Below are 47,659 nucleotides of genomic sequence, written 5' to 3'. Positions count from 1 at the left end.
ACCATAAGCTAACGATAGAAGTTGAATTTCGCATCTAGTTTTCAAGGTACAAGCCTTGATTATGTTTGGTGATGATGGCGGAAGGGAACCACGCGTACCCATCCCGAACACGACCGTTAAGCCTTCCAGCGCCGATGGTACTTGGACCGCAGGGTCCTGGGAGAGTAGGACGTCGCCAAGCAGCAACCCCATTCGGGGTTATTTTTTTTATAAACTTCGGAATTTATCCGATGTCTCATATTCTCCCCCAAAAAAGGAACAGTTTGCCTAAGGCAACTGCTCCTTTTTTTACTGAATCCTTGTGGGATTAAGAAATCCTTATTATAGCGGGGAGAGCTGAACAGACTATTATTCCGGGCCATCGTTTATCTTGCTGTCACAACCTCCATCGATGAGGAACAATGATCTAAATTTGCTTAGCAGTACTTGTGATATGAATTCGGAATCGTGATTTATCAAAGGTCTGGACTTCCAAGCTGACAAATTCTTCGCAATTGCCCTTCTTGGAAGTCGTGATCAAGATGTTAAAGAAAATGTTTTTTATGTTTGTCTAAGGTTATATTGTAAAAATATAGTTCATTTTTTAGTATCAATTATAAGCGTTCCCCATAGCAGAAGTGATATGTATGCGAGACTTTATGTCACGGAAGGGTTTATTCCGATTGAAAGTCATTGAGCCATCCGAAAGCGGCTTTGCACGGCCAGTTTCCGGAGCCATTACATCTCCTTTCGGTATCCGAATCGATCCAGTAATCAGCAAACCCAGCGCGTTGATCCAGCTCCGTATATCGGATTGAAAGATTCGGAGTTTTGAGCGCACCTGCCGGATACACTTCAAGGCCATAACGCTCAAGATCTTCTTTTATGGCATCACGCCGTTCGAGGGGTACTTCTGCATAAAGCTGTTTGAATGTTGTCATCTCAATTTTTGCATCCGCCCCTACGGCGGCACTGATTTTGGCAAGCTGCTCCGGTGTAAACAGGCTGCCTCCAGCTTGAATCGCAGCGCTAATTGCGATTTTGGTTGTTTCTCCCATGACCATCCCACCTATCTTCGAAATTTATCGAATCATTTCACATCATTGGGCTTTCCGGCCGGTTTATTGGCTTCAGCACTGGCGAGCGCTCATTTTTGTATTACTCCGGTTTATTTCCTGCATTTGGGTCTGCAACAAAATCAGTCTTATAGTCTGTATATTTTAATTCCGTTACCATGCCGGCCGAAGCATGATGAAGATCGTGACAATGGAACATCCAGTTCCCTTCATTAGCTGCTTCGAATGCAACAACATATTCATCGCCCGGCTTCAAATTCAACGTATCCTTCATCATTGGTGATCCTTCAAGCGGTTTCCCGTTCTTGCTTAGTACTTGAAAGAAGTGACCGTGTAGGTGTATCGGATGATCGTCGGTTTTCGAATTATTGACGAGGCGAACCTTGACGGTATCTCTTTTTTTGACGTTTATCGGTTCGGTTTCCGGAAACGTTTTTCCGTTTATGGTGTAGACCATTTCCCCGTTTTTCATTTCGGTGTTCAAATTCATCGTGTATTCCAACGTGTACTTCTGATCTAACATAAAGTTAGCTTTGCCCGCTTGGCCGTATCGACTCATATCGACAGCCGCCAGCTTCTCCGATTCATTCGCTTTGTCGGAACCCGCGGCAGCTCCTTCATAAGCGATCGTCGCTTTCATCCCTTTAATAGCAGCGTTGTTGCCATGGTCCTCGATCAACCATTTGCCTGGATTGTTCGCGACAAATTCAATATCGTAACGTTCCCCTGCAGCAATACTTATAACATTATCTTTCAAGATATCCGGATTGTTTATCGGCTGCCCATCGGTAGCAATAACTTTGAATTCATGTCCGTGCAAATGAATTTGATGAGACAAATAGCCTGCATTGATCAAACGGATTCGGACTCTATCTCCCTGCTTGACAGGGAGCTGATCCACCAGCGAGCCGGATTTTCCATTTATGGTGTACAGATCGTACATGCTCATATCATGTCCCATATTCATCGTACTGTGATTCATGCCGGACATTTCCCCGGAGCTCATCCATTCATCCAGCATCAGTGTGTAATCGCGGTCCACTTTTTCCTCGTTTTTACCTTCTACAACGAAAGAACCGTATAGTCTACGATCTAACTGATTTACACTATCCTGATGTGAATGGTACCAGTAGGTGCCGGGGACATCCGCTTTAAACTCGTACGTAAACGATTGGCCCGGTTGAACCGCATTTTGCGTTACGCCTGGTATGCCGTCCATCGCGTTTGGTACGGGAACGCCGTGCCAATGAATGGTGACTGGCTCAGGCAACTGGTTCTTCAAGTTAATCTTAACCGTATCTCCTTGCTTAACCCGTATTTGCGGACCGGGAACCGAATTATTAAACGTCCAGACAGGCAAAGTTTTGCCGGGGGCTATTTCCTGATTGCTTACGGAAGCCGTCAAATTAATTTCTTTGCCCGTTAGAACAGTTGGCTTCACCGTCTGCCCATTTGTCGTCTTTGAGGATGCTTGTGTCTCCTCCATATTCATTTTAGAATGATCCATTCCGTTCATTGAACCGGAACACCCCGCTAATACAACAGATAAGGCTGGGGGGCAAGGGCGGCTACTATTTCTCAATAAACGAGGGCAAATCGGATCGGGCAAGATGTTGATTGTTGTTGTCATTGGAGGCCTTCTACTCGGGCGCTCATTTTGCTTCCGACTCCGGTGGATGGAACGGAAAGTTCTCTTGAAGGAAGCCAGGATTATCGGGAGCTTAATCTTCTCGTCATAATAGGTATGGCAACTGTTTATAACTAAAATGATACAAGCAAATGGCTGTGAATCCTTGGATTACAAGGGTTTGCAGCCATTTGGTTATATTAGCTGAAACTTGGCTCTCTCATAACTGTACCGATACAGATGTGCTTTTTATTGATTGTAGCAGCTGGCACTCACCATTAAAATGAAATGGGCAAGGGGTATTATATATGTAATCAATACGAGGAGGTAGATGAAAACATGGCTTACTATATCAACGGCGACCGCCGAAATTATTTCATCGAATTTGGATCTGGACGTCCGGTCATCCTGCTGCATGGCATCAGCAATTCCGGTCGTGCCTGGGCGCCTCAGATAGCGCCGCTGGTCGAGGCGGGATTTCGGGTGATTGTGCCGGATCATGCCGGGCATGGTGCCTCGGCAAGGCTCGACCAACCGTTCGGCGTATCTGATATCGCCGCGGATGTGCTCGCGCTCCTCGATCAGCTTTCCATCGAAGCCGCCGACATTATCGGCCTGTCGCTCGGCGGGATGGTGGCGCTCGAGATTGCGCTCACACAGCCTCGGCGCGTCGGGAAACTCATCGTCGCCAACAGCTTCGATACGACGGCAACGGAGGAGTTCCGGATCATGGCTGAAGGATGGGCTAGAACGTTCCGCGGGGAAGATGGTCCGGTCAAGCGGTTTGAAGGCATCTGGCCCATGAATGTCAACGAAGCCTTCCGGGCCAGCGAGGAAGGGATGAAGACCTATCAGGTGTGGCACGGCCTGGCGGCGACGGCCGACGGACAATCGCTCGCTCATGTCGCGGAGGGGATTGTCGGCTTCGATGAGACCGCGCGCCTGGATTCCCTTTCCATACCCGTCCTGTTCATCGCAGGCGAGCAGGACCGCATGTCACCGCCAGCTGTTTCCCGGCGCATGGCGGATCGCGTTCCGAATGCGCGCTATGTCGAGATTCAGGGCGCCGCACATATTTCCAATGCGGATTCGGCTGCGGCATTCAACGAGGCTATCATTACCTTTTTGGGCACAGCGCCGACGAGCACCACGTCAGTTTAAGATCAATGACGAGTTGGGAAAGCATCAAGACCAGGGAATTAAAAGCGGTGAGCGAGGCGGTCACGGTCGAGGTGCGCCGTTCATCAAGTCCGAGACTTAAGGCAGTACAGGTCCATTCCAAATCCCAATATGATCATTTACAGGCGTGCGAGGTACGAATAAGGAAACCATTTCAGCTCAAGACGTTGCAGAGGGGATATATGATGTGAAAATAAAAAGTATCATATTTTTAACAGGAATCAGCTTAATATGGGGTTCGCAATTTTTCTTTGTTGATCTTATTATCTCTAAAGTGCCTCCAGTTACACTTGCAGCAGTAAAGGCGCTTGTTGGAGCTATTACATTAGCCTTGATTCATTTCTTCTTATTTACCAAGAAAGAGCAAAGTCCCCCTTCTTCCACTTATCAAAATAAGAAGGTGAGAGTTCTTTATGCTGCCATTGCTTTATTTGAAGCGATTATTCCCTTTTTCTTAATCGGGTGGGGGCAGCAACGGGTGTCCAGCAGCATTGCTTCCATTATTATGGGGACGGTTCCCATTTTTACGCTGCTTATTTTGTTTATCTTTAGAATTAGCCGATTGCGTTTGTTGCATTTCTTAAGTATTGGCGTTGGCTTCATTGGTATTCTCCTAATGATCTTGCCATCCCTAACCGTCGACTTTACGAATCAGAGTTTATGGGGAATGCCTGCTCTGATCATTGCTTCGATAAGCTTTGCGATATCTTTGGTCCTCATTGAAAAGCTACCGCCAATGTCCTCCGTACTGGCGATGAGAAATGTTCTAATTATTGCATCTATTGTTCTGATTCCAGCAAGCTTTCTGTTGGAAAATCCGCTAAGCATGAGTCTGACTTTCATTGAGATGCTTTCTCTACTTATTCTCGGAGTTTTCCATGCAGGAATCGTCTACATGATGTTTAATCAGCTCATTAAGCAATCCGGATCTGCTTTTGCATCGCTAACTAATTATTTTGTTCCAGTGATTGGAGTTATTCTCGGTACAATTTTATTAGGAGATCAGATCGATGCAAAGACGTGGTTTGCTTTAATGATCATATTGATTTCCTTGATTATGGGGAGTGCAGCGTCTAAAAGTAAATAACGTTGACCGACAGGGCGCATCAGGACCTGGCCCCATAACTGAAAAAATCTTCGAGCCGTTAATGGATCGGGGATTTTTTGATTTTCCAAATGATTTTATGATGATGCAGGAATGAGACATTATGAAAAGGTGTGTTGCGGCATGAAGATTAATTTACGCAATCAGGTTGGTATTGTGAAAGAACGTAAAGTCGGATTTTCTTGGACTACTTTATTTTTTGGGTTCTTTCCGGTACTTTTTAGAGGAGACTGGAAATGGGCTATTATTCAATTCGTTGCAGCAGGTTGCACTTTGCATATAAACGATTTGTTGAAAAACGGTTACGAGCCTTCTGATGAGAATTCAAGGACGGTGCTTGTATCGAAAGGGTTTATTACAGGTAGCCGTACTTTCACGGCATAAGCCACTTTAACGAATAAAGAATTTATATTTCGTAATGGTCAGTTTTCACGACTTTTTATTTGTGGTAAAGTTACTGTAAGCCATAACGAAAGGGTGACCTAAAAGCCAATGATCTACTAATCCTATCTTTCTAAGAAAATATCGTTGCATACGATGCTTTCAGGATAGGAGTAGCATGGGCTTTTTTGCATATATAAAGAAGAACGACTCTTCGTGTAAAGGATGAGTTCGTCTTTTTTTGACCGTATGCCTGCCTCCTATCCGAACATCGGTATAGGAGGTTTTTTGCGTTTTCCTTCTTATTTTTGGCACCAAAGTGATAGCCGGTATATTGGCGCCATCGTAAGTGGAGATATGGACACGCTGAGAAAAATGAAACAGCATCCTTGATGCTTGATGGGAGGTTCATTGTATGAGGATCATGATACACGAGTATGCGGTCAACGGATATGATTCGGGGCCCTACGGAATAACCGCTGGAACAGACGGGGCGATGTGGTTTACGGAACAGGAGGGGAATCGAATCGGACGAATCCATGCCGAAGGTGAAATACGTTCATTTCCTGTTCCGACAGCGAATGCAGGAGTGATGTCCATCGTTTCGGACCGGACCGGCGACTTATGGTTTACAGAATATCGGGCAAACAAGATCGGGAGAATGTCGATGGACGGTCATTTTACCGAATATGACCTTCCTGTCGCGGACTCCGCACCTTTTGGCATAACGGAAGGTCCCGACGGCGCCATGTGGTTTACCGAAATGAATACCGGCAGAATCGGCAGGATAACAAAATCAGGGGAAATCACGGAATTCGAATTGCCTCATCCCAAAGCATTTCCCTCTTTTATTACTCCGGGTCCGGACGGGGCATTATGGTTTACACAGAATCAGAACAATACCATCGGGAGAATCACCGCCGGAGGCGAGGTGAAGGAATATTCGATTCCAACGCCTAATTCCGGGCTTGTGGGCATTACGGCCGGACCTGACGGAGCATTATGGTTTGTGCAAATCATGGGGAATAAAATCGGTAGAATGACGTCCTTGGGTGAGGTGAGTGAATTTGTTATACCGACGCCGAACGCTCGTCCTCATGCGATCATTTGCGGGAAAAACGGGGATCTATGGTTTACGGAATGGGGCGGTAACCAAATCGGCCGAATTACAGTTGAGGGGGTTATTACGGAATACGCGATACCGGCAAAGAATGCTGAGCCCCATGGTATCGCAATGGGTCCCAGCGGCGACATTTGGTTTGCTGAAGAGTGTAACCAGATTGGACGTCTGACACCTAACTAAAACATTTACAGCCAATCGCGGCAGCCTAGGCTTTTCAAAGCCCTTGGCTGCCGCTTTATCATGTTAATCTAGCGTTTGCATGAACGTTCGCATAATCTATCAGAGAGTGATTCTTTTGTTGGGATCAATACCTATTATTTCTGAAAATTTGTCCGCAAATAACTTCAAGTCGTTCACATTGTTTTCAAAAGTAACAATAGCTGTATCGCCATCTTTATTCGTGTAATTAATGACGAAAAAATGACGAATTACTTTTTTTCCTTTTGTCCCTACACCACTTAAGCCACCGACGATAGCCCCCAAACCACCAAGAAGAATCCCGCCCACCACAGCACGGCCGATCACGCTTTTTTCAATCTGCTTAACATCCTCTTCGGAAAGTGCTGCGAAATTTATGATTCGATCGTTTGGAACTTCGAAGTTTCCATTTTTAGATTCAATCACTACTTTGTCTGGGCAAGCATAAAGCCATGTCGCTGTTCCCTGTGGAATAGGTAATCCTTCGATGTGAGAAACATATATGGATTCAACTGCATTCAGTTCTTCCATCTTGTTTCGATAGTTGCCTCTGAATTTTCTAAGTTTCATCATTCCTAACCACAGAAACACTAATATGACTACAGTAATAGCAATTCCCAAAATTAATCCACCTCTTGTATGGGTATTATTTCCTACATTATACACGATTTTCGTGAGAGAGATCATTTTTTTCACATTTATATTCGGGACGTATCCGTCGGAGATAGAAGAATTTTCACTTTTCTTTTCAATTTGCCTATACAGACATTGCGATTTCATCACACCTCCTAAGCCCCTTTTACAAATCATTTAAAAGATCATGAACTCCCGTTAACAATTTTATCGATCGAATTTTACAATCGTCTTCTATTCTTAAAATAGAAATTGCGAAGCAGGGAGGCTGAAAAGTTAGGCATATGTTGTTACGGTTAAAATTGGTATCGATACCATGTGCAAGCTGTAGAGGTAGGTGCTTTTTATTTTTCGAAAATTGGTATCGATACCAATTTTGTGAGGAGGTGAAAATTCCATGAGTTGGTACTTCAAAAGCTTGGGAAAAAGAAAGATCGTTGAATTTGTCATTTTCGCCTTGTTCATCTTCTTTTTTCTGGGACCGCTAATCAATTTGGCGCTGCTTGCCTTTTCGGGAAAGTGGCAGTATCCGGCGGCGCTGCCGCAAAGCTGGTCTCTAACCTGGTGGAAATTCGTATTGTCCCAGCCTGAAATTTTAAAGTCGATCGGCTTGTCTTTTCTCATTGCTTCCGTCGTCACGGCGCTGTCGATTGTCATCTGCGTTCCCGCGGCCTATGCTTTCGCGCGCATTCAATTTCCGTTCAGCCGTTGGTTTCTATTCTCGTTCCTGCTGACCAATGCGTTTCCGAAAATGGGCTTATATGTCGCCATCGCGGTGCTGTTTTTCAAGGTCGGCTTGATGAATACCTTTGTGGGCGTTGTTCTCATTCATGTGATTAACACCTTGATGTATATGACATGGATTCCGGCCGCTTCGTTCAAGAGCGTGCATCAGGCACAGGAAGAAGCCGCAAGAGACGCGGGGGCGGGCCCGTTTCGCGTGTTCTGGAATATTACGCTTCCGATGGCGCTGCCGGGCATTATTGTAGCTTCGATCTTTACGTTCCTGTCCTCTTTGGACGAAGCGCAAGGAACGTTTATGGTAGGGATGCCCGACTTCAAAACGATGCCGCTGATCATGTACGGAGCGGTACAAGACTATCCGGCAACGGCCGGCGCCGTATTTTCCATTATTTTGACGCTGCCTACCATTATTTTGCTGATGGTATCACGGCGCTTCGTCAGCGCGGATGTGATGTCCAGCGGCTTCACCATGAAATAGCAAGGAGGCAGGACGATGACTGCTCCAGTTCAATTATCGATTCGAAATTTATCCAAACGTTACAAAACAGGTGAAGGCGTGACCGGGATATCGTTCGATATCCATCATGGAGAACTTGTTACTTTGCTGGGCCCGTCGGGCTGCGGCAAAACGACGGTGCTCCGCTCGGTCGGCGGATTTCTGGAACCGGACTCCGGCGATATTCTGATTGCGGGCAAGAGCGTGCTGCATCTTCCCCCGGAGAAGCGTCCGACCGCGATGGTGTTTCAAAGCTACAATTTATGGCCGCATATGAATGTGTTCGAGAATCTGGCCTTTGGCCTGAAAATCCGCAAAATGAAGAAGGATCAAATTCAAGAAGCGGTGGACCGGGCACTCAAGCTCGTCCGGCTGCCCGGCGCGGAGAAGAAACGGCCGACCGAGCTGTCGGGCGGACAGCAGCAGCGCGTGGCCGTGGCGAGAGCTCTGCTGCTGGAACCTGAGGTTCTGCTGCTGGACGAGCCTTTCTCGGCGCTGGACGCGAAGCTGCGGGCAGAGCTCCGGGAGGAGCTGCGGGAAATCCAATCGTCGACGAAGCTGACGATGATGTTCGTTACGCACGATCAGGAAGAAGCGCTGTCGCTGTCGGACCGGATCATCGTCATGAACCGCGGTCATATTGAACAGTCCGATTCGCCGCAAGCCATCTATGACGCTCCGCAGACGCTATTTGTCGCGAATTTTATCGGACGCATGAACATGCTGGAGGGGGTGGCGCATAACGGAAGCATCACGCTGCAAAACCTGGAGCTTCCCGATTCCAGGCATCTGCACGGAGATGTCGTGGTCGCGATTCGGCCGGAGGATGTCCGATGGAAGGAAGCGTCGTTCCCCGGTCTGGCGGCCACCGTTAAGCAAGTGATGGTGCTCGGGCATTACGCTGAAATTACGCTGCTAACCGAAGCAGGCGTCCTGCGCATGTTCCTGCCCCGGGAAGAAGCCGTTGAACTGTCCGGCGGACAATCGGTCTCGCTTACGTTTTCCAAGCACGCTGCTTATCCTAAAATTTCGGCATAGCTGCCGGCCCAACTTCGAGGAGGATGTCAACCATGAGTATTAATTTCGGCGGTTTCAAGCACAAGGGTAAAAGTTTCGTTCTTGCTTCTCTCTCGGCGTTTACGCTTCTGGCGGGTTGTTCGGCGGGAGCGGGAGGCGGGGCTAACTCCGCGGCTCCTGCCAAGAATGAAACGGCTGCTGCGCCAAGCGGCGGTACGACGGAAATTTCGTTTTATTTCAGCGGATCGCAAAACGTGCAGGAATTATGGAAGCATCTGAAAGAGTTGTATGAGAAAAAACAGGACAAAGTGAAGGTCAAGCTCGTCTACATTCCGTCCGGACAAGGCGAACAGGCGACCATGAACCGGATTGTTGCCGCCAAGAAAGCGGGGAACAACACGATCGACGTGGATCTGTACGAAGCCAACGGAGGGTCTGATTTGGCCGCCGACAAAAAGGATAACGTCTTCGAGCAACTGGACGAGAAAAAAATCCCGAATCTCAACTTGATGAATCCGGCGAATATGAAGGATGCGGGCTACAAAGTGGTGCCTTACCGGTCTTCCTCGGTCCTTCTTGCTTACAACAGCGCGAAAGTGCCGACACCGCCGAAAACGCTCGATGAGCTGTACGACTGGATTCACAACCATCCGGGCCGATTCGCTTACAACGATCCGGCTACCGGCGGTTCCGGCGCTTCGTTCGTGATTACCGCCTTGTACAAGTCTCTGCCGGAAGAGGCGATCCATAATGAAGATAAGGGCATTGAACAGGAATGGGGTCCGGGCTTCGAATTGCTCAAATCGTTATCCAAAGACATGTACCAGCAGGGCGTATATCCGAAGAAAAACCAAGGGACGCTCGACTTGCTCGCCAACGGAGAGGTGGACATGATTCCGGCTTGGTCCGACATGGCGCTGGAGCAAATCAACAAAAAGCTGCTGCCCGAAACGACGAAGCTCGCGCAGATTGAGCCGGCATTTACCGGCGGACCGGGAAGACTGGCCGTACCGAACATGTCCCGGCATAAAGAAGCGGCTTACGACTTCATCAATTTTGTGCTGAGTCCGGAAGCGCAGGCCGAGGTTGTCAATAAAATTTACGGTTTCCCCGGTATCGAATGGTCGCATATGCCTGCCGATCTGAAGAAAAAGTTCGAAGGCGTGTCCGTCAACTACCGCTCCTTTAATCTCGGGGAACTGGAAGCCGACGCAATGAAACGCTGGCAGAAGGAAGTCGCCGGTCAATGAGCACCCAGTCGCTGGTCACCGGCAAAACATTAAGACCAGCCTTGTTCGGACGCGGAGCGGGACGTTCCGCGCTCGGACTGGTCATGGTGCTGCCTTCCTTTTTGCTGCTGCTCTTGATGATTGTGGTGCCGATCTTCACGTCCGTTCAGGAAAGCTTGAGCGGACGCGACGGCCGGTTTACGTTGGAGCATTACCGCTTTCTGTTTACCGATCCCGCCATGCTGGCGAACATCAAATATACGCTTTATTTGACGCTGGTTTCGTCGGTGCTGGTGCTGCTTATTGCTTATGTGCTTGCCGTGTTTTTACGGTTTAGTACAGGCGTTCTGGCGAAGTGGATTGAGCGTCTCTATTATATTCCGATGTTCATTCCATCGGTTATTGCCACATACGGAATAATGAATATGTACGGCAATCACGGCTGGCTGGCCCGCATCCTGCTGCTGTTCACCAATGAGCCGATGATGAAAGTGCTTTTCGATTTCAAAGGGTTGCTACTCGCTAATTTATGGTTTCATATTCCGTTCGCCACCATGCTGCTCAGTTCCGCGCTATCGGGTATTCCGAACGCCGTCATTGAAAGCGCGAAGGACGTGGGAGCGGGGAAAATTCAAGTTTTCACCCGAATTATCGTTCCTTTATCGTTCAAATCGCTGCTGGTGGCTGCCACGTTTGTCGTGATGGGCATTGTCGGAAGCTTCACGGCTCCGTTTCTGATTGGCCCGAATGCGCCGCAAGTGCTCGGGGTAGCGATGCAGCAGCAGTTTTCGGTCTATTTTGAAACCGGCATTTCCAGCGCGTGCGCCGTATTTATGTTTGTTCTCTGCTCCCTCGTCGGCTATTTCTATATTCGCAGCATGATGAATGAAGAAAAGTAAGGGGATGTTGTATGAAAGATCTGCTGATCGTCGAAGGGAAGCTGACTCCACTCAGTTCAAAAACGCATATTACCTATCAGTTTTATATGCCTGAGCCTGCGGAATGCCTGGTTATTGATTTTCGCTACAGCCCTAAAAAATTGGACGACCCACGCGCCTCCCGCGAGCTGATTGAAGACGCGATCGACCGGTATGTGAAACCGCCTTTACAACCCGTCTACAAGGAGCAATGGGAAAAGTTCGTTCCGCTGCAAAATCTGCTCACGCTATCGATCGACGACCCGGAAGGATTTCGGGGATCGGCGCACCGTCATCCGAACGAGCAGCATCATGTCTTGTCGCCGAAGGAAAGCTCTCCGGGCTTTATTGCGGGCCCGATTCAAGATGGGATTTGGCGGGTCGCCATAAGCGTTCATTGCGTCGTGACCGAAGCGTGTCATTATACATTAAGCATCCGGGGAGGAGCGTCGGCGCATGAACTGGCTTCCGTTTGAACTGCATACCCATACGCCTCACAGCGACGGCATTCATACGCTGCACGACATGTGCAGGAAAGCGGCAGAACTTGGTCTCCGCGGCATCGCCTTGACGGATCACAACACCACATCGGGGCTGGCCGATGCGGCCCGGGTGACGGACGAGACCGGAATATGCATCGTCCCGGGGATGGAGTGGACGACCTTCTACGGGCACATGCTGACGCTTGGCGTGCCGTATTGCGAATGGCGCGATCTGGGCCCGAAGGATATTTTGAAGGGCATTGACCGGGTTCACCGGCAAGGGGGCGTGGTCGGCATCGCGCATCCGTTCAGTATGGGCAGCCCGATTTGCACGGGGTGCCATTGGGAGTATGACATCCAGGATTGGCATCAAATCGACTATATGGAAGTATGGCACGAAACGCTGCCTCCGCTGCGCAACCATAACGCCCCGGCTTTCGAGCAATGGACGAATTTGTTAAATCAGGGAGTGCGCCTCGCCGCCACAGCCGGCCGGGACTGGCACCATTCCTCCGAGAATAGCGATCCTCCGGCTTTTACGTATCTGGGCATCGCCGGAGATGATCGCGCTGTCACGACGGAAGCCGTAGTGGAGGCGATTCGTTCAGGGCGCATTTGCGTGAGCATGGGGCCGCTCGTCACGCTGGAACTGAGGGCAGGCGGACAGACGTATGGCATTGGCGATGTCGTTCCACAAGCAGCGGGAGAATCCGCCGAGGTTTCGATTCGAGTGCATGCCCCGTTTCAGACAAGCGGACGAAATTTGCTGCAAGGACCAAGCTATACGTTGATCGTCGAATCGAATCTGGGAGAGCTGTGTCGTGGTACTGTAACGGAAAGTGAACCGGCGTTCTTCCGGACCATTTCCAGCGAAGGGCTGACCTGGCTGAGGGTTCGCCTGCATGGCTTGCTGGGCATGGCGTTAGCGGATGTCGCTTTTACGAATCCGCTTTATTTTGAAGCGCGGTAACGGCAGCGAAGCGATCACACAAAACAACGCAGGAGGCGTGCAGGTTATGAATATGCCCCTAATTATCGCGCATACCGGCTGCGAAGGCACGCCGGACAATACTCTGGAGTCGGCTATCGTCGGACGGAGGGCAGGCGCGGAGGTGCTGGAAGTCGATGTCAGAGCGACCAAGGATGGCGTGTGCGTGCTCTATCATGACGATAATCCTTGGATCTCCGAGCTTACTTATGCCGAATTGCAGGAAAGGAATCCCTTCATGCTTCCGGCAGGACAGGAGCTGGAACGGCTGGAGACGGTGCTGCTGGCTTTTAAGGGGCAGCCGGTCTTGTTTAATTTGGATATCAAGACCGATGCCGCAGCGCTTCCGGTTATCGAGCTGCTAAATACGCTGAAGATGTGGGAGCAGATTTATTTTACAGGCGAAACAAAAACGATTACAAACCTTCCCTATCGTGATAGAGTAGTGTGGAATACGCCGGAAGCGCTAAAAGAGATGAACGGCGCCGTCTATGAAGCCGCCGTACGGGATTTGTGCAGCATGGCCAAGCAAAAAGGATTCGCCGGAATCAACGTGGACTATTCTTCGTGCCGCGAAGCTCTGGTGCAGTGCGCCCACGAACACGGACTGCTTGTCTGGGTGTATACCTTGCCCGAAAGTGGGATGTTTCCGGCTTATGCCGAGATGAAGCTGGATGCGGTCTCCACGCTGGACGTCGGCGCCACTGCGGCTTTGCGGGAGCGGATGCGAGCGGCGCTCTGAATTATTGTTTTGAAATGAGGACAGCAACGTATGGGTGTGAAAATCAAGGATGTGGCACGTATGGCAGGCGTTTCGGTCACGAGCGTGTCCAGGGTTTTGAATAAGGGCGAGCACGTGAGCGAAAAGCTTGAAAAGAAAGTGCGTCAAGCGATCGAGCAGCTTAATTATTCGCCCAGTTTGATTGCCAAGAGTCTGAAACGGAATAAGACCAATCTGATCGGGGTCATTATCCCCGATATTACGTCCAGCTTCCAAGCGACGATTCTGAGCAACATCGAAGAGACCTTGGGGCGCAGAGGCTATAACCTGCTCGTTTCCAACATTGTCGAGGATACGGATAAGGTCGTTAAATATTTGAATGTGTTTCAGGAGATGCGTGTGGACGGCATTGTGCTCATGCATGAAAAGCTGAACGATCATATCCGGCTTTTTTTGCAAAAAAATCAAATCCCGCTGGTGGTCCATGCCGAATTGGGCCTGAATCTGCCGACGGTGATGATTGACGATTTCAAGGCCGCTTACGACGCCACAGCGTATCTCATTCGCAAGGGTCATCGGCGGATCGCGATGATTGCGGGGGACATGCGGGATTTATGCGCGGGAAGAAAACGTTACGAAGGGTATCTCGCCGCTTGCAAGGACTACGGCATTCCAGTAGACGAATCGATTATCCGCTTCGGCGATTACAAGCTGGCCAGCGGCTACCGGTTAATGAACGAGCTTCTGGTCGAAGCCGGCGGTTCGTTTACGTCCGTATTTGCGGCGAGCGACGATATGGCGGTTGGCGCCATCAACTGTATGGCGGATCATCAATTGCGCGTGCCCGATGATATATCTGTCATAGGCTTCGACGGCAACCAAATGTCCGACGTGATCCGGCCGCGGCTCACGACCATCCAACAGCCGATGGACAAAATAGGACAAGCGACCGTCGAACTGCTCATGGAGCTTATCGAGCAAAACGATCATGCACAGCGGTCGCACCCGGCAAGAACGATCGTGCTGGAGCACGAACTGGTGGAGAAAGCCAGCTGCCGTGACATTCATGAATGAGGTGGCTTCCTGAAGAGCTAGAAGGCGGATGGTATGGAAAAACAGCAAGATAAACGGTTTACCTTATTTCGGTTAATGGGTCCTATTTTCGTGGAACAACTGCTTCAAACCATTATATTGAATATAGACACGCTGATGCTCAGCAACTATTCGGATCGTTCGGTGGCCGCCGTGGGCGTGGCCGCTCAAGTGTTAACTGTGGCCCAATTGATGTTCGGATTTGTTACCGTAGGGCTCAGCGTGCTGATTTCGCAATTGCTTGGTGCGGGAAAAGAACGAGAAGCCGCCAGAATGGCTTCGATTGCGCTGGGGATGAACCTTATGCTAGGGCTCGTCGTCAGTCTAGCTTTATTTATTTTTGCCAAGCCGTTATTGGGCTTGATGAAGCTGCCGCCGGAGCTGATGGGGGACGGATATACGTTTTTATCAACGGTGGGGATGCTTTCTTTCACCGTAGCGATCATTAGTACGGCAGATGCGGTGCTGCGGATGCACGGTTTTCTGAAGCCGATGCTTCTGCTGTCTTTCTCTGTCATTATGATCAATATTGCCGGGAACTTTTTGTTCTTATACGGCCCTTTTGGTATTCCGGTTCTAGGTGTGGAGGGGGTTGCTCTGGCGACCAATGCCAGCCGGGTATTCGGGGTAGGCCTTGCGCTATTTCTGCTGATCCGCTATTTGCCGTATCCCCTTTCCTGGAAGGACATGTTTCGGCTGCCGGTCAACGAAGTTAAGGAAATGACCAGAATTGGCATTCCATCGGCGGGGGAAAACATTTCTTATAACGCTTCGCAAGTTTTTATTACGTATTTTGTTACGATGCTGGGCACTTCGGCGCTGACGACCAAAATTTACACCCAGAACATTACTACATTCGTCTTTTTGGTTTCGGTCTCGATCGGACAAGCGACGTCGATGATGATTGGCCGTTTGATTGGAGCAGGTCAGCATGATACGGCTTATCGTGTATGCTATCGGAATTTGCGCATCGGATGGGCGATTAATTTTGGCATAGGCTGCTTGCTCGTCATGTGTTCCCGCCCGCTGCTCGGCCTGTTTACGAACGATCCGGAAGTGATCCGCCTCGGGCAAACCCTGATGCTGCTGTCGCTGCTGCTTGAAGCGGGGCGCGCATGCAATGTGATCGTCATCGGAGCGCTGAATGCCGCCGGCGATGTTAGATTTCCGGTAGTCATGGGCCTTATTTCCATGTGGGGGCTTAGCATTCCGTTGGCTTATCTTTTTGGGATTGTATATAAGCTTGGCATCCCCGGAATATGGCTTGCTTTTATCGTCGACGAATTTCTGCGCGGCGCGAGCATGCTGCTGCGCTGGCGTTCCCGAAAATGGCAGCACATCCGGTTCGCGTTGGTTAGCGGATCGGCGAAGATGTAATGGAGCTGGAGGCTTAAACTCATCAAGCTTAGCCGTATTCCCTAGAGGGGGCGGCTAAGCTTTTTGTCGTTCGCGTCAACCGTTCGTATCAAGCTTGCGCTTCGTGCGGATAAACGCAATGCATTGCTTGATTTCTTCCTCGTTGAGCGGCGCTCCGTCCAGAATGAGCTCCACATCGAACCGCGTGCGCGCCTCGGTCAATTTCAGTTTATCGTGCAGCTCGACCTTCCACGCTTTCGGATAAAACGCCGGGTTATCGATCCGGCCGAGCAAGTAGTCCACAGACGTTTCCAGCAGATCGGCAAGCTTCTTTAACGTTTCCAGCGGCGGTTCCCGATACCCCGATTCGTAGCCTGCGTAGGTGCTTTTTGCAATGCCGAGCCGGTCGGCTGTATATTGTAACGACCATTTTTTGCTTTTTCTTAGTCGGGATAATCGTGTCAGCATGGAAAATACCTCCTCATACCCATCCATTATAACACGTACTGTTCGCGTAACGCATAAGAATATTGTTGTTTTTCGCAAGTCTATTCACTATAATGAAAATATGGTCGCGTTACGCGTACTTTTTCGGATGGATTATACTTAGGTCAGTATAGTCCGATCAGATGAAAGGGTGCTTGGATAGATATGAAAAAAATACTGCTGCTATCGACCGGAGGAACCATTGCTTCCGTCCCGGGCGAAAACGGGCTGGCTCCCAAAATGAGTGCGGACGAGCTTCTGCACTATCTGCCGGAACAGAACCGGTCCTATCAGGTGGAAACCAAGATTATCATGACGATTGACAGCACGAATATGCAGCCCGAATATTGGGTCACGATCGCTAAAGCCGTCTATGAGCATTACGATCAGTACGACGGTTTTGTCATTACCCACGGGACTGATACGATGGCGTATACCTCCGCTGCGCTTTCGTACATGCTGCAGAATCTGGCGAAGCCCGTCGTCATTACCGGCTCCCAAGTGCCAATCATGTACAAAAGAACCGATGCGAAAAAAAATATTATCGATGCGATCCGTTTTGCCTGCGAGCCTGTGGGCGGGGTCTACGTTGTGTTTGACGGCCGCGTTATCATCGGGACAAGAGCGGTGAAGATGAGGACCAAAAGCTACGACGCGTTTGAAAGCATTAATCATCCTTATATCGCTTATATCGAGGAAAGCATTACGTATCATCATCCGGTCCGGACGGTGCGGAACAAGGAGCCGCGTCTGGATTGCTCACTTTGCCCCGACGTCTTTTTGTTAAAGCTGCTTCCGGGGACGAAGCCGGAGCTCTTCGATTACCTGAAGGGGCTGTACAAAGGTGTTGTAATCGAAACGTTCGGGAGCGGAGGATTGCCGTTCCAGGAAAGAAATCTGATTCCGAAAATAAACGAGCTGATCGAGGCGGGGATCGCGGTAGCTCTCACGACACAATGTCTGGAAGAAGGGGGAGACCTTGGCCTGTATGAAGTCGGGCGGAAGGTGAATCAGGACCTGATTATTAATTCCAGAGATATGAACACGGAGGCAATTGTTCCTAAATTCATGTGGGCGCTGGGGAAAACAACCGATCTCACCGAGGTTAAGAAAATCATGGAAACGGTGATTGCCGGCGATACGACGCCCTGACACGGGATGGAGTTCAACGTTTCACAGGTTAATCGCTGCCGTTGGCGAGTGGGGAAAATAGGGCCGCGGCCATATAGGTTAGTATCTTCTGTAGGCAGGAGTTCGGTATTTGTACTGAGCTCATGCCTTTTTTTGTCTTTTATTCGAAGCGCGCTGCGGCCTTTGATCATAAAAAATGCACCTCCAATTGTTAGGGGGGCTAACAATCGGGGTGCAATCTGGCTGATCCGGCTCCCGGCACAACGTCAGCCGGTATTTCTTGCCCAGGAGAAGATGGAGCGGATATCGTCGGGAGTGGTGCGGCAGCAACCGCCGATTAATCGGGCTCCTTGACCGTACCAGGCTTTGGCACTGCAGCCAAGGCTTTCTTCGGACGCCGCTCCATGCCAGGTGCGCGTGCCGGCTGCATACTGCTCGCCGGAATTCGGGTAAACCAGAATAGGTTTCTGTGTTTTCTTTCCGATTTCATGGATGAGCGAAGGGATATACTTAGGCGGGGTGCAGTTAACGCCCAGGGCCGCAATCTGGCGCTGCTTGTCCAGCCACTCGGCACATTCGTCCATACGCTCCCCGCTGCTTATACGCTCTCCGTCTTTGGCGCTGAAGCTCATCCACGCACACATTTGCGGAAACTCTTGCAATAACGCAACGATCGCTTTCGCCTCCAGAAGGCTGGGGATCGTCTCGCAAGCGAGCAAATCGGCTCCGGCTTCGACCAGCGCTTTAACCCGCGGCCGATGAAATTCAATGAGCTCCCGTTCCGTCAGCCTATAATCGCCCCGATATTCTGACCCGTCCGCCAGATAGGCTCCGTAAGGGCCGACGGAAGCGGCAACGAGGGGCCTGGGCCTAGCCGATTTGTCCTTCCATGTATCCCAGAAAGCATCCCGCGCCCGTACCGCAATACGTACGGAATTTTGAATCAAATCGGTCGCCTGGGCTTCGCTGAGGCCCTGTTTGACAAAGCCGTCAATGCTGGCCTGGTAGCTTGAAGTGATGGCGCAATCCGCTCCGGCCTCAAAATAATCGGTGTGTACTTTTCCTATTAATCCAGGATTCTCCATCAAGATTTTGGCCGACCACAAAGGATCGTCGATATTGCAGCCATGGCGTTCAAGCTCGGTTGATAAGGCCCCATCAAGGATGATGACAGGAAAGTCCTTGAGGATGCGCTCTATTGGGTTCAATTTCTTGCACCTCGCCCAGGGGATTTGTTGTACAGGTCTGCTGTGTTTAGCAGCTAGATCATATCCGTATAATTGATTTTCCAATGAACATTCTTGATGAACGCTTCGACCCCTTGGGCATCCTTTGCTTTAAAGTATTGGATAATTTGCCGGTGCTCTGCATTCATTTGAGCCAAAACGGCAAACAATTTTTCCTTGTCGTTGCTTAAATAAATCTGCCTGACAAAGCTGTGCTGCAAAGAGTTCAGCATGTCGATCAACGAGCTGTTGTTGCATCTCAATAAATACACTTGATGAAACTCGTTTTGGCGAGCCTGATAGTCCGAAAAATTGTGCTGCTGTATGGCAATGTCGATCTGATCGGTCAATCGGGTCATCCTTGCAATATCTTCATCCGTGAGAAAGTCGACCGACAAGGAAGCGGCCAACGCATCCAGCACGGCGACGATCTGAAACACATCCAGTTTTTTCTTCGTATCAATTTCTTTGACAATAAAGCCTCTGCGCGGAATATTTTCCAACAGATTTTCCGAGGCCAGCTGAATAAGCGCTTCCCGTACCGGGGTACGGCTTACGCCGAGCTTTTCGCAAATGATGGCTTCATTTACTTTTTGATTGGGCAGCAGAGAACCGTTCTGGATTTCTTCGGCTATATAATTGTAAACGTGATCTTTCAACGATTGATATCTCTGAACCGTAATACCCGAACACCCCTTCCGCCATAAGTCTATATACAATATATAATATTTTTAATTTGTAATCATAGTAGCATTTTAAAAAAGTTTAATCAAGAAGCAGGCGACGATCATGTAAGCGCTTAAATTTTACGTTGATTTTGCAAAAACGACGTGTTATGATCTGAATCACAGTATATAATATATTATATACAAAAACTATTCCAAGAATACTATTACTCCGGAACGAATCGGATGCAGGAGGGGATCGAGATGAAAGCGCATATGGGTACCAAGTCAGTATGGGCAGGGGAAAAAGAATTCAGGGTTTTCGGAGGGACGCAAGTTCCTGTCGTTATGAGCGTGGCTTACGATTATCAGGATGTGGATGAATGGTACGATGTGGCGCTGGGTCTCAAACCGGGTTACACGTACAACCGCATGTCCAATCCAACCGTGAAAGCGTTTGAAGAGAAGATAAGAATGCTGGAAGGGGCCGAAGCGGCCATCGCTTTTTCTTCGGGAATGGCGGCCATCAGCGCCTCTTTGCATACCTTTCTCAAGCCTGGAGACCGGGTTGTATCCGTGAAGGACACGTACGGGGGCACTAATAAAATATTTACGGAGTTTCTGCCCCGCATGCATGTTCAGTCTGTGCTCTGCAATACGGAGGACTATGCGGAGCTTGAAGCCGAAATCGCCAAGGGCTGTCAGGTAGTTTACCTGGAATCCCCGACGAACCCGACGTTGAAAATTACGGACATTGAGCGGCTGGCGAAGGCCGCCAAGGCGGTGGGGGCTCTGGTTCTGGTGGATAATACGTTCGCCACGCCGATTAGCCAGAATCCGCTGAAGCTTGGGGCCGATCTCGTCATTCATAGCGCAACCAAATATTTAAGCGGCCATGCCGATGCGATGGGCGGCGTGGTGTGCGGTGCGGCCGGGCTAATGGAGAAGGTCTACCACTACCGGGAAATCAATGGAGCGGCATTGGACCCATGGGCGGCTTACCTGATTATCCGAGGGATCAAAACACTACATCTGCGCGTACGGCAGCAGACGCAAAGCGCGATGGCGATCGCCCGGTATTTGCAGCAGCAGCCGCTGATCGAGGCCGTGAACTACCCGGGGCTCGAGACGCATCCCCATCATGACGTAGCCAAGCGGCAAATGAACGGCTACGGGGGCATTCTAAGCGTTGTATTAAAGGGAGGCATGGAAGCCATCAAGCTTCTGCTGCACAAATTGCAATATGCGAATCGGGCAGGCAATCTGGGCGCTGTTGAAACGATCTACGGGCCAGCGAGAACGACAAGCCATGTAGAATGCACTCTGGAAGAACGCCAAGCGCTTGGCATTTCGGAAGGCCTGCTTCGCATCTCGGTCGGCATTGAGGATACCGAGGATTTGATCGCCGATTTGGCTCAAGCGCTCGCACATGTGGAAGCCAATTTGCCGGTAAGCACTCATAACAAGTAAGGAGGAACGAGAAATGACACTGAATATCGCACTGCTTGGCTTCGGCGTGGTAGGACAAGGCTTGGCGGAAATTTTGGAGGATAGGCGGAAAGAGCTGGCTGACCATCTGGGATTCGAGGCAAACGTCGTGGCGATTTCCGATAAGATGAAGGGCTCAATCTACCATCCCGGCGGTTTGAAAGCAGCGGAAGCTCTTCGGGCGGTCAAAGAAACGGGGAGTCTGGACGCCTACCCGGAGGAGCCGGGCCTGATCAGGGGCTGGGACAGCTTCAGGACGATCCGGGAAACGAATGCGGACGTCATTGTTGAGCTTACATTTACGGATGTGAAGACCGGCCAGCCCGCGATTGACCACTGCCGCGCCGCCTTCGAATGCAAGAAGCACGTCGTTATGAGCAATAAGGGGCCCGTCGCGCTCGCCTACAAGGAATTGTCGGAGCTCGCCCTCCGGCATGGAGTGCGCTGGGGCTACGAGGGAACGGTGATGAGCGGCACGCCTGCGCTTCGCATGCCTGTCGTTGCATTGGCGGGCAACCGCATCGATGAAATCAAGGGTATTCTCAACGGAACAACCAACTATATGCTGACCCGGATGGAAGCGGGAATGAGTTATGCGGAGGCTTTGGTCGAAGCCCAGACATTGGGCTACGCGGAGGCCGATCCGACGAACGATGTGGAGGGCTACGACGCCCAATATAAAATTACCATTCTGGGCAATATCGTCATGAAGGCCCCGCTGAGACGGGAGGACGTAGCCGTTCAAGGCATCAGCAAGCTGACCCCGGCCGATATTCAGCGGGCCAAAGACGAAGGAAAGCGTTGGAAGCTGATTGCCAGATGCTCCCGGGACGGCGATCGGATTACGGCCAAGGTAGGCCCGGAAATGCTGCCGCTTGAAGACCCGCTGGCCGGCGTCGGGGGCGCGGTTAACGCCGTCACGTACGATTGCGATTTGGCCGGCCCCATCACGCTGATGGGAGCGGGAGCCGGACGCAAGGAGACTGGCTTTTCCATCCTTATCGATTTAATTAATATTCACCGTAACCAATTGTAAGCAGCCGATCCGGCAGTCCTCGAAAACCAAACAAAGGATGAGGTGCAGAGCATGATCATGGAAACGATGACGAAGAAGAACAAGATGTATTTGGCCGGCGAGTGGGTTCATCGGGAGAAGACGCTGCCTGTAAACGATCCGCAGGACAACCGCTTGATTGCGACCGTGCCTGCGGCTTCCGCAGCGGATATGATATATGCCATCGAACAGGCGAAGGAAGGATTCCGCATATGTTCGGAGATGCCGGTTCATGAACGGATCGCCGTTCTGCACCGGGCTGCCGATTGGATCAATGAAAAACGCGAAGCCTACGCGATTACCATCGCCTCCGAAGGCAGCAAGACCATCAAGGAGGCGCGCAAGGAAGTAAGAAGATGCGTGGAAACGCTGCGAATCAGCGCCGAGGAAGCCAGACGCTTGAATGGGGAAACGATTTCGTTCGATCAAATGCCCGGCAGCGAAAACCGGCTGGGCTATTATTACCGTTTTCCTATCGGCATCATCGGCGCCATTACTCCGTTTAACGATCCGCTGAATCTCGTTGCCCATAAAGTTGGTCCCGCTATAGCGGCAGGCAACGCCATCATCGTGAAACCGGCGACGGTTACGCCGTTAAGCGCCCTTATGTTGGCCGAAGCGTTCGACCATGCCGGACTGCCGGCAAAAATATTGTCCGTGATTACGGGAAATGCGAGTGAAATAGGGGATGTGTTGGTAACGCACCCGGATGTTAGAATGATTTCCTTCACAGGTGGTTTGGCCACTGGGAAGGCGATCATGCAAAAGGCTGGGTTGAAAAAAATGAGCATGGAGTTGGGGTCCAATTCGCCGGTTATCGTGCTGAATGATGCGAATTTCGACGATGCCGTGGAATCCAACGTCTCCGGAGCTTTCTGGGCGGCGGGACAAAATTGTCTGGGCGTGCAGCGGATATATGTCCAAGACGGCGTATACGACGCCTTTGTTTCGAAGTTTGTGGAAAGAACCAAGAAGTACAAGACCGGTGCCAAGCAGTCCGAGCAGACGGATATGGGGCCCATGATCAGCGAAAAAGAGGCGAAGCGTGTGGAGCAGTGGGTACGGGAGGCGGTCGAACGCGGAGCCAGACTGCTCTGCGGGGGGAATCGAAACGGTGCTTTTTACGAGCCGACTGTGATGACGGACGTTCCGGAAGATTGCAGGATCGTGAAGGAAGAGGTATTCGGTCCGGTTGTCTCCATCTTCAAGGTGACCGATCTGGAAGAGGCGATTGAAAAATCGAACCGTGTGGATTACGGACTGCAAGCCGGGATTTTCAGCCGGGATATCGATAAGGTGTTCCGCGCCGTACGCAAGCTGGATGTCGGCGGGGTGATGGTCAACGACAGCTCGGATTACAGAATCGATGCGATGCCGTTCGGCGGAGTAAAGGGATCCGGCATCGGAAGAGAAGGCGTCAAATTCGCCCTGCAGGAAATGACCGAGCCTAAGGTTGTTTGCTTCCGGTTGACACCGTAAGAAAGCATTTTTACGGTGCACCTCTTTATCGATAAATGCCATGTCAGATTGAAAGCGATTTCTTTATTCTGTATGCTAGTAAAATGCTTTAATTTCTGTTATCTATAAGATGGAATCAAGATCATGCCCAAAGGTGAAAATACGGTATTACTTGCGAGGAAGAGGATAAGCTACGATCCCGGAAACGGCCTAACTTGGACAAGGGAGAGAAGAAGGATGAGCGGCATGGACGATAGCAGACAAAATCGTTTGAAACGAACGATGAAAAGCAGACACTTATTTATGATTTCTCTTGGCGGGGTTATAGGAACGGGGCTATTCTTAAGCACGGGTTACACGCTGAATCAAGCGGGCCCCGGAGGAGCCATTCTTGCTTATTTGGTCGGCGGACTTATTATGTACCTGGTTATGCTTTGTCTTGGCGAGTTAAGTGTAGCGATGCCCGTCACAGGCTCCTTCCCCGCTTATGCCGCCAAATTTATCGGCCCTGCTACCGGGTTTGCCGTAGGCTGGCTTTATTGGCTGACTTGGGTGGTAACGGTGGGGTCCGAATTCACGGCAGCCGGGCTTCTGATGCAGCGATGGTTTCCCGGGGTATCCGTTTGGATATGGAGCGCTCTGTTTGCCGTATTACTGTTTGCGTTAAACGCTTTTTCAGTCAAATTTTTTGCAGAGTCCGAATTTTGGGTGGCCGGATTTAAAGTTGTCGTTATTGTATTGTTTATTCTGCTGGGCGGCGCGGCTATGTTTGGGATCATCCCTATGAAAGATCAGGCAGCCCCGATGCTGGGCAATCTGTTTGACCAAGGCGGTTTGTTCCCGAATGGGTTTCTTCCAGTGCTGTTCACCATGATTTCCGTGAATTTTGCCTTTTCCGGGACGGAGCTGATCGGAGTTACGGCCGGGGAGACGGAAAATCCGGACAAGGTGATCCCGAGATCCATTCGTACCGTCGTGTGGCGGACTATGTTCTTCTTTATCCTTGCCATCTTCGTATTGGCCGGGCTTGTCCCCTGGCAGGAAGCAGGCGTTGTTGAAAGCCCTTTTGTTCTCGTGTTCGACAAAATTGGTATTCCTTATGCCGCCGATATTATGAATTTTGTTATTTTGACGGCGCTTTTATCGGTCGGTAATTCGGGGTTGTATGCTTCGACGCGTATGCTCTGGGCCTTGGCGGAAGAAAACATGATCAGCCCATGGCTCGGAAAAACGACAAAAAGCGGCGTACCGCTGAACGCGCTGATCATCAGCATGCTGGTGGCCTGCCTGTCGCTTCTCTCCAGCGTCATCGCTGCGGATACCGTCTATGTTGTGCTTATCGCCATTTCAGGCTTTGCCGTCGTCGCCGTTTGGATGGGCATCGTTGCTTCACAGTTTATGTTCCGCAGGCAATTCCTGAGGAACGGGGGGGATATCCGTAACCTCAAGTATCGTACTCCCTTGTACCCGTTCGTTCCGATTTTGGCTTTTGTCTTGTGCTCTGTTTCCTGCATCGGATTGTACTTCGACCCGGAGCAGCGAGTCGCCTTGTATTACGGTATTCCGTTTGTGGTGCTGTGCTATTTGATCTACTATTTGAAAAACAGAAAGAAAAAAGGTGCTGCGCTGCGGTCATCTGGCGGTGGGCCAGAGTGAAGGAGCATTTCAAGAACGGTGCTGCGATATGCATCGGCTCGGCAGTCATGGGCTTCGGCATCAATTATTTTAATACGGCAAACGGGCTGGCCGAGGGCGGCATTACCGGAGCCAGCCTCTTGCTGAAATACATGTTCGGCTGGGAGACGGGTTTTACGAATTTTGCGATGAACCTGCCTTTGTTTCTTGTCGGATGGAAAGTACTGGGGCGAAAATCGTTTGTATACACGGTCTTTGCCACGCTTATGTTTTCGCTGTTTGTCTACATCTTCCGAGGGTTCCGGTTTCCGATGAACGACTTGCTCCTAGCTTCCTTATATGCCGGCGCTACGGTGGGAGTGGGGTTAGGTATTGTTTTCCGTTATGGAGGAACGAGCGGAGGAACCGATATTCTTGCCCAGATGTTCAAAAAGTTTTGGGGATGGCCCATAGGAAGAAGTGTGTTTCTATTCGACAGCCTGACGATCCTTCTTTCCCTGATCTATTTGGACCGGGAAAGGGCTATGTATACGATTGTTGCCGTATTCATAGGCTCCCGTGTGATCGATTATGTAGTTGAAGGGACGGCGAAAGGGAAAGCGGCGTTTGTTGTGAGCCGGTATCCGGAGCTGATATCGGAGCGGATCCATCAGGAACTGGAAAGAGGAACCACCTTTTTTTACGGCAAAGGCGGCTATAGCGATTCGGATAAGAAAATTGTTTACTGCGTCGTCAGCCGCTCCGAAGTTAGCCGTTTAAAGAAGCTTGTTTTGGAAACGGATCGGCAGGCTTTTGTCATCGTGAACGAGGTGTTCGAAGTGATCGGGGAAGGCTTCACCCCCGTGCAGGAGAAGCTGTAAGCGGCGAAGACAGTCCTCCATGTTGGAGAACTGCCACAAAAGCCGGTTCGTTTGCTTTACTTCGACAGCACGGCCTTCGACGAGGCGGTTCTGCCCAACGAAAACGACAGCCATGTGAAGAAAAGGCCAAGGAGCACGGTCGCTCCGCCAACCCAACCGAGAGGGGCGCCCGTATAGCGGTCCACGATCAGTCCGCCTGCGCCTGCTCCGACAGCCAGGCCGAGCTGAAAGACGGAAGTATTGACGCTCAGGGCAATTTCGGACGAGTGCGGGGACAAGGTGATCAGGTAATACTGCTGGGCAGGCACCGTCGTCTGCACGGCGCCGATCCACACCATGGTCGCCAGCATCGCACCGACAACAAGCTGGGCCGCGAAGGGAAAAACGATCAGAATCGCGGCATGCAGAAGCAGGCTCACATACAGCGTGGGCCGAATCCCCCATTTGTCGGTAGCAAATCCCCCTATGCGCGATCCCGCGGCACTGGCGAGCCCTGCGAGCAACAGCGTCGTGCTGACAAGTGCCGTGGACATCCCGGCTGCGGATTGCAGGAGAGGCGTAATGTACGTATAGACGGTCGAGTATCCCGTCACGAACAGGAACGAAATCAGCAAAGCCGTGACAACCTGGCTGTTCTTGAGGGCGGCCAATTGGGTCCGTAGCGGGACGGTTTCTTGCTTCGGCAGCTTTGGAAGGTACGCCATAATCGCCCACGCGGCGATGATGCTAAACACGGCAATGATCAGAAATACCGAGCGCCAACCCCACAAGTCCCCGGCCATAGTGCCTGCAGGGACCCCCAGAACGAGCGAGACGCTAAAGCCCATAAGAATCGTTCCGATCGCGCTTCCCTTTTTCTCAGGCGGAGCCAGATTGGCCGCAGCGGCGAGCGCCACCACTGTGTAGACGCCTCCACTTAACCCGAGCAGGATTCGGGAGGCCATTAGCACCGCAAAGCCTGTGCTGAAAAAAGCAAGCAGATTGCCTACAATAAAGAGGAGAAGAGCTGCCGCGAGCAGCTTTTTTCGCTCCATCCGGGCTGTGAAGGCGATCAACAGCGGCGAGCCGAAGGCAAACGCAAGAGAGAAGCCCGTGACCAACTGCCCGGCGAGGGAGAGGGGCACCTGCGTATCCTTAGCGATCATACCGATGATGCCGGTGACAATCGATTCCGCCGACCCTACCATGAATTCCCCTAGAGCAAGCAAATAAATTCCGATATAACGAGCCAAACGCTTCACTCCTTGCATGAAAAATACTAGTTTGTTAGTTTGCCGATTCCCGCGCGGGTGCGACAAGCGATGTACTAATGACATTTTACAAAAATGATTTTATAATTTACATACATGAACCAAGGTATTTGATCCCCATCAATTTAAGGATTGAAGTTAATTCGCGGTTTTTACTTATATATTTGAAAGGGTGATTTGGATGGATCAGGTGGACTACAAAATCTTAAGCCTGCTGCACGAAAATTCCCGCATTCCGATGGCGGAGCTGGGGAGGATTATCGGGATGACGCAGCCGGCCGTGAAGGAAAGAGTGAGGAAGCTGGAGGAACAAGGCGTGATTACGGGATACCGCGCGGCGATCTCCATGCCGAAGCTGGGCAAGAACACGACGGCCTTCGTCATGTTCCGGACGAAGAAATGCGCCGCTTTTGTCGAATTTTGCAGGCAGTCGCCCGAGGTCACGGACATGTACAGGATTAGCGGGGAGTACAATTACATGCTGAAGGTCGTTACCGCAACGACCGAGGAGCTGGTGGATTTTTCGGAAAGATGTGGAGATTTCGGCTACTCCTATACCTTGATGATGCTCACGGCACCGTTCGAGCAAAAGATGCTGATCGGGGAACCGCCAATCGCCGAAACAGCGGAGCCCTCTTCAAACTAACGAGGCGCGGCAGGAACGCTTCATCAGCTGCACAAAAAAAGCTTAGTCGTTTCCCCTTTGAAGGCGAATCGGCTAAGCATTTTGTTCTCTTATATCGCTACGCAAGCGGATTCGCGCCGTATGCTGCTCGCACGTACACACGCTGACGGTGCTTTTCGACCTCGACGGGGGCCTCGAAAAACTCGGTCAAGATATCCGCCTCCAGGATGCTTTCGGTGGGGCCGCTGCGGACCACCTCGCCTCTGCGCAGCAGCAGTGTATGGCTGAAGGCAGGAACGATTTCTTCCGTATGGTGGGTAACGTAAATCAGCGTCGGCGACTGCTCCTGGCAGCTCAGCTCCTGGATGCTGTCCAGCAGCTTTTCGCGCGAGAACAGATCCAGCCCGTTGCAGGGCTCGTCCAGAATCAGCAAGTGCGGGTCGGCCATCAGCGCCCGGGCGATCAGCACCTTCTGCTTCTCTCCCTGCGAGCAGGTCCGGAATTCCCGGTCCCACAGATGCGTGCAGCCCAGCGTGCGCATCAGCGCCTGCGCCCGGTCCAGATCTTCGTCGGACAGCCGCTCGTATAAGCCGATGGTCGCGTATTTGCCGCTGATGACCACATACTGGGCTTTATCGGTGGCGTACAGCTTCTCCTGCAGCGAGGAGCTGACCCAGCCGATGGAACGGCGCAACTCGCGCAAATCGACTTCCCCGAACCGGTGGCCGAGCACGGACACCGACCCTGTTGTCGGCCAGAGATAGCCGTTAATCATGTTCAGCAGCGTCGTTTTTCCCGATCCGTTCAGGCCCAGCAGCGCCCAATGCTCTTTGGGACGCACGGTCCAGCTGACATTGTGCAGCAAATAGTTGTGGCCGTTTTTCCAAGTTACATCCTGAATGTCAATGACGTGTTCCATAAGCTGACCTCTTTCCTTTGTTCGCGATTATTATTTCCTCATCATAAAACATGGACGAAGCCGTGTCGATGCGAAAAGTGCTCATCCCGAAGCGCAATTTTTGCTACATTTCATTTTTTATGTGATAGCGGTTACAAACCAGTAATATACATATAAAGTAGGTTATTTACACTTCCCTTCGACCGATGTACTATTATGGATATAGGCAGGGAGGAGAATTTTATATGGTAACGACCATTCAAAGTATGAGAACGGTAGTTGAGAATGAGTTGCAACTCCACGGGTTCACGCCTTCGCAATTCAGCGAACTTGCAGGAATCCGTATTGAGCAGCTGGATTACCCCCGGTCCGTCACCATAGACCAGCTCGACAAGATAGCATCCGTATTGGGTCACGGCCCCGGTTGGCTTTACGAATTGTACTTGGGTCAATGTTTCTTGAACGATAAGCTAACCTGTTCGCAGCAATTTTCCTTAGCGGAGAGCTTGTTTGAGCAAGGAAAGAAAAAAGAAGCTATTCCGCTTTACCGCCAAATTGTCGATAAAGGAAATACAGAGGACCCGCAGTATGTCATGAGCCAGTTCCGGTTGTTTCAATCGCTCATCGGAACCGGGGTGGAAGAAAACAGAGAAGCCGTGTTTCGTTTTGAAACCCATTACAAACATCTGCCGGAGGATGTCCGGCTGGACGCTCTTTTGCAGATGGCCAACGTTTATTACACCTTCGAAAGATGGGACAAAGTCGGACAGTACGCCGATGAACTCAGAGAGCTGGCAACTGCGATCTACGAGAAGCTGATACATAATGACCTGTATAAGCCGCTGCAAACGGAACGGCATTTAGTCGTGTACTATGGTCAAGGCTGTCTGATGAAAGGGGTGGCTCTAACCAAACTGGAACAATACGAAGAGGCCAAGCGCTGCGTGCAGGAGTATTCCGATCTTTCATGGTTCCAAGGTCTTGACGAGGTCGGTAAAAAGGAGGTTGAGAAATTCCGGATATGGGGGAAAGGAAACGGGCTCATCCTCGAATTGAATACGGGGAACCTCAAAGTACTGCCCGAATTATCCGCCTATCTGGACGAATATCCGAATCAAATCCTTCCCAGTTTATCGGTCGTCGTGAAAGCCGCGAACCGGTACCATTTTTCCGTTGACGCGGTCCTTGCCAAATTCGAAAAGAGAATCCCGACCGTCGGGACGATTTGCGATCACATCAATGGCACGCAGCTGTTCCACTTTTGGTATGAGAAGGTCATTTACAGCTTCAAAAGAGGAGGGAAGCACCAAGCGTTAAACGAATTGATTCACGCCTTGGGTCTGGCCCAAAAATTGCGTTATTATTCGGGGTTCGAGAAATGCGTTTCTTTGTTCTGGAAGTATGTTGACCATGCAACAGAACAGCAGAAGAAGGAATATGAGAAAATTTTGGAGGGAGTGTCTGCTTGATGAAAAAAATGATGGTGCTTCTGACTTTGGGGTTCATTTTCTTGAACGGCCTGTCCGTATCGTATCAACCGCCGGCTAACGAGCCGGTAAAAATGGAGTACTTTCACGATAACGGTGTAGGAGGCTAACATCGGATCTCAAGGAGTCCCGGCCGGTTCATGGAACCGGTCAGGGGCTCTTTTGATTTGATCGGGTCTGAGCCCGGGAGTTCGCTTGGTTCGCCTCTCGACTTCTAGTATAATGGTACGGGTAACAAATCGATAGGACAGGAGACAGGGACATGGAAGCTTTTGACCGAAGTCTGGAAAAATACGCGGAGCTTGTCGTCCGGGTTGGAGCGAATGTTCAGCCCGGACAAGTGCTTCACATCGAATCGCCGCTGGAAGCTGCGCCGTTCACCCGTAAAGTCGTGCAAAAGGCATACGAAGCGGGAGCGAAATACGTGCAGGTTCAATGGGATGACGAGGAAGTGACGAGAAACCGGTTCTTATATGCGCCCGACGAGTCGTTCGACTACTACCCGCAGTGGATGCCGGCGATGATGGAGCAGCTGGCGGAGAACGGCGGGGCATTAATCAACATCAAGGTGCCCGACCCGGAATTGTACAAGGGCATCGATTCGGACAAAGTGACGCGGGCGACCAAAGCGGCGGCCGTGGCGAGGGAGAAATTCCAAAGCTACGTGCGCAATAAAAAGTTCAGCTGGTGTCTCGTGAAAGCGCCCACGCAGGCTTGGGCGGCCAAGGTGTTCCCCGAGCTTCCGGAGGAAGAGCGTGTCCGGGTGATGTGGGATACGATCTTCAAAATGAACCGGGTCGACGCTGATGATCCCGTGGCGGCTTGGAAAGAGCACATCGGCCGGCTGAAGCAGGTCAAGGAGAAGCTCAACGAGAAAAAGTACAAGAAGCTGCATTACCGGGCTCCCGGTACCGACTTGACGGTCGAGCTGCCTGAGGGGCATATTTGGCACGGCGGCGGGACGACGGACGATCAAGGCGTATACTTCGTAGCCAACATGCCGACGGAGGAAGTGTACACGATGCCGCTGCGCACCGGCGTGAACGGAACGGTGACAAGCACGAAGCCGTTAAACTTGAACGGCCGGCTGGTTGACAAGTTTTCGCTCACGTTCGAAGGCGGCAAAGTGATCAGCTATACGGCCGAGGTCGGGCTGGAATATTTGGATGCCCTGCTGAAGACAGACGAAGGGGCGAAATATTTGGGAGAAGTGGCGCTCGTACCGCACCATTCTCCGATTTCGAACCTGAACCGCGTGTTTTACAATACCGGCATTGACGAGAACGCGTCCTGCCATTTCGCGGTCGGCAGTGCTTATCCGTTTACGATCGAGAACGGCACGAAGATGACCAAGGAGGAACTGCTGGCCAAGGGCGCGAACGTCAGCCTGACGCACGTCGACTTTATGGTCGGCTCGGCGGAGCTGGATATCGACGGCGAGCTGCCGGACGGCACCCGCGAGCCGGTTTTCCGTCAAGGCAACTGGGCGATCGGGTAATACCGCTCACCCCTTGCTCGTTTGAACAAAGGACCGCCTGACTTGCCCGAGTCGAGCGGTTTTTTATTCGTTACTCCGGTTGCGCATGGTGCTGGCATAAGAAGCCGATAAAATGCTCCATGATCTGGTTTAGCGACATGTCCTTCAAATAAATCAGCTCGAAGTTGCGGTTCAGCTGCGGCAGTCCGGTGACTTCCACCTCGCGGAGCTCGTCCCGCTCCAGATCGTGAAGGATCGAGAAGCGGGGCAGAAACGCGATCCCCAGCCTTTGCTTGACCATCCGCTTGACCACCTCGATGTTATCCGCTTCCATGACTACGTGCCGGTCCAGCCTGTAGTGGCTGAAAGCCCCGTTAATCAGCGTCCAGTCGAGCGAGCCACGATTGAACAAAATGAGCCGCTCCTTGGCGACATCCTCGATCGTCACCTGCTTGCGGTCGTGAAACGGATGGCCCGGATAGACCGCCAGCAGCATATCGTCCTTCAGGATCGGAATGCGCCGGATCTGCGGATGATTGACGGCGCGGGCGATCCCGAAGGATACTTCATGATTCAACACCATATCGAGCACCTGATGCGAATGTCCGGTCAAAAGCGTCAGCTTCACCTTCGGGTAGAGCGTCTGGAATTGCTCCACGAGCTGGGGCAGAAGGTAAAAGGCCGCCCCGAAAACGGAAGCGACGGACAGCTCGCCTTCCAATTTCCCGTGAATCCGCTGGATCGCCTGCTGCCCGTCCTGAAGCGATTGCAGCATGCTTTTCGCATAGGGCAGGAAGCTTTCGCCTTCCTCCGTCAAGGCGATGGCATGGCCCGTTCGTTGAAACAGCCTGCAGTTCAAGTCGGCTTCGAGCGCTTTGATCCTCTGGCTAACCGTGGGCTGGGACAAATACAGCAGGTTGGCCGCTTTGCTGAAGCTACCGGTCAGAGCCACCATGACAAAACATTCAACATGATCCGTATTCATAAAACGCCCCCTATGCTCGTATTATATTTTCTTATACCCATCATGTCATTATCCTATTGGACCGACCTGAGGAAATCGATTAGTTTGTTAATAACATGGGAAATGAACCAGGGAGGGGCTACATCATGGCTTTGGCTTATTTTAACGGGAGCTTTATCCAGTCGGACGAACCGGTCGTTCCGATCGACGAGCGGGGACATCAATTCGGGGACGGCGTCTATGAGGTGATCCGGATTTACAAGGGTCGGCCTTTTATGCTCGACGAGCATTTGGACCGGTTGTTCAAGAGCGCCGCGGCGATTCGTCTGGAGATCGGGCACGACGGCGAGTCGCTGAAGCGGATTATCGGCGAATTGACGCAAAAAAGCGGGCTGTCGGATCTCGATCTGTATGTGCAGGCGACCCGCGGCATCGCCCCACGTAATCATTTGTTCCCGGTCTGCCCGGCGTCCGTATCGATGACGGCGAAGCCGTTTCGGGAAATATCGGCCGAGGCGAGGGCCTCCGGCATTAGCGTCATGCTGCATCCGGACGAGCGCTGGCTGAACTGCTGGATCAAGTCGCTCAACCTGCTGCCCAATATTTTGGCCAAGCAAGCCGCGTCCGAACGCGGGTGCCTGGAAGCGGTTCTCGTACGGGACGGGGTTGTGACGGAAGGAACAAGCTCCAACGTATATATGGTCAAAGATGGAGCGATCCGGACGGCGCCGCTGTCCAAACAGATTTTGGCGGGTATTACGAGAATGGCGGTGCAGCGGATCGCGCACGAGCTGCGTATCCCGTTCGTCGAACAATCGTTTACTCCGGAGGAGCTGCGGCAGGCGGACGAAGCGTTCATCACTAGTACGACGACGGAAGTGATGCCGGTCGTTCGCTTCGAGGATGGAAGCCTGATCCGGGACGGTAGTCCCGGACCGGTCGCGCTGGCGCTGTACGAGCGGTTCCGTACAATGACGGGACAGGACTAGGAAAGGTTGGAGCAAAAAATGGGGAAAAACATGGAAATCATTGACTTTCATTGCGATGTGCTGTATAAGTTCTGGAAAAGCGGCGGGCAGCTGTCGTACGGCAGCTCGGAGGAGCTGGCGACGAACAAGGCAAGACTGCAGCAGGGCGGCGTGAAGGCCCAGTGCTTTGCCGTCTTCGTTCCGCCTCATCTTAAGGCAGAGCAGAAGTTTCAAGCGGCGCTGGATCAGGTTCATTATTTCTACGACGAGGTGCTCGGGAAGCATCCGGAGATGAAGCAGATTCGAGACTGGGCCGATTTCGACGCGCTTGAACCGGGGCAGATCGGAGCCATGCTGACGCTGGAAGGTGTCGATCCTATCGGCAACGACCTGCGCCAGCTGAACATTTTATACCAGCTTGGCGTGCGTGCGGTTGGCTTGACCTGGAACTACGCCAATCTCGCGGCCGATGGTGTGCTGGAGCCGCGCGGCGCCGGGTTGACCTCGTTCGGCCGGGACATTGTGCGCTTCAATAACGAGCACCGGCTGCTGACCGACGTCGCTCATCTGTGCGAGCGGGCGTTCTGGGATGTGGTTGAACTGGCAGATTATCCGATGGCGAGCCACGCCAACGCGCGGGCGGTTTGCGATCACCCGCGCAATTTAACGGACGAACAGGCCAAGGCGCTGTTTGCCAAGGGTGGGACAGTCCACGTCATTTATTGTCCCGCCTTTGTGAAACGGGAAAGGCATGTAACGATCGCCGATTTGTTAAAGCATATCGATCATTTGTGCGCGCTCGGCGGCGTGCGGCATATCGGGCTCGGTTCGGATTTTGACGGCATTTCGGAGTTTGTTGCAGGCTTGGAACACGCAGGCAAAAGCCAAAACTTGATCAATGAGCTGCTAAAATATTATAAGGAAGAAGAAGTGCTCGGATTTGCCGCCGAGAACTTTTTGCGCAACCGTCCGAAGTAAGCGGACCGTGCAGTCTATGGAGGTGCTGTCATGACCGGCAACTGGTCCGGATTCGAAGCCTATGCGAAGGCAATGATGGAGAAAGAAGCGATCCCCGGGGCGGCCGTGGCCGTCTCGCTGCGCGGGGAGACCGTCTACCAGCAGGGGTTCGGTGTTAGAAATATGGAAACGGGTGATCCGGTTACCTCGGATACCGTGTTCGGCATCGCGTCGGTTACCAAGTCGTTCACGGCTTTAGCCATCATGCAGCTTGCGGAGGAAGGGAAGCTTTCGTTGGACGATCCTGTCACGAAACACCTTCCCGAGTTCAAGCTGCGCACTTCCGGCGGAGTGCGGAGCGACGATATCAAAGTGCGGCACTTGCTTTCCCACACGGCGGGCGTCCCGCCCATGCGCCGCCGGGAGGAGCTTCGGCGGTTCGCCGAACACCTCGACTATTTGGCGAGCGAAGAGATTGAGCTTTTGGGAGCGCCGGGGGACTATTTCAGTTACTGCAACGACACGTTTCTGCTGCTTGGGGCGATCGTCGAACGGCTGACGGGCCGTCCTTTCCGTGCGGCGATCACGGAGCGGATTCTGGAGCCGCTGCAGATGCGGCGGTCAACGTTCAGCCTGGACGAGCTGGCCGCGTGGGATAATGTCTCCGTGCCGTATGTGAAGCGCGGCGGTACACAGACGCTGGACGAGGTGCCGTGGCCAAAGCTAGGGAACTACGAAGCCGGCGGCGGCATCCGGTCGACGGTGCGCGATCTGCTGAAATACGGGCAACTTTACGTGGGTAATGTCCCGACTTCGAATGGCTGCCCCGTGGCGCGGAGCGAGAGCTTGAGGCAGATGCGGGAGCCGATTCACCGGATCGGAAGAAATGTGTTTTACGGCTGCGCGCTGCGGGTGACCCCCGATTACGCCGGCGTTACGCTTGTCGAGCACGGAGGCGGCCAGCCCGGGGTATCGTCGTATTTTGGCTTCGTGCCCGAACGCGGGCTTGTGGCCGCCGTCTTGACGAACGTGGCGAACGTGCCCGCCAACGAGCTGTGGCTGGCGGCCGTCAACACGGCGCTCGGCTTCCCCTTGGAGCAAAGTAGCAGTGTGGAGCCGACGTACGAGGCCTCTCCGGAGGAGCTGCGGCGTCTGGCCGGCGCTTACCGGTCCGCCGAGGGCGGCAGCGTCGACATTGTGCTCGACGGGAACTCACCCTTCGCTGAAATTGACGGCAAAGCCTTCGCGCTGCGGGCTAGCGACGACCGTACGCTTGTCATCACGGACAGCGGCTACCCGATCCGCTTCTTCTTCAAGGATGAGCCGCAGGCTTGGGCGGCCTTCTACGGCTCCCGCATGCTGCGGCGCGTAAACGAATAGAGGGAGAATAGTTTATGAGCAGAAAACGATTGCGCGATTACGGATTTACCGTCGGAAAGCTTCCGACCGGACAGTTTAACAGCATCACGGATGTCCCCGGAGTATCCGTAGGGCATGTGACGTTACATGAGGACCGACCCGATGCTTGTGTCCGGACGGGGGTTACGGCGATTTTGCCGCACCCGGGCGATTGGTTTCGTGAGAAAACGGTTGCCGCGGCGCATGTGATCAACGGCTTCGGCAAAACGGCCGGTCTGGTTCAAGTGAACGAGCTGGGCGTCATCGAATCGCCAATTATGCTGACAAATACGTTCGGCGTACCGGCGGTGACCGAAGGGACGCTTCGTTACATGGTGGCACAGGATGACGGGATCGGAGACCGCGACGGCTCGCTAAACGTCGTCACGGGGGAGTGCAACGACTCGTTGTTGAACGATATGAGAGGGCTTCACGTTCGTCCGGAGCATGCGGTGGAAGCGATCCGGCAGGGATGGGCAGCCACGGACCGCCGCGTCATGGAAGGGGCGGTCGGAGCCGGAACCGGGATGGTCTGCTTCGGCTACAAAGGAGGAATTGGGACATCGTCCAGACAGGTGGAAGTGGATGGGGGGATTTTCCATTTCGGGGTATTGGTGCTGACGAACTTCGGCCTTGGGGAAGACTTGACCATACTTGGGAAGCCTGTGGGCGAATCCCTTCGGGCGAAGCCGGAGGAAGCGCGGGACAACGACGGCTCGATCATCATCGTGATTGGCACCGACTTGCCGATGGACGCCCGCCAGTTGAAGCGGATTGCCAAGCGGGCGGGCTTCGGTTTGGCGCGTACCGGCTCGATCGCTCATCACGGAAGCGGCGATATCGCGATCGCCTTCAGCAACGGCAACCGTATTCCGCATACGCCGGCTTCCGGTGTGCTGGAGCTCCGCGTCGTTCGCGAAGACGGCCGACTGATGTCCGACTGCTTCCGCGCCGTCACGGAGGCGACCGAGGAAGCGATCTATAACTCCCTGTTTATGGCGGGGACGACCACGGGGCGCCAAGGAAGAACGATTGCTGCTCTGCCGGTAGAAGAAGTGCTGGCTGTACTGGAGCGCTGAGCGGCCAGGGTTCAGGGCTCATACCCGACCAGCCAATCCAGGCGACGGATTTGCATCCGGGCGGGGAGCAGGCGAAGCAGCCGGTTTCGGACGGCAATGGCGGCGGGGTGCGCGAGCTGCACCATCCGGCCCATCGCGCGCGACCTGCGGACGACCAGCGCGGTCCGTCCGAACCGCTCCTGCTCATATTGCCGCAGAGCAGCGGCGACACCGGGCGTGCCCGGCGTGCCGTATGCCTGCCGCAGGCAGCGAGCTAGCGCAAGAGCGTCCTCCATCGCCTGCGCCCCGCCTTGCCCAAGGTTGGGCAGCATCGGATGCGCGGCGTCGCCGAGCAAGGTCACGCGTCCCCAGCTCCAGCCGGCGAGCGGCCGGCGGTCGAAAATATCGTGCGAAAGGATGGATACCTCATCCGTTGCAGAGATCAGCGCCTCGATCGGCTCCATCCAGCCGCAAAACTGGTGCAGCGCGGCCGCCTTTCTCTCGGCGGGAGGAAGCTCTTGGCCTTGCGGCGCGTTGACGGCGGCAAACCAGAAGATGCGCCCTTGCCCGATCGCCGATACGCCGAACCGCTTGCCCGGCCCCCAGGCCTCGAAGCCGCCGCCCTGCTCGAAAGGAAACCGTTCGTCGTGCCAATGCGCAGTACCCCGCAGCGCGGAATAGCCGGCATAACGAAGCGGGGCGCTCTCGCCGAAGAGCTGCGCCCGAACGGCGGAGTGCAGGCCGTCGGCGCCGATCAGCACGTCCCCTTCGGTGATCGTGCCGTCCTCGAAGACGGCCTTGACGCTACGCTCGTTCTGCTCCCAGCAGCGCAATTTCTTATCCGTCCGCACCGTTCCGGACTCTAAACGGCCGAGCAGAACGGAATGCAGATCGGCCCGGTGGATCAGGTAGCTCTGCGCCCCGTAGCGCCGGGCTTGCTCTTCCGTCGGAAGCGACACCAGCAGCCGTCCGTCCGATGTATAAATGTCCGCTTGCCGCACAGGGGCTCCGAGGCGGCTTACCTGCTCGTCCGCCCCAAGCTGCCGCAGTGCTTTCATGGCATTGGCGGCGAGCGCGATGCCGGCGCCGATTCCTGACAGGGAGCGGGTTCTCTCGTAGACCGAGACGTCCCACCCTGCGGTTTGCAGCGCAATGGCTGCGGACAATCCGCCGATACCGGCGCCGATAATGACCGCTCTTGGGCGGGATGAAGCCGAGACCATGCGGGACTCTCCTTTCGGGCAGCTGATGCTGCTGTTAAGCGATACCCTGATTATAAGGCGCAGCCTTGGTTCTAACAATGGCGCCTTCATGAAAAAAAAGCCGTCCTCCGTTGGCTTTTCAACGGAAAGGACGGCTTTCGCCTTTTTTATCTCGGGCTTACTTCACATACGCCCACTTGAGCTCATATTCAAGCGCATACGGCGGGAAGACCGCACCTTGCAGCTTCGGGTCTTTGAGCCAGCTCAGGGAGCGGAAGTAGTTCGGGATGAGCGGCATTTCCTCCATCAGTATTTTTTCGCCGTCGACCATTAACTGGGAACGTTTCGCTTTGTCCATCTCGACTTGCGCGCCTTTAATTAACTTATCGTATTCGGCATTGGACCAACCGGCATCGTTGAATTCGTTGCCGGTCACGAACATTTCGAGGAACGTCATCGGATCGTTGTAATCGGCGCTCCAGCCGGAGAGAGACGCTTCGTATTTGTGGTTGTTCTCGTTGTCCACCCGGAGCTTGTGCGGAACCGGCTCGCCGATGGCGTCGACACCGAGATTTTGCTTCCACTGGGCGAGGATAAACTCGACGGATTTCGGTCCGACCCCGTTGTCGTCCGCTTGAAGCTTGAACTTCGGCAGCTGCGCCACGCCCAGCTCCTTCAAGCCTTCTTGCAGCAATTGCTTCGCTTTGGCCGGATCGAATTTCGGTCTCAGATCGCCCGCTTTCTTGCGGAATTCTGCGCCGTTGCCGTCGCTCGTTCCGTTCGGTACGAAGCCGGTAGCCGGTACGGGGCCTTTGCCTGTAACCGTTTCGATGAATGCTTTGGAATCGATGGCAAGCGCCAGCGCTTGACGGACTTTTTTGTTTTTGAAGGCCGGGACGTTATCCTGGCTCATCTTAATATACCAGGAAGACAGCTCAGGCTGCAGGACGAATTCTGGCTTTCCTTCCCATTGGTTGATGCTCTCGCGGGTGATGTTTTGCAGCTGGGTCGCTCCGGTTTGGAACAGGTTCAGACCGGTGTTTTCGTCTTTGACGATGTTCAGCGTAATTTTTTCCAGCTTGACTTTATCTTTGTCCCAATATTTATCGTTTTTGACTAAGACGAGCTGCTGCTCATGGTCCCATTGGGCCAGCTTGAACGGACCTGGGCCGATGGCAGATTCTGCGTCTCCGCCGTTTTTGTCGCCGTATTTCTCGACGATGTCTTTGCGTTGCGGGAAAAATTGCAGGAACGATAATTGCTCGGTGAAGAATGGAATCGGACGTTCCAAGGTGATTTCCACGGTTTTATCATCCAGCGCCTTGACGCCGAGCGCCTTCTTCGCCGCTTCGAGCTCTTGGGGGGTCTTGGCTTTTTGCACGTCCGCCCCGCCCTTAACCCAAGCCACCATAAAAGCATACAACGCCTTGGTCGAAGGGTCCAGCGTACGCTGGTACGAGTAGACGAAGTCTTCGGCTTTGACCGGCTGGCCGTCGGAATAGACCAAATTGTCTTTCAGCTGGATCGTGTACGTTTTACCGTCCTCCGAAATTTTCGGCATGTCTTTCGCCAGCCCCGGCTCGGCTTTGCCGTCCTTATTCAGACGGTACAGCCCTTCGCTAACGGCGTTCATGACGGTAAACGCAGCCACCTGCGTCGATTTGGAGACGTCCATCGCCCCCGGTTCCGTCCTGAAGTTAAGGGTGATCTCCTGCTTGGGGGCAGCGTTCTTGTCGCCTTCCGTTCCCGTACCGGTGTTCGTACCGTTGTTGCCGCCAGTACATCCGGCTGCCGTTGCGCCGACAACAGTCAGGATGACCGTTGTAGCCAGCCATTTGCGAATCTTCATAAGCTCGCTCCTTTTTCATTATTTTATAAAATCAAGAACGACAATGAATCGTTCTGTGATCCCTTGGCAAAAATTACGCAAGACGCATCGACTGCCGCGTTGGTTATGCAGGTTCTTATGAAGTAGGGAGTAGAGCAGCAGGACTAGCGGCTCGGGGACGGCGGGAGCATGGAGGAAAGGCCCGGATGGAAGTGAATGCTCGTCCCAAATTCTAGGTGTGGTGAAACATTATTGGGTGATTTGTAATATTAAGATTGTAAAAATATATTACCAAGCTACCACAATATACCAGTGTTTTCAATACAATTTTAATAAAATGTATTCGTTTTCAAAAAGAAAATGACGGGAAGCCTGTTAATGAAATAACCATAGGTTAAACGGGTGGAGGGCGGCTGCAAAATCATCGGATGGCGTGTGCCCGGGAGGAGGAAAGCGTAGGTCAAAAGAACGACGTGCCGAGGGGGCGTTCGGAAGGAAGGTTGATAGTGGGAGAGGGAAAAGTTTTTTTGGGATAAAATGTATAATTTTGACGAAAAAGCTCGATAGTGTGCAAAGGCTACCGTGCAGCGCGAATCGAGCGTATGCTTGGCGACATCCGCAACACATCTAGGCACCCGGAAAAGATCAAGGCCGAGTTGAACGAAGGTTTTTTCGAAACTGCTGAAACCTAAATGCGCTCTCACCGGTCTAAAGGGTATACACGGGAGGGGAAGGACATGAACCGAAGCGACCGGGTCAGAGAAGCCCAAGCGGGAAACCACGCGGCCTTTCTGGCTCTGATCGAGGAACAGCAGGACCGCCTGCGCCGGATTGCCTATTATTACGTGCGGCAGGACATGGACGCGGAGGATGCGGTCCACGAGGCGATCTACAAGGCGCTTGTCGGACTGCCAAAGCTGAAGCAGCCGCAGTTTTTCGCCACTTGGCTGACCCGCATCGTCATCAACTGCGCGTTGACGGCGCTGGACAAACGACAGCGGCTGGTGCCGGACGATAGCTGTGCGGCCGAACGTCAGCCGGCTCCTGTGCCCGATCCCGACGACCTTCTCGACTTGCGTACGGCGGTCCGGCAGCTGGAGCCGAAGCAGAGGCAGGTGATCGCGTTCAAATATTGGCACGATATGACGATTGAGGAGATCGCCGTTTTGCTCCGCAAGCCGACAGGCACGGTGAAAACCATTTTGCACAGGGGGTTGAAGGAATTGCGCAAACGATACGATAACCCGGACGAACCGGCAGGCTCAAGTCCGTCTCCATCGGCTGGAGCTTCCGAATTATCCGCCGAGGAAGCCTTGCAGCGCAAGCTGGCCGAGTTAAAGCTGCGGACGGAGGAGCTCTTCGACATCCCGGAAGAGTACGAGCTTACGATTGCGGATTATCATGAAGACAAACGCGAAGGCGGACGGGCGATGTTCGTCTGGACGAAAGCGGGCGAGGACCCCGTATGGAGCAAGCCCGGCAAGGATAGCGGCATATGTGTGGAGCTTAACGCTCAAGGGGATCTGGTTGAGTATACGGCCGATGTGGAGGAGGTGGCCGGCGATTTGCCGGAGCTGTCCGCGGAACAATTGCGGCTCCGGGCGGAGAAGTTCGCGCTCGACCATTATCCGGGCGCGCTAAAGCCGTTTTCCCTGACGCGCACCAAGTCCGCAGACTCCGGGACGCTATTTTTCTACGAGCAGGAGGTCATGGGGCTGCCGCTGCCGATGTCGGGCTTTCGCGTCAAGGTTCACCGCAGCGGTCTCGTCAGCGACTTCCGGTATTTCGGACGGCAGACGAAGCCGAAAATCCCGGAGTCTATTGTGCCGAAGGAGCAGCTTCTGCGCCAGATTGCGGATACCGCCAAGCTGGACCTGCGGCTGGACTTCCTTCACAAGTCCGTCGACGACACGGAAAAGGATGAGCTGCGGCTGGTCTACGAACCAAGCAGCCGCTGGATGCATTTCCGGGCGGACGGGACGGAAGAGGTCCGCGAAGCGGCCGACGTAGATGCGGAATCCGAAGAGCCGTTCGAATGGCTGCCAGTTCCTGAGCTACCTGCGGTCAAGGCTCCGGCCGTCCGAACGGCGCAGGACGCTCAGGAGCTGCTCGGAATCGATCCGGACCGGTATGAGCTGCTGAGGGAAGTGGAAATGGACGACTGCATGACCGGTATCGTCTGGCGGCGGCGTGACTGGCAGCCGGCGGCGTCAGAGGACCGTTCGCTGGACGCCTTTTTCCGTCAGCGGACGGAGGAGACGCTGAAAGCGAAGATCGATCCGGTCGGCGGAAGGCTGGTGTCGTTTATTCGTTTTGAAGAGGAGATTCCAGGGGAGCTAAGGCTATCACGGGACGCGTGCTTGGACATCGCGCTTGGATTTTTGGCCCGTATGCAGCCCGGGCTGGCGCCGTTTTTGCAGCTGCGGCAGCAGGAGGAAGCACACGATTCCGACAGGGAGCATTTCGATTTCCGCATCGGGAAGCAGGGCGTCTGGCTGGAGCTGGAGCACATCCGGTTGTCCGTCAACAAGACGTCGGGACGGATCGGACACGTGACGGGTCCATCTGTCGATCCGGTCCGATTGCAGGCCGTCGAGGTAACACCGCTCATAGACGAGCCGGAGGCGCGCCGGATTTATGCGGAAGCTCTCGACCTGAAGCTGGGGTGGGAGACGGATTACTCGGGCAATGGCAAAAGGCGCCGTTACGTTTTGAAGTACCGTCTGGTGCACAAGGAAAAAGGCCGGGAAATCCGTTGGATCGATGCCCGGACGGGCGAGTTGATTTGTTCGAAGCTGGAGTAAAGGGGAGGGTACGGTGGATGAATAACCAAGCAGGGCGCGGGAACAACATGCGCATGCTGAAGCTGTGGATTCGGACGCCCCGGAAGCTTCGTTACCTAGCGATTATCGTGTCTCTGGTCTTTTTGCATTGGTTCTTTAGGTGGCTTAACGGATGATTCTACGGGTTCAAACAATGCCCTCCCCGGGTAAGGAAGGACACATCTTCCTTTTCCGAAGGAGGGCTTTTTATGGCGGATTTCGCCTATATTACCGTCAAGCTGGCGGCCGGACTTACGGGGCTGTGGATCATTACGAGGCTGCTCGGCAAAAAGGAAATTTCCCAGCTGACCGCCTTCGATTTCGTCTCCTCGTTAATGCTCAGCGAAATTGTCGGCAATACGCTGTATGACCGTAACGTCGGGCTGGAGCAGCTGCTTTATGCGCTCGCGCTGTGGACCGTGATGTCGTTGGCGCTGGAGAAGCTCGTGCAGTACGTTCCGTGGCTGTCCAAGCCGCTGAACGGGACGGCCGATCTCATTATTGACAACGGCCGGATCGATTGGCAGGCGATGAAGCGCAACAACCTCGATTTCGACCAATTGCTCACGATGCTCCGGGAGCAAAACGTATTTTCCATACGGGAGGTCGCTTTCGCCGTATTCGAGACGAACGGGAGCATCAGCGTGATGAAACGGTCTGAAGCCGAAAGCGTGACGCGAAAGGACTTGCGTCTGCCCGACGTTCCTAAGTCCCTGCCGGTTGTGCTGATCGAGAACGGGCACATCCAACGGCAAAGGCTCGAAGCTCTCGGCCGTGACGAGGCGTGGCTGCTCGGCGAGCTTCAAGCCGCAGGAATCGGACGGCCGCAGGATGTGCTATACGCGGAATGGACGGACCATGACGGGCTGTACTGCCAGAAGAAGCCGGAGGCTACCGGTCAGTAGCCGTCCGTTCTGTGCCCCATCCGCTCCGCCAAGTCTGCGCCTTGCTGCGCGGAAACGGAGCCGATATGCGGCGAGCCGGCATCCGCCTGGGCCAAACCTTCCGCGACGCGCCGCCCGTACTCGGGATCAGCTTGCGTAAAATAGTCGATCATCCGCTGACGGATCGAAGGCCGACATACTTGAAGCGCAGCGACTAGGTTATCGATCAATTCGTCGCGTTCCCAATCCTCGAATTTCCGGTACGTTTCTCCCGCCTGCTTGAAATCGTTCGTCCGGTCGATCTTATCGCGCACGAGCTTCGCCTGATAAGCGGGTTCATGGTCTTTGCCCTGCGGCTTCGCTTCGGTCAGCCCGTCCAGCAGCGAGGGCTCATAGTTGACATGCGGACTTTGCCCCTCGGCGCGATCCACGTAGTAAGTCATTTGCCCGTCGCGCTGATTGGTGGCGACGTGCTTCTTGGGCGCGTTGATCGGGAGCTGGAGGTAGTTGGTGCCGACCCGGTGCCGCTGAGTATCCGAGTAGGAAAACGTCCGTCCTTGCAGCAGCTTGTCGTCGGAGAAATCCAGGCCGTCTACCAGGACGCCCGTCCCGAAGGCCGCCTGTTCGACCTCTGCGAAATAGTTCTCGGGATTCCGGTCCAGCACCATTTTTCCGACCGGCAAAAAGGGAAAGCGCTCCTGATCCCACAGCTTGGTCGGGTCCAGCGGATCGAAGTCGAGCTCGGGATGCTCGTCGTCGCTTAAGATTTGAACGCAGAGCTCCCATTCCGGAAATTCGCCGCGTTCGATCGCCTCGTACAGGTCCTGGGTTGCATGGCTGTAATTTTTGGCTTGAATCCCCTCGGCTTCGCGCTGGGTCAAGTTTTTGATCCCCTGCTTCAGCGGCTCCCAATGGTATTTAACCAAGACCGCCTCGCCGTCGGCGTTGACCCACTTGTACGTATTGACGCCGGACCCCTGCATCTGTCTGTAATTCGCCGGAATTCCCCAAGGAGAGAAGACGAAGGTCACCATATGCGTCGCTTCCGGCGTACCCGCTAGAAAATCGAACATACGCTCCGGGTCGTTCAGATTCGTCACAGGATCCGGCCGGAACGAATGCACCATGTCGGGAAATTTCAGAGGATCGCGGATGAAAAAGATTTTCAGATTGTTCCCGACCAAATCCCAGTTCCCGTCCTCCGTATAAAACTTGGTCGCAAACCCGCGGGGATCGCGAAGCGTTTCCGGCGAATGTCCGCCGTGAACGACGGTGGAGAAGCGGACGAAGACCGGTGTCCGTTTGCCGGCTTCTTGAAACGGCTTCGCGCGCGTGTACCGCGCGACCGGCTCGTCTCCGACTTTGCCGTAGGCCTCGAAGTACCCGTGAGCCCCCGCTCCGCGGGCATGGACGACTCTCTCGGGAATGCGCTCCCGGTCGAAATGAGAGATTTTCTCGATAAAATGGTAGTTTTCGAGGGTGGACGGCCCCCGATTGCCTACGGTCCGGATGTTCTGGTTATCCGTAATGGGATGGCCCTGCCGATCCGTCAGCGTCGTATCGGTTTCGCCCGGCGAACGCCGCTCGTCGAGCGATCCTCCGACACCCTCAACCGAAGTTCCGTTCGAATGGTTATCTTTCATTTCACTTTTGCCTCCCAGCAGTGAAAGCTCTTCATGACATATCCATTATTTGACTTGCTTGCTGAAAATATGCGCATGAGCTTGCCTGAAGGTGCGGGAGGTGTGGGGAGGATCGCTTTGGAGCGGCCCGCGCCGCATAGAGCGCACCACGTACCTTTAGCGGGGTCTGCCTCTTAGATATGGCGGCCCGCCCCCGCTGCAGGCCTGCGAAAGGGTGCGATCCATCGGCCGAGCGTAAACCCGATACCGATCAGAAAAAACACGAGTGGGAGGACGATGGCGATACCGAGCCATAGGGCGGCTGGCTCTACCAAGTCCGCCTGATAAAAGCGGTAAAAGGTATACGAGGCGTACGGGATTTCCACCAGCGCGGCGGTTACGGCTCCGACGGTATAGCTCCGCTTCTTCAGCGATAAGCCTACATGTTTGATACCGTCCAGCAGCATGACCGCGACCATGCCAAGGAAGACGGGGCCGAGCTTCCCGCCGTCCTTCACCGCTGCTGCGGCCACGCCCGTCCCAAGGCAGATAAGCGATCCGATCAGCGCGACCGCTGTCGCGAATTGAACGGTAATGTTTTTGTCCCAGTTTAACGCCCGCTGCATCAACGGGGGCAGGGTGTGCTTGCGCGGCCGTATCCAGCGTTCCACGACGACGATTTCCTCGCCGTCATGAAGGAAGAAGGCGACCGGCAGAAGCCAGATCAACAGGTGTAGGGAAATCCAGTCGTTCAGCAAAGCGAACATGTTCGATCCCTCCTTGGTTTCTTGTCGGGTTAAATTTGAGCGCACACTCAAAAATTACTTAAAAAAATTTGGCCTTTCAACGGAACGCATTACGCATCACCCTTGTAAAGGCCGTGGAGCAGCAGGCCGACCAGTTGGCGAATATAAGCTTCCTCGTCGCCCAGCACGGCCATCTCGCTGCCGAAGCGGGAATACAGCGCGAAATAAAGAAGGATCGACGCATTAAGCATCGTTGCGGCGACGTGATAGGTTTGCTCGCTTATTTGGCCAACGGCGGCTGACTGCTTCAAGATACTGCTGCCGGAGGCGCCGATGCTTCCGATGAGCCGGAGCACTTCCTGGGAAACGGCCTCATCCCGCATCATCTCCGGGGACCAGATCAGCAACAGGTACTCCCGGTTCTCCTTCAAAAATTGCAGGTACCGGCATCCGTACTGTACCAGCGCTTCGTCCGGCGGCAGCTGTTTCCACCGGTCCGCGCCGTCCTGCGCCATCAGCGCGAAGGAGAAGCTGTGGACGATATGCATGAGCAGCTTGCGCTTGCCGCCGAAGTAATAGAAGATTAACCCTTCCGTTACGCCGCTTTCCTCGGCGATTTCCTTCGTTGTCGTCGCATGGTAGCCTTTCCCGGAAAAAAGGCGGAGGGCAGCCGTGACGATTTTTTGTTTTTTCAGCTCGGGATCGTTCTTTTCGCCTCTTGCCATCCTTCGTCCTTCTTTCAAATAAAATTGAGTATTTACTCAAATTATAGTGGAGTCTCTCCAATTGTCAAGCCGCGCGCGCACAGGGCTATGAACAACAAACGGCAGCAAGCCCGCCTTGGGGGGACGGATTGCTGCCGCGCTATCTAACTCGAAGTCCGATTCACGTCTGACCGGTATCCGAAACCTGCAGTCAGGCTCAGCCTTTGATCGCCGCGATGACCAGGATCGCCCCAATCAGCATAAGCGGCGCCAGCATAATGACCCACGCCATCGGCCGGGCTGCGTTGATCGTCCAGCCAATGCCGACCCGCTTCTCGATAAACAGCGAAGGATCGTCGGGATTATAGTAGATCGATCCCAGTTTCCAATACTTATCGTCGTCGGCCGTCCCGGGGACCAGCT

Annotated in this window: 45 protein-coding genes and 1 rRNA gene (1 of these 46 running past the window's edge); 31 read left to right on the top strand and 15 right to left on the bottom strand. The window is 53.2% G+C overall.

What is annotated here, in order from left to right:
* Window positions 1-64: 64 nt before the first annotated feature.
* Window positions 65-181 (top strand): 5S ribosomal RNA (gene rrf / locus QMG93_RS26440).
* A 472-nt stretch (window positions 182-653) separates the two neighbouring features.
* Here the strand turns inward: rrf and QMG93_RS26435 are convergent.
* Together QMG93_RS26435 and QMG93_RS26430 are read right to left on the bottom strand one after the other, a co-directional pair.
* On the bottom strand, window positions 654-1,037 hold the full coding sequence (locus tag QMG93_RS26435; RefSeq protein WP_281941862.1) for a hypothetical protein: 384 nt from the start codon (window positions 1,035-1,037) through the stop codon (window positions 654-656).
* 100 nt (window positions 1,038-1,137) lie between these two features.
* Window positions 1,138-2,571 carry a multicopper oxidase family protein gene (locus QMG93_RS26430; RefSeq protein WP_281941865.1) on the bottom strand — a complete coding sequence of 478 codons (1,434 nt, stop codon included), beginning with the start codon at window positions 2,569-2,571 and terminating at the stop codon, window positions 1,138-1,140.
* Between the two features lie 450 nt (window positions 2,572-3,021).
* Here QMG93_RS26430 and QMG93_RS26425 point away from each other — a divergent pair, with 450 nt between their 5' ends.
* From QMG93_RS26425 to QMG93_RS26410, 4 genes are all read left to right on the top strand, one after another.
* Window positions 3,022-3,843 (top strand): alpha/beta fold hydrolase, encoded by an 822-nt coding sequence (locus QMG93_RS26425; RefSeq protein ID WP_281941860.1) that lies wholly within the window; start codon window positions 3,022-3,024, stop codon window positions 3,841-3,843.
* 205 nt (window positions 3,844-4,048) lie between these two features.
* Window positions 4,049-4,948 carry a DMT family transporter gene (locus QMG93_RS26420; protein ID WP_281941858.1) on the top strand — a complete coding sequence of 300 codons (900 nt, stop codon included), beginning with the start codon at window positions 4,049-4,051 and terminating at the stop codon, window positions 4,946-4,948.
* A 141-nt stretch (window positions 4,949-5,089) separates the two neighbouring features.
* Entirely contained in the window at window positions 5,090-5,350 is a 261-nt protein-coding gene (locus QMG93_RS26415) for a hypothetical protein (protein WP_281941857.1), read from the top strand.
* Between the two features lie 412 nt (window positions 5,351-5,762).
* Entirely contained in the window at window positions 5,763-6,650 is an 888-nt protein-coding gene (locus tag QMG93_RS26410; protein WP_281941855.1) for a Virginiamycin B lyase, read from the top strand.
* 99 nt (window positions 6,651-6,749) lie between these two features.
* Here QMG93_RS26410 and QMG93_RS26405 read toward each other — a convergent pair whose 3' ends face one another.
* Complete coding sequence (locus tag QMG93_RS26405) at window positions 6,750-7,448, bottom strand: hypothetical protein (RefSeq protein ID WP_281941853.1); 699 nt, start codon at window positions 7,446-7,448, stop codon at window positions 6,750-6,752.
* Window positions 7,449-7,698: 250 nt separating this feature from the next.
* On the opposite strand from QMG93_RS26405, the gene QMG93_RS26400 reads away from it, so the two are divergent.
* The 9 genes from QMG93_RS26400 to QMG93_RS26360 are packed head-to-tail and all read left to right on the top strand — an operon-like array spanning window position 7,699 to window position 16,364.
* The gene (locus QMG93_RS26400; RefSeq protein ID WP_010496370.1) at window positions 7,699-8,523 is read left to right on the top strand and encodes an ABC transporter permease; all 825 of its coding nucleotides are present in this window, start codon (window positions 7,699-7,701) and stop codon (window positions 8,521-8,523) included.
* A gap of 15 nt (window positions 8,524-8,538) precedes the next feature.
* Window positions 8,539-9,579, top strand: a complete 1,041-nt coding sequence (locus tag QMG93_RS26395) for an ABC transporter ATP-binding protein (RefSeq protein WP_281941850.1) — start codon at window positions 8,539-8,541, stop codon at window positions 9,577-9,579.
* A 32-nt stretch (window positions 9,580-9,611) separates the two neighbouring features.
* Window positions 9,612-10,808, top strand: a complete 1,197-nt coding sequence (locus QMG93_RS26390; RefSeq protein WP_281941848.1) for an extracellular solute-binding protein — start codon at window positions 9,612-9,614, stop codon at window positions 10,806-10,808.
* Window positions 10,805-11,686 carry an ABC transporter permease gene (locus QMG93_RS26385; RefSeq protein WP_281941846.1) on the top strand — a complete coding sequence of 294 codons (882 nt, stop codon included), beginning with the start codon at window positions 10,805-10,807 and terminating at the stop codon, window positions 11,684-11,686. Before QMG93_RS26390 ends, QMG93_RS26385 begins: the two co-directional genes overlap by 4 nt.
* 11 nt (window positions 11,687-11,697) lie before the next feature.
* On the top strand, window positions 11,698-12,180 hold the full coding sequence (locus QMG93_RS26380) for a hypothetical protein (protein WP_281941843.1): 483 nt from the start codon (window positions 11,698-11,700) through the stop codon (window positions 12,178-12,180).
* Window positions 12,161-13,156 (top strand): CehA/McbA family metallohydrolase, encoded by a 996-nt coding sequence (locus QMG93_RS26375; RefSeq protein ID WP_281941841.1) that lies wholly within the window; start codon window positions 12,161-12,163, stop codon window positions 13,154-13,156. Before QMG93_RS26380 ends, QMG93_RS26375 begins: the two co-directional genes overlap by 20 nt.
* On the top strand, window positions 13,116-13,916 hold the full coding sequence (locus QMG93_RS26370) for a glycerophosphodiester phosphodiesterase (protein WP_281941840.1): 801 nt from the start codon (window positions 13,116-13,118) through the stop codon (window positions 13,914-13,916). The genes QMG93_RS26375 and QMG93_RS26370 overlap by 41 nt, the downstream gene beginning before the upstream one ends.
* A 30-nt stretch (window positions 13,917-13,946) precedes the next feature.
* Window positions 13,947-14,969, top strand: coding sequence for a LacI family DNA-binding transcriptional regulator (locus QMG93_RS26365; protein WP_281941838.1), 1,023 nt, complete (start codon window positions 13,947-13,949; stop codon window positions 14,967-14,969).
* Between the two features lie 33 nt (window positions 14,970-15,002).
* Complete coding sequence (locus QMG93_RS26360; RefSeq protein ID WP_281941836.1) at window positions 15,003-16,364, top strand: MATE family efflux transporter; 1,362 nt, start codon at window positions 15,003-15,005, stop codon at window positions 16,362-16,364.
* 75 nt (window positions 16,365-16,439) lie between these two features.
* On the opposite strand, the gene QMG93_RS26355 is transcribed toward QMG93_RS26360, so the two are convergent.
* A complete protein-coding gene (locus tag QMG93_RS26355; RefSeq protein ID WP_036692980.1) occupies window positions 16,440-16,811 on the bottom strand; it encodes a helix-turn-helix domain-containing protein in 372 nt (123 codons plus the stop codon).
* Between the two features lie 183 nt (window positions 16,812-16,994).
* On the opposite strand from QMG93_RS26355, the gene QMG93_RS26350 reads away from it, so the two are divergent.
* Entirely contained in the window at window positions 16,995-17,981 is a 987-nt protein-coding gene (locus QMG93_RS26350) for an asparaginase (protein ID WP_281941832.1), read from the top strand.
* A 245-nt stretch (window positions 17,982-18,226) separates the two neighbouring features.
* Here the strand turns inward: QMG93_RS26350 and mmuM are convergent, their stop codons facing one another.
* On the bottom strand, window positions 18,227-19,168 hold the full coding sequence (gene mmuM / locus QMG93_RS26345) for a homocysteine S-methyltransferase (protein WP_216789571.1): 942 nt from the start codon (window positions 19,166-19,168) through the stop codon (window positions 18,227-18,229).
* Window positions 19,169-19,221: 53 nt separating this feature from the next.
* Window positions 19,222-19,845: a GntR family transcriptional regulator gene (locus tag QMG93_RS26340; RefSeq protein ID WP_281941829.1), complete on the bottom strand. Its 624-nt coding sequence runs from the start codon at window positions 19,843-19,845 to the stop codon at window positions 19,222-19,224.
* A 270-nt stretch (window positions 19,846-20,115) separates the two neighbouring features.
* Between QMG93_RS26340 and QMG93_RS26335 the strand changes: the two genes are divergently transcribed.
* The 5 genes from QMG93_RS26335 (at window position 20,116) to QMG93_RS26315 (ending at window position 26,346) form a co-directional block, all read left to right on the top strand.
* Window positions 20,116-21,321 (top strand): cystathionine gamma-synthase family protein, encoded by a 1,206-nt coding sequence (locus tag QMG93_RS26335; RefSeq protein WP_281941827.1) that lies wholly within the window; start codon window positions 20,116-20,118, stop codon window positions 21,319-21,321.
* A 13-nt stretch (window positions 21,322-21,334) separates the two neighbouring features.
* Entirely contained in the window at window positions 21,335-22,375 is a 1,041-nt protein-coding gene (locus tag QMG93_RS26330) for a homoserine dehydrogenase (protein ID WP_281941825.1), read from the top strand.
* A 51-nt stretch (window positions 22,376-22,426) separates the two neighbouring features.
* Window positions 22,427-23,872 (top strand): aldehyde dehydrogenase family protein, encoded by a 1,446-nt coding sequence (locus QMG93_RS26325; RefSeq protein WP_163859466.1) that lies wholly within the window; start codon window positions 22,427-22,429, stop codon window positions 23,870-23,872.
* Between the two features lie 216 nt (window positions 23,873-24,088).
* Window positions 24,089-25,507: an amino acid permease gene (locus QMG93_RS26320; RefSeq protein ID WP_281941822.1), complete on the top strand. Its 1,419-nt coding sequence runs from the start codon at window positions 24,089-24,091 to the stop codon at window positions 25,505-25,507.
* Window positions 25,504-26,346 (top strand): YitT family protein, encoded by an 843-nt coding sequence (locus tag QMG93_RS26315; protein WP_010496399.1) that lies wholly within the window; start codon window positions 25,504-25,506, stop codon window positions 26,344-26,346. The genes QMG93_RS26320 and QMG93_RS26315 overlap by 4 nt, the downstream gene beginning before the upstream one ends.
* Before the next feature lie 56 nt (window positions 26,347-26,402).
* Here the strand turns inward: QMG93_RS26315 and QMG93_RS26310 are convergent, their stop codons facing one another.
* A complete protein-coding gene (locus QMG93_RS26310) occupies window positions 26,403-27,587 on the bottom strand; it encodes an MFS transporter (protein ID WP_281941819.1) in 1,185 nt (394 codons plus the stop codon).
* A gap of 190 nt (window positions 27,588-27,777) precedes the next feature.
* Here QMG93_RS26310 and QMG93_RS26305 point away from each other — a divergent pair, with 190 nt between their 5' ends.
* Window positions 27,778-28,242 (top strand): Lrp/AsnC family transcriptional regulator, encoded by a 465-nt coding sequence (locus QMG93_RS26305; protein WP_281941817.1) that lies wholly within the window; start codon window positions 27,778-27,780, stop codon window positions 28,240-28,242.
* A gap of 97 nt (window positions 28,243-28,339) precedes the next feature.
* On the opposite strand, the gene QMG93_RS26300 is transcribed toward QMG93_RS26305, so the two are convergent.
* Window positions 28,340-29,140, bottom strand: a complete 801-nt coding sequence (locus QMG93_RS26300) for an ABC transporter ATP-binding protein (RefSeq protein WP_281941816.1) — start codon at window positions 29,138-29,140, stop codon at window positions 28,340-28,342.
* Window positions 29,141-29,364: 224 nt separating this feature from the next.
* Here QMG93_RS26300 and QMG93_RS26295 point away from each other — a divergent pair, with 224 nt between their 5' ends.
* From QMG93_RS26295 to QMG93_RS26285, 3 genes are all read left to right on the top strand, one after another.
* On the top strand, window positions 29,365-30,588 hold the full coding sequence (locus QMG93_RS26295) for a tetratricopeptide repeat protein (protein ID WP_281941814.1): 1,224 nt from the start codon (window positions 29,365-29,367) through the stop codon (window positions 30,586-30,588).
* Entirely contained in the window at window positions 30,588-30,716 is a 129-nt protein-coding gene (locus tag QMG93_RS26290) for a hypothetical protein (RefSeq protein ID WP_267904967.1), read from the top strand. Before QMG93_RS26295 ends, QMG93_RS26290 begins: the two co-directional genes overlap by 1 nt.
* A gap of 152 nt (window positions 30,717-30,868) precedes the next feature.
* Complete coding sequence (locus QMG93_RS26285; RefSeq protein ID WP_281941809.1) at window positions 30,869-32,104, top strand: aminopeptidase; 1,236 nt, start codon at window positions 30,869-30,871, stop codon at window positions 32,102-32,104.
* A 70-nt stretch (window positions 32,105-32,174) separates the two neighbouring features.
* On the opposite strand, the gene QMG93_RS26280 is transcribed toward QMG93_RS26285, so the two are convergent.
* Complete coding sequence (locus QMG93_RS26280; RefSeq protein WP_281941807.1) at window positions 32,175-33,068, bottom strand: LysR family transcriptional regulator; 894 nt, start codon at window positions 33,066-33,068, stop codon at window positions 32,175-32,177.
* Window positions 33,069-33,193: 125 nt separating this feature from the next.
* Between QMG93_RS26280 and dat the strand changes: the two genes are divergently transcribed.
* From dat to QMG93_RS26260, 4 genes are read left to right on the top strand one after another with little or no spacing between them, the layout of a single operon-like run.
* Window positions 33,194-34,036, top strand: a complete 843-nt coding sequence (gene dat / locus QMG93_RS26275) for a D-amino-acid transaminase (protein WP_281941805.1) — start codon at window positions 33,194-33,196, stop codon at window positions 34,034-34,036.
* Between the two features lie 30 nt (window positions 34,037-34,066).
* Entirely contained in the window at window positions 34,067-34,993 is a 927-nt protein-coding gene (locus QMG93_RS26270; protein ID WP_281941803.1) for a dipeptidase, read from the top strand.
* A gap of 30 nt (window positions 34,994-35,023) precedes the next feature.
* On the top strand, window positions 35,024-36,352 hold the full coding sequence (locus QMG93_RS26265; RefSeq protein ID WP_281941802.1) for a serine hydrolase domain-containing protein: 1,329 nt from the start codon (window positions 35,024-35,026) through the stop codon (window positions 36,350-36,352).
* A gap of 14 nt (window positions 36,353-36,366) precedes the next feature.
* A complete protein-coding gene (locus QMG93_RS26260) occupies window positions 36,367-37,449 on the top strand; it encodes a P1 family peptidase (RefSeq protein WP_281941800.1) in 1,083 nt (360 codons plus the stop codon).
* Between the two features lie 11 nt (window positions 37,450-37,460).
* On the opposite strand, the gene QMG93_RS26255 is transcribed toward QMG93_RS26260, so the two are convergent.
* Both QMG93_RS26255 and QMG93_RS26250 read right to left on the bottom strand, forming a co-directional pair.
* A complete protein-coding gene (locus QMG93_RS26255) occupies window positions 37,461-38,651 on the bottom strand; it encodes an FAD-dependent monooxygenase (RefSeq protein ID WP_281941798.1) in 1,191 nt (396 codons plus the stop codon).
* 157 nt (window positions 38,652-38,808) lie between these two features.
* On the bottom strand, window positions 38,809-40,479 hold the full coding sequence (locus tag QMG93_RS26250) for a peptide ABC transporter substrate-binding protein (RefSeq protein WP_281941796.1): 1,671 nt from the start codon (window positions 40,477-40,479) through the stop codon (window positions 38,809-38,811).
* Window positions 40,480-41,195: 716 nt separating this feature from the next.
* On the opposite strand from QMG93_RS26250, the gene QMG93_RS26245 reads away from it, so the two are divergent.
* The 3 genes from QMG93_RS26245 to QMG93_RS26235 all read left to right on the top strand — a co-directional run bounded on the left by QMG93_RS26245 (window position 41,196) and on the right by QMG93_RS26235 (window position 44,185).
* Window positions 41,196-43,262, top strand: a complete 2,067-nt coding sequence (locus QMG93_RS26245; RefSeq protein WP_281941794.1) for a sigma-70 family RNA polymerase sigma factor — start codon at window positions 41,196-41,198, stop codon at window positions 43,260-43,262.
* A 17-nt stretch (window positions 43,263-43,279) separates the two neighbouring features.
* Complete coding sequence (locus tag QMG93_RS26240; RefSeq protein WP_281941793.1) at window positions 43,280-43,417, top strand: hypothetical protein; 138 nt, start codon at window positions 43,280-43,282, stop codon at window positions 43,415-43,417.
* A gap of 72 nt (window positions 43,418-43,489) precedes the next feature.
* Window positions 43,490-44,185: a DUF421 domain-containing protein gene (locus tag QMG93_RS26235; RefSeq protein WP_281941791.1), complete on the top strand. Its 696-nt coding sequence runs from the start codon at window positions 43,490-43,492 to the stop codon at window positions 44,183-44,185.
* Here the strand turns inward: QMG93_RS26235 and QMG93_RS26230 are convergent.
* The 4 genes from QMG93_RS26230 to QMG93_RS26215 form a co-directional block, all read right to left on the bottom strand.
* A complete protein-coding gene (locus QMG93_RS26230; RefSeq protein WP_281941789.1) occupies window positions 44,179-45,807 on the bottom strand; it encodes a catalase in 1,629 nt (542 codons plus the stop codon). The genes QMG93_RS26235 and QMG93_RS26230 overlap by 7 nt on opposite strands.
* A gap of 173 nt (window positions 45,808-45,980) precedes the next feature.
* Window positions 45,981-46,553, bottom strand: a complete 573-nt coding sequence (locus tag QMG93_RS26225; RefSeq protein ID WP_281941787.1) for an HXXEE domain-containing protein — start codon at window positions 46,551-46,553, stop codon at window positions 45,981-45,983.
* An 89-nt stretch (window positions 46,554-46,642) separates the two neighbouring features.
* Entirely contained in the window at window positions 46,643-47,257 is a 615-nt protein-coding gene (locus tag QMG93_RS26220; protein ID WP_281941786.1) for a TetR/AcrR family transcriptional regulator, read from the bottom strand.
* A 196-nt stretch (window positions 47,258-47,453) separates the two neighbouring features.
* Window positions 47,454-47,659 carry the 3' portion of a DUF1648 domain-containing protein gene (locus QMG93_RS26215; protein ID WP_281941784.1) on the bottom strand. The gene runs 910 nt beyond the window's last position, so 206 of the gene's 1,116 nt are visible here — the last part of the coding sequence; the start codon falls outside the window, past its right edge; the stop codon is at window positions 47,454-47,456.

Source organism: Paenibacillus tyrphae (genome assembly GCF_027925525.1).
Taxonomy (GTDB): Bacteria; Bacillota; Bacilli; order Paenibacillales; family NBRC-103111; genus Paenibacillus_G; species Paenibacillus_G tyrfis_B.
Note: the sequence above shows the minus strand (reverse complement) of the source record. Positions and strands in the feature narration are given on the sequence as shown.

Coding starts and splice junctions, on each gene's coding strand:
- QMG93_RS26435 (WP_281941862.1), bottom strand. CDS start 1,037: ATGGGAGAAACAACCAAAATCGCAATTAGCGCTGCGATTCAAGCTGGA.
- QMG93_RS26430 (WP_281941865.1), bottom strand. CDS start 2,571: ATGAACGGAATGGATCATTCTAAAATGAATATGGAGGAGACACAAGCA.
- QMG93_RS26425 (WP_281941860.1), top strand. CDS start 3,022: ATGGCTTACTATATCAACGGCGACCGCCGAAATTATTTCATCGAATTT.
- QMG93_RS26415 (WP_281941857.1), top strand. CDS start 5,090: ATGAAGATTAATTTACGCAATCAGGTTGGTATTGTGAAAGAACGTAAA.
- QMG93_RS26410 (WP_281941855.1), top strand. CDS start 5,763: ATGAGGATCATGATACACGAGTATGCGGTCAACGGATATGATTCGGGG.
- QMG93_RS26405 (WP_281941853.1), bottom strand. CDS start 7,448: ATGAAATCGCAATGTCTGTATAGGCAAATTGAAAAGAAAAGTGAAAAT.
- QMG93_RS26400 (WP_010496370.1), top strand. CDS start 7,699: ATGAGTTGGTACTTCAAAAGCTTGGGAAAAAGAAAGATCGTTGAATTT.
- QMG93_RS26395 (WP_281941850.1), top strand. CDS start 8,539: ATGACTGCTCCAGTTCAATTATCGATTCGAAATTTATCCAAACGTTAC.
- QMG93_RS26390 (WP_281941848.1), top strand. CDS start 9,612: ATGAGTATTAATTTCGGCGGTTTCAAGCACAAGGGTAAAAGTTTCGTT.
- QMG93_RS26385 (WP_281941846.1), top strand. CDS start 10,805: ATGAGCACCCAGTCGCTGGTCACCGGCAAAACATTAAGACCAGCCTTG.
- QMG93_RS26380 (WP_281941843.1), top strand. CDS start 11,698: ATGAAAGATCTGCTGATCGTCGAAGGGAAGCTGACTCCACTCAGTTCA.
- QMG93_RS26375 (WP_281941841.1), top strand. CDS start 12,161: ATGAACTGGCTTCCGTTTGAACTGCATACCCATACGCCTCACAGCGAC.
- QMG93_RS26370 (WP_281941840.1), top strand. CDS start 13,116: ATGTCGCTTTTACGAATCCGCTTTATTTTGAAGCGCGGTAACGGCAGC.
- QMG93_RS26365 (WP_281941838.1), top strand. CDS start 13,947: ATGGGTGTGAAAATCAAGGATGTGGCACGTATGGCAGGCGTTTCGGTC.
- QMG93_RS26360 (WP_281941836.1), top strand. CDS start 15,003: ATGGAAAAACAGCAAGATAAACGGTTTACCTTATTTCGGTTAATGGGT.
- QMG93_RS26355 (WP_036692980.1), bottom strand. CDS start 16,811: ATGCTGACACGATTATCCCGACTAAGAAAAAGCAAAAAATGGTCGTTA.
- QMG93_RS26350 (WP_281941832.1), top strand. CDS start 16,995: ATGAAAAAAATACTGCTGCTATCGACCGGAGGAACCATTGCTTCCGTC.
- QMG93_RS26335 (WP_281941827.1), top strand. CDS start 20,116: ATGAAAGCGCATATGGGTACCAAGTCAGTATGGGCAGGGGAAAAAGAA.
- QMG93_RS26330 (WP_281941825.1), top strand. CDS start 21,335: ATGACACTGAATATCGCACTGCTTGGCTTCGGCGTGGTAGGACAAGGC.
- QMG93_RS26325 (WP_163859466.1), top strand. CDS start 22,427: ATGATCATGGAAACGATGACGAAGAAGAACAAGATGTATTTGGCCGGC.
- QMG93_RS26320 (WP_281941822.1), top strand. CDS start 24,089: ATGAGCGGCATGGACGATAGCAGACAAAATCGTTTGAAACGAACGATG.
- QMG93_RS26305 (WP_281941817.1), top strand. CDS start 27,778: ATGGATCAGGTGGACTACAAAATCTTAAGCCTGCTGCACGAAAATTCC.
- QMG93_RS26300 (WP_281941816.1), bottom strand. CDS start 29,140: ATGGAACACGTCATTGACATTCAGGATGTAACTTGGAAAAACGGCCAC.
- QMG93_RS26295 (WP_281941814.1), top strand. CDS start 29,365: ATGGTAACGACCATTCAAAGTATGAGAACGGTAGTTGAGAATGAGTTG.
- QMG93_RS26290 (WP_267904967.1), top strand. CDS start 30,588: ATGAAAAAAATGATGGTGCTTCTGACTTTGGGGTTCATTTTCTTGAAC.
- QMG93_RS26285 (WP_281941809.1), top strand. CDS start 30,869: ATGGAAGCTTTTGACCGAAGTCTGGAAAAATACGCGGAGCTTGTCGTC.
- QMG93_RS26280 (WP_281941807.1), bottom strand. CDS start 33,068: ATGAATACGGATCATGTTGAATGTTTTGTCATGGTGGCTCTGACCGGT.
- dat (WP_281941805.1), top strand. CDS start 33,194: ATGGCTTTGGCTTATTTTAACGGGAGCTTTATCCAGTCGGACGAACCG.
- QMG93_RS26270 (WP_281941803.1), top strand. CDS start 34,067: ATGGAAATCATTGACTTTCATTGCGATGTGCTGTATAAGTTCTGGAAA.
- QMG93_RS26265 (WP_281941802.1), top strand. CDS start 35,024: ATGACCGGCAACTGGTCCGGATTCGAAGCCTATGCGAAGGCAATGATG.
- QMG93_RS26260 (WP_281941800.1), top strand. CDS start 36,367: ATGAGCAGAAAACGATTGCGCGATTACGGATTTACCGTCGGAAAGCTT.
- QMG93_RS26255 (WP_281941798.1), bottom strand. CDS start 38,651: ATGGTCTCGGCTTCATCCCGCCCAAGAGCGGTCATTATCGGCGCCGGT.
- QMG93_RS26250 (WP_281941796.1), bottom strand. CDS start 40,479: ATGAAGATTCGCAAATGGCTGGCTACAACGGTCATCCTGACTGTTGTC.
- QMG93_RS26245 (WP_281941794.1), top strand. CDS start 41,196: ATGAACCGAAGCGACCGGGTCAGAGAAGCCCAAGCGGGAAACCACGCG.
- QMG93_RS26240 (WP_281941793.1), top strand. CDS start 43,280: ATGAATAACCAAGCAGGGCGCGGGAACAACATGCGCATGCTGAAGCTG.
- QMG93_RS26235 (WP_281941791.1), top strand. CDS start 43,490: ATGGCGGATTTCGCCTATATTACCGTCAAGCTGGCGGCCGGACTTACG.
- QMG93_RS26230 (WP_281941789.1), bottom strand. CDS start 45,807: ATGAAAGATAACCATTCGAACGGAACTTCGGTTGAGGGTGTCGGAGGA.
- QMG93_RS26225 (WP_281941787.1), bottom strand. CDS start 46,553: ATGTTCGCTTTGCTGAACGACTGGATTTCCCTACACCTGTTGATCTGG.
- QMG93_RS26220 (WP_281941786.1), bottom strand. CDS start 47,257: ATGGCAAGAGGCGAAAAGAACGATCCCGAGCTGAAAAAACAAAAAATC.